Raw genomic sequence first — 56793 nt, 5'->3', positions numbered from 1 at the left:
AGCGCTACCTCAGGGACGCCTCGGTGGTAACCCAGCACGCATTCCTGGGCGACGGCATCTACGACGGGGCAGGCGCGGTCCTTATGGACATTCCGCCGGCCATCCCGGCCTTCATCTGAACCTGCAGCAACAAGGAGAGAACGTGACGACAAACCCAGCAGATCCACTGCGCGTATTGTTCTGCATCGGCATCAACCAGAACTTTTTCGATCTGCCGAAGAGCGGCATCGGCGCCGTCTGGACCGCCTTTTCCGGCATGATGTCCGAAATGGGCCAGATGGACGGCGTCAATGTCATCGGCAACATGGATGACGACTCACACATGGTCGGTCCCTCCGATGGCTGGCCCTGGACCTGCTACATCCTGGCCGATGTCGACAGCCAGGAAACGGTCAAGGCAGCGTGCAATCTGTTCCGGACCACCATGGTGGGCGAGCACGCTCTGTGGCACTACGCCAAGATCGAGGCCAGGATCGGACGCGCCCTCGTCATTCGGGACGACGTCATCCGGAACGACGTCCCAGTGGCGGCGGGCTGACCATGGCGCCTATTCCGACGTCGGAGCTTGCACAGCGCCTCACAGCTGTCGAAGCCACCGGGGCAGTCCGCCGCACCATGAGCCGCTACATGGACCTATGCGACGTGCCCCGTGCCGCCTATGCACCGGAGGTCCTGAAAGCACTCTTTTCCGACGAGGCAATTTGGGAGGGGATCGGTCCGGACTACGGCGGCAAGTTCGGCCGGATCGAAGGCCGGGAATCCATTTGCGCCATGTTGGGCTCATACCTCCCGCCGTCGCCGCATTTTCGACGGAACATCCACCTTCTGGGCGAAGGCCACATCACTGTCTCCGCGGGAACGGCTGCTGGGAGCTGGATCATGCAGCAACTCTCCGAGTACGGGAACGGCGACCTGGACCTGATATTTGCCCGGCTAAATGTCGACTTTGACATACGCAACGGCACGGCCGTCATCAGCCATTTCCGGACAGAAAAGATGTTCTCCTCCGCACGCCCGTTCGGCGCCCATCTCAGTGAACAAGCAACACCTAACCTGCAAAATCTTAAGGAGTACAGATGACCGCCCCAACTTCAGACCGGGCCACCGAGTTCGCATCACTGGCAGCCGAGGACCGCGTCGCGGCCAGGCTCTATACAGACCCCGAGATTTTCGACTGGGAGATGGAGAAGATCTTCTACAGCACCTGGGTGTGGGTTGCACACGAAAGTGAGATTCCCGACGCCGGGAGCTTCAAGATGTCTCACATCGGCCTGCAGCCGGTGATCGTCAACCGCGACCGGAAGGGAAACTTCAATGTCCTCCTGAACCGGTGCCGGCACCGGGGAGCGAGCGTCTGCGAAGTACCCAAAGGCAAAGCCAACGGCTTCACCTGCCCCTACCACTCCTGGTCATACTCCCTCGAAGGGAACCTGCGCGGCATCCCGTATCCCGACGGCTACGAGGGCGTTGCCGAGAAGCGTGACCTGCCCCTGCAGCGGCTTCGCGTGGAAACCTACAACGGTCTCATCTTCGCCAGCTTCAAAACTGACATAGAACCGCTGGCGGACTTTCTTGGGGATGCAAAGCTATGGATCGATCGCTTCATGAAGCAGGGGGCCGGCTTCCCGGTCAAGGTCCAGGGTGAGCATAAGTTCCGTTTTGACGGAAACTGGAAAATCCAGCTGGAAAACACCACAGACGGTTACCACTTCCCGATCGTGCACCGCTCCTGGATGGCCTCCGTGGACGCCGAAACGGCCGACATGTTGTCCTTCATGACCGACGAGGAAGCCGTGACCCACGCACTCGGCAACGGACACAGCGTTGCGATCATGGTCCCCGAGCACGTGGATCTGGAAGTCGACGACGGCACGGAAGAACTCCAGGAGAGGTTCCGTCCCATCATCGACGAACTCTCCGAAACGATGCCACCAGAGCAGGTGCGCCGCATCGTCCGATCAATGCACGGCGCGGGATACAACCTGAATCTGTTCCCGAACCTGTCCCTGTCAATGTCGTTCTTCCGCGTTCTGCGGCCGATCTCCGTGAACGAAACCGAAATCCAGCACATGGCACTGGGCCTCGACGGCGGACCGGACAGCGTAAACCGGGAACGCCTGCGCATCCACGAACACTTCCAGGGACCCTTCGGGTTCGGCACTTCCGACGATTCAGAAGCATGGGACCGGGTCCAGCGCGGAGCCGTGGCCAACCCCGAGATGCCCATCCTGGTCAACCGTGGGCTGGGCCGGGAAGTGGCCGCCGATGAGGGATGGAAAACGTCGCATGTCACAGACGAAACCGGCATGCGCGAGTCATACGCAATGTGGAAAAGGATGATGAACGATGACCGCTGAGACCATCGAAGAGAGCACCGGCATTGATAACCGCCCCGCACAGGAAGCCGCCGACCTTGGCCTGGGCAAGCTCGGCGATCCCCGGGTGGGACGCGCCATCGAGCTGATCTGGCACGAAGCCCGGCTCCTCGACGACAAGGCATACGAGGCCTGGCAAACCCTCTACACGGACGACGCAAAGTACGTCATCCCTGTCGATCCGGACACTGATGACTTCGAATCATCACTAAACATGGTCTACGACGACGCCCGGATGAGGCACATGCGCGTCACGCGCCTGGTTCAGGGGTACTCCATGTCGGCGGTGGCCGCGGCACGCACCACTCGGACCATTTCACGGTTTACCGTGGAGGAGCAGACAGCGGAAACGGTCACACTGCGTTCCGCGCAGGTACTGGTGGGCTTCAAACGTGAAAAATTCCAGGTACTTGGCGCCGATCTCACCCACCGCATCCGGTTCGACGGCGACGACGCCCGGATCGAGCTCAAGCTCATTCGCCTTGTCAACGCCGACGCCGCCGTGAACGCCTCCGGCTTCCTGCTCTAAGGACTTCGACCATGAATAAAGTCGCACTCGTTACCGGCGCAGCCCGCGGGCTAGGTGAAGTCATTGCCCGCAAACTCCATAAAGAAGGTTTCCGCGTCGCCATCACGGGCACCACGGCAGAGTCCGTCTATCCCCTTGCCGACGCTCTTGACCCATCCGGGGAGACTGTCTGGGCAGGCGCACTAGATATCCGCAGCAAGGCAGACTTCGAAACTGTCCGTGATGCTCTCGCTGAAAAATGGGGTGGCACTGACGTCCTGGTCAATAACGCCGGACGTTCCAAGGTGGCACCTGTTCTGGAAATCACTCCGGAAGAATTTACCGAGAATGTGGACATCAACCTGAGGGGAACTTTCCTGGGCTGCCAGGTATTTGGCCCGCATTTTCGGGAACGCGGCTACGGCCGCATCATCAACGTCCACTCGCTCGCAGGACACAACGGCGGGACTGCCACTGGCGCCCACTACGCCGCATCCAAAGGTGGCGTATCCACGCTCACCAAGGTCTTCGCCCGGGAGTTTGCATCCTCCGGTGTGACGGTCAATGCCGTTTCGCCCGGACCGCTGGATCTTCCCGTCGTCTACGAAACCGTTGATCCCCAGAAACTCGACATCATAAAGGCAACCATTCCGGTTGGCCGGTTGGGGGATGCCGAGTTTATCGCGGACACGGTGGCGCTGCTCGCCTCCCAGGGTGCCTCATCGGTCACCGGGGCCTGCTGGGACATCAACGGCGGACTCTACATGCGCTAGCCGCCGGCCAGCACATCACCAACAGAGAAGGAAAGGAGCGTTGCCCCATGGGTATGTTCAAAGTACGCGTAGCCGAAGTGCTGGAGGAAACCAGCAACATCAAGTCCTTCCGCCTCAAGCGTACGGATGGGGCACCGTTCGGTCCCTATCCGGCCGGCGCCCACATCGACGTCGTCGGACCGACAGCCGTCATGCGCCAGTACTCGCTTTGCAGCCCGCCCGATGAACTCCACGACTATATAGTCGCGGTCAAGCTCGAGGCGGCATCACGCGGCGGCTCGGCGGCCCTGCACGATCAGGTCGAAGTGGGCCAGGAACTGGAAATCAGCACGCCTCGAAACCTGCTGTCCGTGGCACGAGGGGCGGACCATCACGTCCTGGTGGCGGCGGGAATCGGGGTGACGCCGATGATCAGCATTGCCTATCACCTTCACAGGATCAACGAAGAGTTCGAGCTGCACTACTTCGCCCGATCCCGGGAGGAAGCGGCATTCTGCGACCTGCTCAAGGACAGAAGCGGCTTCGGTGATCGCGTCTTCTTTCACTTCGGCCTTCCCCGAGACCAACAGGCAGACGTCCTCGGCAGAGTTCTGGCGCCCCTCACCAGCTCGTCTCATGTGTATACGTGTGGACCGCAGGGCTTTATGGAGCGGGTGAAAGAAGCTGCCTCCGCCGTCATTGCCGAGGACAACATCCACATCGAACATTTCCAGGCCGGCGAGCCAGCAGACACAGACAGTGACACCCCGTTTGAAGTCGAACTGGACGATGAAGTCTACGAAGTGCCGGTCGGAAAATCCATCGTTCAGGTCCTTGCCGACAACGGGATCGAAGTGGACACCTCATGCAAAGAAGGAATCTGCGGCACGTGCATCATGGGTGTTCTGGGCGGGCAGCCCGACCACCGGGACCAGTGCATGTCAAACAGCGAAAAGAAAGCCAACGACCAGATCGCAGCCTGTGTGTCCCGAGCCAAATCTCCGCGGCTCACACTGGAGCTCTTCTGACTGGCGGCACCCAAGACCGGCCCGCCTCCGCGTCCCAGAGAATGTTGTTCTTCGGAACTGACCCGCAGCCATCAGCGCCYGTTCAGGATGCATCACAGTGAAGTCTTCCCCGCCGCGGCGGGGAAGACTTCACTGTTCTCCCGTTCATCCCGGGATCTTCAAAGAACTGACACGTGATGTTGAAGGATGTCGCGGACGAGCGTGGCAATGCTGTCGGCGCCGGTCTTCGCCTTGATCCTGGTCCGGTGAACGTCAATTGTCTTGACGCTGGTGCCCAGCTTCCGTGCGATGTTCTGACTTGGCAGCCCGTCAATGACGAGGGCCAGGATCTGCCGTTCGCGCGGGGTCAGAGCCGCAATGCGTTCCTCAATGTCCCGGCGGCTTCGGTCCGATGCAAAGCGCTGACGCGCCAGCTCGAGTGTCTCCTGGACCACATCCAGCATGTGCTGGGGGTCGTACGGCTTCTCGAGGAAGTTCACTGCGCCCTGTTGGAGGGCTTTGACGGACATCCGGATGTCGCCGTGTGCCGAAACAAAAATGATGGGCAGCGGAGAGGAGATGCTGTTCAGCGTCTCCTGCAGCTGAAATCCTCCGGTCCTGGGCATCCGCACGTCCAAGACAAGGCACGCCGGGACGGAGGGGTCGTAGTTATCCAAGAATGACGCGACATCGTTGTAGATGCGGGAACGGATGTTGACCGATTCCAGAAGCCAGGACAACGAATCGCATAGCTCCTGATCATCGTCGACAATGTACACGAGTGCTTCCGGTAAATCCATGATGGCGACCTTGCAGAGCAGAGAAATGGGCTTAAACGACGCTATCGACGGTCGGCCCGCACAGTCAACACTTCCGCCGTAAAGATGCTACCTACCCGGCTAAAGCGATACCTGCCGATCAGTGGCACAAATTGCAATATTTATTAACTCCAATTCCTCCTAGATTCTCATTACGAACTAATGGAAGGCCCAATGAGGGCCGCGTCATTTGGAGGAAGAAATGCCTGAACTCAGTCAGATCCAGAAAGACTTCCGGTCTGCGATGGCGCACTTGCCGGCGGCGGTGAATGTCATCACTACTGGCGGACCATTCGGCCGGGTGGGCATCACAGTCAGCGCCGTGTGCTCGGTCACCGATTCCCCTCCCACGGTCCTGGTTTGCGTGAATCAGTCCAGCGCAACGCATGACATTTTCAACAGTAACGGTGAAATCTGCATCAACGTCCTCAGCGGCGAACATGAGGAACTGGCCCGCCACTTTTCCGGAGCCACCAAGGTACCCATGGAGGAACGTTTTGGCTGGGATATCTGGGAGGAAAGCTCAGGATCCGTGCYGGTGCTCCGGGATGCATTGGTCAAAATCGTCGGGCGCATTAGCGATCGCTCCGTGCAAGGATCCCATTCGGTAATTTTCGTTCAGGTCGAGCGTATTGAAGTCCAGGGGGAGCGTGACAGCCTCGTGTACTTCAAGAGGCAGTTTCATTGCCTTTCCGTGACTCCTGAGCTGGTGACTGTTTGACGTCCCCGGACGCGCTCCTGGAGATGGTTTCGGACCTCAGGGCTGGGCGGACCAACCCGAGCCAGGTCCTCGCCGATGCCCTCGAGCGGGTGCGTGCGAAAGAACCCGCGGTGCACGCCTGGGTGAGAGTCGACGTCGACGGGTCAGCCGCGCAGGCGGAGGCGCTGGAAACCGCTGGCCGGCACGGACCCCTGTGGGGGATCCCGGTTGCAGTCAAGGATCTGATCGACGTCAAGGGTCTTCCAACCGGCTGCGGCAGCCCACTGCGCGGCCACGAGCCAGCAACCGCGGACGCGGATTGTGTGCGGTTGTTGAGGGAAGCCGGGGCTATCATCGTGGGCAAAACGGTGACCACCGAATTCGGATACTTCGCCCCGGGACCGACGCGCAACCCGGTGAATCCTGCGCATACCCCCGGCGGTTCCTCGAGTGGATCCGCGGCCGCAGTGGCCGCCGGAATGGTGCCTCTGGCGTTGGGGACGCAAACCGCGGGATCGCTTACGCGGCCGGCCTCCTACTGCGGCGTGGCTGGCTTTGTGGCCGCGAAGGACCAATTCCCAACTACCGGGATAACCGGCCTTAGCCACTCGCTTGACTCGCTGGGACTGATCACCAGGACCGTTGCGGACTTGCGGTATGCGTGGGAATCCCTCAGTCGATTCGAGACCGTCGAACAGGATGAGCCTTTGGGCTCGGTGAGACTTCTGCTCTGGGCCGGAAGCGGGCTCGGCGAACTCTCGAGGGAAATGTCCGCGGCGCTAACCGCCGCCCAGGCGACCCTCGGCAACGAACCCGGGTTCCATTTCACCGATTGGTCAGACCATGGAATGGTCCGGGACCTCGCCGAGCATCATGCCACGGTCATGGCCAGCGAAGCCTCTGCTGCACGCGCCGAAGAGTTGGCACACCACCATGAATTGAGTGTGCCCTTCACCGAGCTCCTCACCTCCGGCCGTTCCCTGCCCCACCACGAATACACCGCCGCCGTGGAGCTCATTGCGGTGTCCCGGCAGAGGGTTCTCGCCCTGCTTGAGCGCTTTGACGCGGTTTTGGGACCAGCGGCCCTGGGCGCCGCTCCGCCAGGACTGGAAGCAACCGGCAGCCCAATTCTCAGCCGCCCCTGGCAGGCGCTTGGCCTACCTGTGCTGACCATTCCAGGACTTACCTCCGCCGATGGCATGCCGTTGGGGCTGCAACTTATCGGAGCTCCTGGGCGGGAACCCCGGCTGTTTGATATCGGGCAGCGCATCGAAGAAGCCTTGCGGCAGACAGGTGCCAAGCGCGGTGGGACGCTGCCCCTTGACGATTGACCGGCCGCCGGTTGCAGGGAAAGCTGGCGCGACTCGGCTAAAAAGCGGACGAAAAGAAGGGCTCTGTTGGGTTTCCCAACAGAGCCCTTCTTTCATTGTCGGTCAGCGCCACGCGGCGTCAGCGGTCCAGTACTCGGAGCCATTGGCGCTTACTCCGTGTTTCCACTCCGAAGTTCGGCGCAGTTGGGGTTCCACCCTGGCAGTTACCGCATCTGCTGCGGCAGGGCCGTCCTCGTCCACCTGCCAGTGGACCCAGTTCACTTCCAGACCGGCCTCGTCATGCACGAACAGATCAACATGATGCCACCCGTATCCGAACGTGTCCGTGTAGCAAGTCAGGAACATCCGGTCGTGGTTCTTGGGATGCGGCATACAGGTACTCCTTTGCATCGTATTTCAGACACCGTACGACGCAATTTCCCTGCGCCAACAGGGGATAAACCCTTACTCGACGTGGTGATACTTCGTCTGTCGCCTTTACGAGCGGAAGGAAAGAATCTTTCACATGGGAGGGACGACCTCCCTTGCCCGGACCCGACGTCGGCAAATGTGCCGCCATGACCCAGAGGAAGATGCCGTGAAGATTGAGCGCATCGAGACAATTCCTTACTCGATTCCGTACACGAGGCCGCTGGCCTTCGCGAGCGGCGAGGTCACAGACGCCGAACATGTGCTGGTCCGTATCCACACCGATGAAGGACTGACCGGCGTAGCGGATGTTCCACCCCGGCCCTACACCTATGGGGAAACACAAGACTCCGTGCTGGCGATCATCAACAAGGTATTCGCACCCGCCATCGTGGGCCTGGACCCGCTGGACCGCGGCAAGATTCACCAGATCCTTACGAGGACCGTCCATAACCAAACCGCCAAAGGCGGCTTGGACATTGCACTCTGGGACATCATCGGCAAGGCCGCAAGCATGCCGGTATCGGCGCTTCTCGGCGGCTACGCCGCGGAGATGAATGTCAGCCACATGCTCGGTTTCAAGCCGGCGGCCCAACTTCTGGAAGAAGCACTTCGGGTACGCAGTGAATACGGGATCACCACCTTCAAGCTGAAAGTCGGCCGCAAGCCACTGATCCTGGATATTGAGGCGTGCCACACACTCCGAGATGGTTTGGGACCTGACATTGACCTCTACCTTGACGCCAACCGCGGTTGGACCGCCAATGAGGCTTTCGAGGTCTTGCGGCGCACCGAAACCCTTGGGCTCTCCCTCCTGGAAGAACCCTGCGATGCAAAAGAAACGATGAGCCGGCGCCGGTTGGTCGACAAATCACCGATTCCCATAGTCGGTGATGAAAGCGTCCCCACAGCCGGTGACGTTTCACGAGAGTTGCTCTCGGGCGGATGCAACGCGGTGAGCATCAAAACGGCGCGCAGCGGATTCACTGAGGCACAGCAAATTCTGGGTCTGTGCACGGGTCTTGGCGTCGACGTCGTGATGGGGAACCAAATCGACACGCAAATCGGCACCTTGGCGACCGTCGCTTTTGGGGCAGCCCACGAACCGACGTCGCGCCGCGCGGGTGAGCTGTCGAACTTCCTCGATATGTCTGATGACCTCCTCGCGGATCCCATCGTGATCCGTGAAGGAAAAATTCTGGTCCCCCAGGTCCCCGGTGTGGGTGCCGAAATCGACAACGAAAAACTCGAACGCTACCGACAGGACAAGTAGCGACCACCTTTCCCACAAACGGAGGAACAATGCTCTACCTGGTCCGAATGGACGTTAACATCCCAGCGGATGTCCCGCCGGCGACAGCGGAAGCTGCCAAATCAGCCGAGAAGGCACTCTCGCAGGCCCTTCAGCGCGACGGCCGATGGTGCCACCTCTGGCGCGTCGTGGGCCAGTATGCGAATTACTCGGTCTTCGATGTGGCTGGCAATGACGAGCTGCACGAAATTCTCCAGGGCCTGCCCCTGTACCCCTACATGGCCATTCAGGTCACACCCCTGGCCCAACACCCTTCCTCCCTCGCAGCATCCGAACACTAACCACCCAATTCCGCATCGACGCGGAGGCGGAAAGCAAGAAAGGACATCAAATGTCTGTAGAAATTGAAGCGACGGCCGCTGATTCCGGAGCCAAGGCCACCGAGCGTTTCCGGTCTGGCAAATCCTCGGCCTTGGAAGTCGGCGCCGACCGGGTCAGTCGACTCGCCTCCCGTGCCATTAGCGCCCTCGTTGAAACCGTTCTGGAGGAGAAGGTCACCTACGAGGAGTACAACGCGCTGAAAACGTGGCTCATTCAGGTTGGCGAGACCGGGGAATGGCCGCTCTTCCTGGACGTGTGGCTGGAACACGCGGTGGAAGAAGTCGCCAACAGCGGCCGGGCAGGCAGCAAGGGCACCATCGAAGGCCCGTACTACGTCCCGGGGTCGCCGGTCCTCGAGTCGCCTGCGACTCTCCCGATGCGGGAGGACGAACCAGGGACGCCGCTGGTTTTCCAGGGCAAAGTAACTTCAGTTGCGGGGGCAGCCCTGGCGGGGGCGTCGATTGAAATCTGGCACGCCGATGATCTGGGCTTTTACTCACAGTTCGCCCCCAATATTCCCGAGTGGAACCTCCGGGGGACGGCGCTGACTGACTCCGAAGGTTTCTTCCGGATCCACACGGTCCAGCCTGCGCCCTATCAGATCCCTACCGACGGTGCCTGCGGGCAGTTGATCGAGGCGGCCGGATGGCATGCATGGCGGCCGGCCCACCTGCACCTGAAGATCGCGGCGGCCGACCATCAGCTGATCACGACCCAGCTGTATTTCACGGCCGACAAGCATCTTGGCGATGACATCGCTTCGGCGGTGAAGCCCGAGCTGGTACTCGACCCGCAGGACAAGGCAGACGGTACGGGTCGAGAGGTGACGTACGACTTCGTACTCGCGCCGGCCCAGTAACGCCCTTTCCACCGGATGGCACAGTCCACGCGTTCCCTTGATGGGGATGTGGTGCCATCCGGTGGTTTGCTGTGTCCGGACAGGGCCAGATCCCGGCAGGTCAATTCTTTTGGACATCACCAGTCTTGAGAACATCACCAGGTGGAAGCGCTGGCAGGTGGCGCTGCTTCCCTACGCCTTCCTCCAGGGCTCCCACGCTGGATTTATGCCTGGGAGGGTTGAAGGAGGTGCAACACGGCCTCCAGCTGGGAAATGAGCTGGAGCCGAGTGCTGGTGCCCGGGGCCAGGGCAACGCTGATTTGCGCCCCAAGAAGCATATTCATAAGGATTCCTGCAAAGTCTTCATCGCTCACCGTCGAGAAGATTTCTCCTGCAGCCCGGGCATCCCTCAAGTGGACCAGGATTCGTTCGCGCCACAGTTCCATCGACCGTTCATGGAGCGCTGACTTAGACGTATCTCCCAGCGCACGTTGCCAGAATCCGATCACGATCCGGGCTTCGTTCTCCTTCTCTTCATCCAGCGGGAGCACCTCGTGGCAGAACACACGGAGCGCGGCCAGACCGGTATTGATTCCGGTGGCCGTGTCGATTCTTTTGTTTGTTTCGTGAAAGACATGCTCAAAGGCAAAAGCAAGCAGATGTTCTTTACTCCCGAAATAGGGCTTGAGGGCGCCATTGGCGAATCCGGCCTCGGCTGCGATTTCCCGCATGGTGGCGCCTTCAATGCCGTCGCGGGCGATGAGCCGCCACGTGGCACTGACCACATCTGCACGCCGCTGGTCATGATCGACAATTTTCGGCAAGGAGACCTCTCTCTACCCGATGCTTTTCCCTGGACTTCCTCTAGGGTAGTCGCACCCTCCTCCGGCGCCCTGGGGCAAGCAGCCTTGGCTCTGTCCGTTCAAGCCGAGAACGGGGTAACGCGGATCGGCATCCTCCGTCCCATGTCAGGGGACGGAGGATGCCGCACAGGAGTCCAGCTATTTCTTGCTAATTGACCCGAACTTCGTCGCAGTCCGGCGTCGGCAGATCATATTCGTTCTCCTCCGGAGAGCCTTCGCCGCCATGGCCGATGTATTCGTAGACAGCCGGAGACTTGATCTTCAGGCGATGGCCCCACCACAATCCGGCGGCACCGGGGACGATCGCAATAGCGGGCAGCACCCAGGACAGAACCGATGGGCCGGAGGACCCGATGAGAACATCGAAGTTTGCCAGGATAAGCACGAATACGGCTCCGAGGGCCAGCGCGCTAAGCACCGGGGCGACGACGGTGGTCCAAAGGGAAAGCTCGTGGGCGTTGCGGCGGAAGTATCCAACGACAGCCAAGGAAACCAGGACCAGGAGTAAAACGAGTCCGGCGGCGGCTGAATTCGAAAGCCACGTAAAGAGGGTCAGGACGGGAAAGAGCGGGCCCAGATCGGATGCATTGCCGGCAATAGCGAACGCCACGATGACGGTCAGCGCGGTTATGGATTGGGCAATGGATCCGGCCACAGGCGCATGGGTGCGCGGGTTGACATAAGCCAGTTGCTTTGGGAGCACGTCTTCCCTGGCCAGCGAGAAGACGTACCGGGCAACAGCATTGTGGAATGCCAGAAGCGATGCAAAGAGACTCGTGAGAAACATCATCTGCGCAAGGTCTGCCATGAGTGTCCCGACGTTTTGACCTAGAAAAGCAAACAGCAGCCCGGGGCCCAATTCCCTGGACACCGCCACGATTTGGCCAGGGCCTGTAGCGGTCATCATTGCCCAAGCTGAGAATGCGTAGAAAACGGCGATAATGGCCACAGATATGTACGTTGCCCGTGCGATGGAGCGTTTCGGGTCTTTCGACTCTTCGCTGTAGATCGCCGCCGATTCAAAACCCATGAAGCTGGCAATGCTGAATGCCAAGGCAGCGCCAACTCCGGCAGTAAACAGATCGCTTGGCAACAGGCCTGTCGCCGAAACCCCTTCCGGCTGCACTGCAAAGGCGGCAACGTCGAAAACGATGACTGCAAGAAATTCCAGACCCACCATCACGGCCACTACCCGCACAGAAAAATCAACCTTGTTGATGCCGAGCCACGCGACGACCAGGAAGGCAACTCCGGCAGTTGCCCACCACGGGACATCCGCCCCGGTCTTCTCATTGATGAACGTAGCCGAAGCAAAGCCAAAGAGACCATAGACGGCGATTTGGATGGAATTGTACGCGGTGAGGGCCACGAAGGAAGCTCCTACGCCGGTCCTCTTGCCAAGGCCCTGGGCGATGTACGCATAGAACGCCCCGGCATTTCGAATTCGCGAACTCATGGCGGCGTAGCCCACGGTAAACAGGGTCAGGCAGGCTCCGAGCACAAGGAAGGACAGGGGAACCCCGAGCACTCCCGTCACCGCAAAGTTGGCGGGATAACCGCCGGCGACCACTGTGAGCGGTGCCGAGGCCGCAATGGTCATGAAGACCAAGGCGGGAACACCAAGAGTCCGCCGGCTCAGGCCCGGTGGTTGCGTAGCGGCAGGGATTTGTGGAGATTCGTGGGACATTTTCAGCCTCCGGGGAATGGTTAAGGGGTGACGCAGGCGGTCTACGCTGACCGACGCTGCATGGGGTAATTCCTGAAAAATAGGGGGTGGCCGACCAATGACCACACAGTCCGGGTTCGTCAGGTACGGGGACGCGTGGTCACGTTGCCGTTGTTGCCGGAGGAAGAATCTGGTGGGCTGCCCGGCCCGGCGCCCTTACGGACGCCGGCCGGTTTCAGCCGTTGATGATCTGCGGAACGCCGAGGGCTTTGAGGCCTTCGACCCCGAATTCGAGTCCGTAGCCGGACTGCTTGGACCCGCCAAAGGGAATCAGGGGGTTGACCATGCCATGGGCGTTGATCCACACAGTCCCGGCTTCGAGCCGGGCCGCGACGTTGCGGGCTTCGGCGGGGTTGGCGGACCAGACGGAGGCGCCGAGTCCGACGTCGAGCGCGTTGGCCATTGTCACGGCCTCGTCCACGGTGGTGTAGCGGATGATCGGCAGGGCGGGGCCGAACTGTTCCTCGGCGACGAGCGGGTTGTCGTTGTCGATGTCGGCCACGAGGGTGGCGGGGTAGAAGTGGCCGGGCTGGTCCAGTACCGGGTTGCCGCCGAGCAGGATCTTTGCCCCGGAGTCGCGGGCGGCCTCGACGAGCCCGGCGACGATGTCGAACTGGGCCCGGTTTTGCAGCGGGCCCAGCACGTTGGCCTCGTCCAGGCCGTTGCCCATCGGCATCGCTGCGGCCACGGCCGTGAGCTCTTCGCAGACGGCGTCGTAGATGTCCGCATGGACGTAGAGGCGTTTGAGTGCGGCGCAGGTCTGGCCGGTGTTGATGAACGCGCCCCAGAAGAGACCTTCGGCGATCGCCTTGGGATCGGCGTCGGGCAGGACGATGCCGGCGTCGTTGCCACCGAGTTCCAGGGTGAGGCGCTTGACCGTGCCGGCGGAGGATTTGATGATGGCCTTGCCGGTGGCGGTGGAGCCGGTGAACATGATCTTGCCGATCGCCGGGTGTTCGGCCAGGGCCTCGCCGACGTCGCGGCCGCCGGAAACCACCGTGAGGAGGCCTTCGGGGAGTTCCTGGTTGAGGATTTCGACCAGGGCCAGGACGGAGAGCGGGGTGTATTCGGAGGGCTTGACCACCACGGCGTTGCCCATCCGCAGTGCCGGTCCGATCTGCCAGATGGTGATCAGCATGGGCCAGTTCCAGGGCCCGATCGCGCCCACGACGCCGATGGGCCGGTAGTGCAGTTCGGCGCGGGTTTCGCCGTCGTCCACCACGGTTTCCGCCTCCAGGGGAGTGCTCGCGGCCGTCCGGAGCCAGGCCGCGCAGGCGCCGACCTCGAAGCGGGCGTTCGGGCCGTTCAGCGGCTTGCCCTGCTCGCGGGAGAGCAGCCGGGCGAGTTCCTCGGCGGAGCGTTCGACGGCGTCGGCGGCCCTGAGCAGCGCGGCGGACCGGGCGTCGTGGCCAAGCGCGGCCCAGGCCGGCTGCGCTGCCTCGGCGCCGGCGACCGCGCGTTCCAGGTCCTCAACCGTGTGGACGGGAGCCTCCCCGACGGGCTGGCCTGTGGCGGGGTTAAGAATTGTCCGGGTCGATCCTGCCGCGGCCGGCGACGGTTCCACGTTACTTGTGGCTGTGCTGGTGCTCATCGTGCTCCTTTTAGGGGATAGGGAGAGGGGGGTGCTGGTCTTACAGGGAGAGTTTTGCTGGTGGCCGATCGGCGCACTCCGCGCGGTCTCAGCGCGCTGCCGTCACTGTCCGGCACATTTCTACCGTGTGACACATCACACAGTAGACGCCAATCCATCTTTTTTCCACACTTGGCGAAAAAAAATCTCGAGACCCGCCTCGCGCTTGTGGGCAGGATCACAATCGCGTATTATCTACAGTCATAGAAAAACATTTTTTCGAAGTCGAACCGGAGGATCCATGCGAACTTCAGTACTGCAAACGGCCGTCCGCCACCCGTTGGCGTCCCCTGACGAAATCCAGGAAGCTCAGTCGCTGTTGAGTGCAAACGGCCTGCTAGGACCGGAGAAGCGGATCGCATACCTCGGACTTCTGGATCCGTCACGGGAGCAGGAGGCGGAGGACCGCCGGTTCCGCGCATTCATTCATGACGTGTCAGGAGCCGCACCGACGGACGCGATTGTTTCTGTGACAACGGGGACGCTGATCTCCGCTCTGGAGCTCGATACAACAGTCACGGGGGAGCTTCCCGTCCTGGAGGAGGAGTTCGAGATCGTCGAGCAGCTCCTGGCCGAGGACGAGCGGTGGCTCAAGGCCCTGGCCGCCCGGAACCTGGATGTCAGCAAGGTCCGCGTCGCCCCGCTCTCCGCTGGTGTCTACGAGTACCCGGAGGAGAAGGGCCGGCGCATCCTCCGCGGGCTTGCCTTCGTGCAGGATTTCCCCGAGGACAGCGCGTGGGCGCACCCGGTCGATGGCCTGGTTGGATACGTCGACGTCGTTAGCAAGGCTGTGACCCAGGTGATCGACACCGGTATCTTCCCGGTTCCCGCCGAACACGGCAACTACACCGACCCGGAGCTCACCGGCCCGCTGCGGACCACGCAGAAGCCCATCAACATCACCCAGCCAGAGGGGCCCAGCTTCACCGTCACCGGCGGCAATCACGTCGAGTGGGAGAAGTGGAGCCTGGACGTCGGCTTCGACGCCCGCGAAGGCATTGTGCTGCACAACCTCGCCTTCCGCGACGGGGACCGGCTCCGGCCCATCATCAACAGGGCTTCCATCGCCGAGATGGTGGTTCCCTACGGGGATCCGTCGCCCATCCGGTCCTGGCAGAACTACTTCGACACCGGCGAATACCTCGTGGGCCAGTACGCAAACTCGCTCGAACTGGGCTGCGACTGCCTCGGCGAAATCACCTACCTCAGCCCGATCGTCAGCGACGCGTTCGGCAATCCGCGCGAGATCCGCAACGGTATCTGCATGCACGAAGAGGACTGGGGCATCCTGTCCAAGCACTCTGATATGTACACGGGCATCAACTACACGCGCCGCAACCGCCGCCTGGTGATCTCTTTCTTCACCACCATCGGCAACTACGATTACGGTTTCTACTGGTACCTCTACCTCGACGGCACCATTGAATTCGAGGCCAAAGCCACCGGCGTCGTGTTCACCTCCGCCTACCCTGAAGGCGGCTCCGACAACATCTCCCAGCTCGCTCCGGGACTGGGCGCGCCGTTCCACCAGCACATCTTCAGTGCCCGCCTGGACATGGCCATCGATGGGTTCACCAACCGGGTGGAGGAAGAGGACGTGGTCCGGCAGGCGATGGGCGAGGGCAACGAACGCGGCAATGCCTTCTCCCGGAAGCGCACGGTCATCGCCCGCGAATCCGAGGGTGCCCGCGACGCCGATGCCGCCAATGGCCGCACATGGATCATCTCCAACCCGGAGTCCCGCAACCGGCTCGGCGAACCCGTGGGCTACAAGCTCCACTCCCAGAATCAGCCCACCCTGTTGGCCGACCCGGGCTCGTCTATCGCACGCCGCGCCGCGTTTGCCACCAAGGACCTCTGGGTCACCCGCTACGCAGAAGACGAGCGCTACCCCACCGGCGACTTCGTCAACCAGCACAGCGGGGGAGCCGGGCTGCCGGCCTACATCTCCCAGGACCGCGACATCGACGGCCAGGACATCGTCGTGTGGCACACCTTCGGCCTGACGCACTTCCCCCGGGTGGAGGACTGGCCCATGATGCCCGTGGACACTGTCGGCTTCAAGCTCCGCCCGGAGGGCTTCTTCGACCGCAGCCCCGTCCTGGACGTGCCCGCCAACTCGCAGCCGTCCGCTGGCTGCCATGCCGACGGCGACGCCGGCGGACACTGCCACAGCTAAGCGCCTTCGCATCAGGAATCACGAAATGACCACGACGGCAGGACGGGTCCGGTCAGCCGGACCCGTCCTGCACCCGCGAATCTGCGCAGCACTTACGGCCGTGTCCTGCGTGGTGCACCTGTGGCTTGCGGCCTCGGGGCACCACGACGCCTGGCTCGGCGCTCTTATGATTGCCCTGGCGGCGGTCTGTGTCCCATGCACTGTGCATATCTGGCGCCACAGCAGAATTGGAGCTCTCCACCAGGTCACCATTTCGGCAGTGGCGATGGTGCTCCTGCATACTGTCTTGCTGCTCGGATCGGGCGGCGCCGGTCACGCCCACGGCGGGGGGCCGGCGTCGAAGGTTGTGGAGGCGTCCGGCGCCGCTGAACTCTTGCTGGTCATCGGGCTGGAACTCACGACGGCGTTGCTCGCCGCCACGCTCGTATCCCGGCTAAGGCCTCGCGTCCTGCCCGAAGGTTAGGCGCCGGCGCCGACATGCGCGGCTTGCCCACAAAGGGCCGTCCGAACCCGCTGCTCCGTCAGCTAGCGTCGTGCGTTTCATTCAAGGATCGAAGGAGAAACCGAAAAGCGCCCAGCAACTGGCCCGCGCTGTCCGGATTGAGCGCCACTTGGATCCCGGCATCCCGCAAGCTCCCGGCGAGCAGGACGGCCAGCGGTTCGCTCGAGCCTGTTGGTAGCTTTCCTTCACGAGTCCCGATTTGGAGTTCGGCGCTGAAGGCCGTGAACACGCCCGTGGATCCGACGCCACGTTCTTTGCTGAAGCCCAAGAGCTGAGGTCCGGAAATGTTGTAGAAGTAACCGATTCCCTTGTCCGCTGAGACTGCAAGCAGTGCCTCTGCGTAAGCCTCAACCCGCTGCGTCCAATTCAGCTTCTCGCCACCGCTGGATTCGATCGCTGAACGGGCGTTGTCCAAAAATTGATGGGCCACCCGCTGATATGCCGCGGCCAGCAACTCTTCGCGACCACCGGGAAAGTGGGCATAAAGGGTGGCCCGAGCCATTCCGCTGTCCGTCAGGATCTTGCCCACCGTCACCGAAGAGAGGTCGCTTGTCCCCGTTTCGGCAATCACGGCCAATGCTGACTGGATCAGGTCATTGCGCGTACTCACCTGCCGGCGTTCGCGGAGACTTAGTCGCTTCGCGCTCTCCACTGACATGTGCCCTCCTCGGCCTTTGTGCCACTCCGTTGGCGGCCCACATCTCACCCTACGTCTTTCTTGAAAAAAGACTTGCAGTCCGAAAACTAGACCGTTAGTCTAGTTTTTATGACAGCTTCCCTTGCCCCCGGCGTGGCCATGGTCCGTGAGGCCCTTCCAATGTTTGGCATCGACTCCGCAGCGCGAGTTACGTTCATCAAACAACGCGAGAATCAGGTCTTCCGGGTCGAACACGACGACCAGGATTGCGCCGTGCGGATTCATCGGCCCGGCTACCGGGCGGCCGCCGAGATCGAGTGCGAATCGCACCATCTGCGCGGCCTTCGGAAAGCCGGTCTGCTAGTACCAGAGCCCATTGAAAGTCTCCTTGGCGGCTACACCGTCCCGGTGGACTGCGACCAGCGGTTGGTTTCCGTCCAGCGTTGGTTCCCCGATGCCTTCCCTATCGCCGACTCGTTCCAGGTCTTTACGGGGGCCGGCACTCTGGACCAGGACCACATGCGCGAACTGGGTGCAGTGATGGCCCGCCACCATCGTCACGCAGAATCCACCACCCTGCCGGAATCCCTTCGGAGACCTGCCTGGGACCTGGACGGACTTTTCGGCCCCGGCGCCCTCTGGGGTGATGGAACCCGGCTGCGGTCCCTCACGCCGGAGGACCGCCTGTCCTTGGCCAAGGCCGCGGAGGCTGCATCGGAAGTAATTGGAGCGCTCGGAATGGATGGCAGTGTGTTCGGGGCCATCCACGCCGACATGACCTTCGAAAACGTCCTTGCCACCGGCAATGGACTTGTCATCATCGACTTTGACGATTTCGGCGAAGGCTGGTTCGGCTTCGACATCGCCACAGCCCTCTTCTTCGCCACGCCACACGCGAACTACGCCACCCTGGCGGAGGCATTCCTGCACGGTTACGAAAGCGTCCGTGCGCTGAATCCCTCCGAACGCGACGCATTGGACGCCTTCTTGATTGCGCGGGGCATGAGTTACCTGGGTTGGGCCGCAGACCGCCCGGGGGATCCGGCCAGCGATTTTGCTGAATCCCGGCTGGGCCCTTGGGTGGTCGAAGCGGCAAAAAGATTTACCGGTAGCGGTTCAACCGGGTGGATACACCAAGACGATTCATCGGCAACACCCAAAGGAGAAATCTGAAATGACTGCGAACCTGCTGAAACGCCGCTACGAAACGCTTGGGCCCTACTCGCCGCTTTTCTACGATGAGCCCCTGGAATTTGTGGCGGCCCATGACGTCTGGCTCACGGACGCCCGCGGCGAGCAGTACCTTGACGCCTACAACAATGTGCCCCAGGTAGGCCATTGCCACCCCCGGATCATAGCCGCCATGGCTGATCAAGCGAGCCGACTGAACATCCACACGCGCTATTTGAACAACCACGTCGTGGACTACGCCGAGCAACTCCTGGGCACCTTTCCGCCTGAATTAAACAGGGTCTTGTTCACTAACAGTGGCTCAGAGGCCAACGATCTCGCGTTCAGAATGGTCCGGCAGGCTACGGGTGCCTCGGGCGTCCTGGTCTCGGACTTCAGCTACCACGGACACACTTCGTATTTGGCCGGTCTGACCACCGGGCTCCGGACAGGCGAGGCCCTGGCCGCCGAAGTCCGGCCCATCCGCATTCCGGACATGGACCGCACCACACTGAGCGAGCCAGACCTGCTGGCCGCATCCCTTGCTGAAGTAGATGCCGCAATCGAATCCCTCGTCCGTGCCGGTTATGGCCTTGCAGGCTTCCTTTTCGACTCACTCTTCTCCACGGAGGGTCTGAACACCCTTCCGGCCGGCTATATAACTGGAGTCATCGACCGCGTCCACGCGGCGGGCGGACTGGTGGTCGCTGACGAGGTCCAGTCCGGCTTCGGACGGACAGGAACGCATTTCTGGGGCCACCAGCGGATCGGTGCAGCCCCTGACTTCGTGACGCTGGGCAAACCGATGGGCAACGGTCATCCCATCGGGGGAGTGGTCACCAGCAGTGAAATGCTGGACCGCTTCGGTCCACACAACAACTACTTCAACACCTTCGCCGGGACCCCCGTTTCGGCGGTGGTTGGAAGCACCGTGCTCTCAATCCTCCAGGACGAGCAGCTTCCGGAAAAGGCCACCATCCTTGGGGCGTCAATCAAGGAATCCCTAGAGAAGCTCCGCGCAGAGTACCCGTTTATTGGACCCATCAAAGGAACCGGCCTCTTCTTCGGTTTTGAGGTCGTCGACGACAAAGTCCCGGAAGCACCCTCTGCAGACCGGACCAAACGGCTCGTCGAGGCCATGAAACGCAACCACGTGTTGATCAGCCGTATCGGCCGAGATGACAGCGTGCTGAAAATCCGCCCGCCGCTTGCATTCCGGAGCGAGCACGCGGACCTTCTCCTGGATGCACTGAAAATCAGCCTTAAGGAAGTCTGAACCCGCTGATACTGGACGCCGGCACCGGTGCCGCTCCCTGCAGCGCCAACCAGCTGAGGTCGGAGGCGGGGATGGCGCCGTTGCCCTTGGAGCGGCAGGGCAGGTTGACGCCGATGTCGACGCTTGTACATCGTCACCGTGGCGGCTGCCCAACCGCGCCACGATGTTCATATGAACGCCCCCCTAGGTCCGGTCCACGAGGTGGATGACGAGCTCTGGGAGCGCGTCTTCCGAAGCAACGTCACCGCCCTCATGCCGCCTCACCCCGCGCCGTTGTGCCGCTGAATGCTGGTGGCCGGCACCCAACGCAAGTGGACGACGGCGGGAAGTCCCGCCGTCGCCCGCTCATTCTGTCCTGTTGGTTCAGGGTATTTCCGGCAGCCCCCAGGGGGAGCCGGCCGAGAGCGGTCGCGTTTACAAGTAGCTCTTGACGCTCGCGCGGAGTGCTTCCGTGTGCTCGTAGATCTCTTCCAGTGAGCTAATCGGCACCCGAGTCTCGTCTTTGTTGTCATCGAAGATACCGATGTACTTCTGGGTGCGGTTGAAGTGCAGGCGCGCGATCGGCTTGCGGTTGTTGTCATCCAGCAGCACCGCGAAATAGGACTTGGCGTCCCTCTGCACCACACGGGCGGGCTTGACCTCGCTGCAGACGATGGCCCGCACGATCTGGTAACCCTCAATTTCCTCCAGCGTGGTCTCTAGCCCGTCGGCCTCCGCCAGATCCGCTTCGGCCACAGGTGCACTGGTGACGCTGGCAGCCACCGTTACGTCCTCAACTTGCGGGAAGGCCGCGCCGCCGAGGGCCTTCTTCAGCCGCTCGTTGACCTGGTCATTCAGGAACTGCTTGGACGCTTTAGTCACCAACGCGGTGAACTGCTCACGCACCTTCTGGGTGTAGGGGCCTGTGTACACGCGACCGGTGAGGAACTTAACCCACTCGTCCTCGGGCTCCTTGAATTGTGCCGCCAAAGTCCTCTTGAGTTCACCGATGTATTTCAGTTCGCCTGCCGCGCTGATGATCGAATCGAGATCAAAGACGTCCTTTGACAGCTTTTGCAGCTCCGGAATGAGGGATTCGTCGATGTCGTTCAAATCGAGCACGAGGAACGGCTTGGCGTCCATGCGGTTCGGTGCATCGAGGTCCGTGAAGAATTGGTACACCTCGCCGTTCGTAAGGATGGCGATCCTGGCGTTGGTGACGGCAAAGTACCGGAAAAGCTGGGATGCGTGCTCGATCTTCACCGGTTCCGTGGACTTCTTGCATTCGATCAGGATCTGGACCTCGCCGTCCTTGACGATCGCGTAGTCGATCTTCTCGCCCTTTTTGAGCCCAACATCCGCGATGAACTCCGGAACGACCTCCATGGGGTTGAAGACGTCGTAGCCGAGAATTGTGGAAATGAAGGGCATGACAAAGGCATTCTTTGTGGCCTCTTCCGTTTGGATCACACCCCGCTGCTGGCGCACCTTTGCTGCCAAAGCTGAAAGTTTTTCTGCAAACTCCATTTGTCCCCCTGAGAATTGATGGTGCTGCCAACCGTAGCGCAGCCCTGTGTCAATTTGATGAAGGTAGCCGAAGGGTGAGATTAGGCCCCACCTACGGGTGATCCTGGAGAGGCGCGGGGCGTTCCAGGGGGACAGGGATGGAGAGTCTCACGACAAGGCCGGAGGTAGCTGAATTCTCGAGGGTGACGGTGCCGTTGACCGATTCCGCGGCGGCTGCGACGATTGCCAATCCCAATCCCGAGCCGTTCGCTGTGCCGCGCACGTTCTCTTCCCGCGAGAAGCGGTCGAACGCGTGGGGAAGGAAGTCCGGCTCGATACCAGGGCCGGTGTCGGTGATGACGGTGATGATGTGGGAGGGCTCCTGCCTGATGGTGGCGGTGATCCTTCCTTTCCCGTCGACGGCGCGGAGGGCATTCGAGAGCAGGTTATCGAGCACCCTCCCGTAGAGGAGGGCAGGCATCGGTGTCGGTACGGCGCGGTCGGCGTTCTCGGGTGTGATCAGTTCGATCTCGACGTCCTCGCCCATGGCGCGGAGCCGCGCCCGGTCGATGGCTTCCCCCGCCTCATCGACTAGGGCCCCGAAGTCGGTGGCCGACGTAGTCGGGCATCCGGCATCCAGGCGGGAGAGTTCCAGCAGGCTTTCTACAAGGTCGGAGAGCCGGGTGGTTGCCCGCTCGGCGCCGAGGATATCGGAGTCAATGCTGCTGCGGTCGCCGGCGCGGAGCAGCTCAAGGTGCGCCTGCAGAACCGCCAGTGGTGTGCGCAGTTCGTGGCTGGCATCCGAGACCAGCTGCCGTTCCCGTGCGGCCGATGCCCGGAGGGTCTCGATGAGACGGTTTAGGGTCGCGGCGAGGCCGGTGATCTCATCCTGGGCCGGGCCCACGGGCAGCAAGTCGTCCGCGCCCGCCGCGACGATCGCTTCCGCGCTCCGGCGAAGTTGCGTGACTGGGCGGAGCGCAGCTCCCGTCAGAAGCCAGGAGGCGGCGCCGAACAGAAGCGTGAGAGCGCCGAGGCCCAAGGTCACCCCCGTTGTGAGGTTATTGAGGACGAGATCGGATTCTTGCTGGTTGCGGGCCGAGATGATGGTCCAGTTGCCGGCGCCAGTCGGCACGGTTTCGACGGCGACCAAGTAGGTGGCCTCACCCGCGACGAGCTGCTGCGGACCGGTGCTGGCTCGGTTGATAAGAGCCAAATTCGAGGTGATGGCCGCAGGCAGCGTCGACACCTGGCTGGTTCCGGCAGGATCGAAGACTGCAACGAGCTGACCTTCGCCGGGATTGTCACGCGGTTCGTTCGGCTCCTGCTCGATGGCCGTCTCGAACTGCGCGGCGTCGCTTTGGAGTACTTCGAAAGCGGCGTTTTGCATAAGGCCCTCAACCTGCTGCCGTACGACGAGGCCAACGGCACCGAAGAACAAAGCGGCCAGCAGCAGCGTGCCCATCGTGATCCGGGCACGGATGGAGAGCCTGGAAAGCGACTTCACAGGTCTCGCGCAAGCTGGAAACCGACACCTCGTTCGGTGCGCAGGCTCACCCCGGTCGGGAGGGGATCGAGCTTGCGGCGGAGGTAGCTGATGTACTGATCGACGATATTCGAATCTGCGTGCTGAAGAGTTCCCCAGATCTCCAGCAGGATCCTCTCCCGTGGCTGTGTCTCGTCTGCGTTTTGGGCCAAAAATCGCAGCAGCGCGAATTCCTTGGGGCTCAGCGGAACCACCTTCCCGCCCGCTCGCACTTGGTGGTCGTGGCTGTCGATGATCAGCTCGCCGACCTCGATCCGGGGACTGAGTGCCAGGCTTTCCCGGCGCCGGAGTGCCCGCAGCCGGGCCGCGAGCTCATTGAACGCGAAGGGTTTGATGAGGTAGTCATCGGCGCCGGCGTCCAGCCCTCTCACGCGGTCGCTGACGTCGTCCCGGGCCGTGAGCATCAGGATGAAGAGCGCGGGTGACGCCTCGCGCAATCGGCGGCAGAGTTCGAATCCGGACATCCCCGGCAGCATCACATCGAGTATCGCCACGCCGTAGTCCGTTTCCTGGGCCGCGATCAGGGCTGTCAGGCCGTCTTCGATCCAGTGCGCCTCGTAACCCTCGACGCCGAGGCCACGGGCGAGGAGAGGCCCAAGTTCCGTGTCGTCTTCGATGACCAGCACTCGTACGGGACGGTCACAAGGTTCAGCCATGGAGCTATTCTCGCCGAACCGGGCATCGCGTTGGCACTCATGTACCCCCGCCACGGTGTCCCATCGGCGTGTCTGTGAGAATTCTCAGACAGGGGCCCTTTTTTCGCAGTTTCACCGGAGCATCGAATGGAAGGGTGCAGTTCATGAGCACCCGAGAGATGACGTCGCCGCCCCCAACCAAGCTGCTGAGCAAGGTTCCCGAGATCACGATCTGGTTCTGGATCATCAAAGTCCTTTGCACCACGGTCGGCGAGAGCTTTGCCGACTTCATCAACGTAGCCCTCGGAGTAGGCCTCGTTGAAACGGCTGTCATCTTCACCGGTGTCACCGCCGCCGTACTTGCCGTGCAGATGAGGCTCCGACGCTACCGCCCGGACACGTACTGGCTCACGGTGGTTCTGCTGAGTATTACCGGAACGCTCTACACCGACCTGCTCACAGACCAGGCAGGCGTACCGCTCTGGATCAGCGCCAGCGTATTCTCTGTGATGCTCGCTGTGGTCTTCGCCATCTGGTTCATCAAAGAGCGAACCCTTTCCATCCACAGCATCACCACCAGGCCCCGCGAAGCCTTCTACTGGCTCGCCGTCCTCGTGACGTTCGCCCTCGGCACGGCCCTGGGCGACTGGACCCTCGATCTCACCGGATGGGGACCGGGCGCGTCAATTCTGCTGCCCCTCATCCTCATCAGCATCGTCACCGCCCTCTGGCGTTTCGGCGCCAACCCAGTACTCGCCTTCTGGATTGCCTACATCCTCACCCGTCCCCTGGGGGCGAATATCGGAGACTGGCTCAGCCTCACAGCCCCCGAGGGCGGGCTGGGCCTGGGCACGTTCACAACGAGCATCATCTTCCTCTTGGCCATCCTCGCCACCGTCGTGTATCTCTCCATCAGCAAAACGGACACAGTCGAACGCACATCGGGCAAGACGGCGCCTCCAACGCCTCCCGGACGTCCTCGGACAGCGTTGGGAATCCTGGCAGTTGTCGCGGTCGCCACCATCATGCTCCTCGCCTACACCAGCAGCCTCCCGCACAAGAGCGCCCTCGCCGACGAAAGCCCTGCAAAGAGCTGCACTGCCGGTTCCGCGCCGACCCAGCCTGAGGCCCAGGCGGCAGCGAAAGCAAACTTCCCTGCCTCGAACATGGCCGAGTTCCGAACAATTGCCTCCGACACCCTCGCCCTTGTCAAGAAGGGTGACCAGGCAGCAGCCGCGGCCCGCGTTACCGATCTCGAGACCGCCTGGGATGACAACCAATCTGCGCTGAACGCTGCCGACTGCGGTGCGTGGACCTACATCGACAAACAGATCGATCCCGTCCTTTCCGCTGTCCGCGCGCCCACCCCCAAGCCGGCGACCGAACAGACGGTTCTGAAGAACCTCCTCGCAACGCTCGGAGGTGCCTGAGCAAAACGAGCATCCAAGTGCAGGCGGACGACGGCGGGAGGTCCCGCCGTCGTCCGCTACGTTTACCTGCGTCTGGAGGGCAGCGCGGGACTCGCTCAACGCCACCGTCCGGCCCTACCGGGATAACGCCGGACGGCCTATCGTGGTCCCTGCCATAGCCCGAGGGAAAGGAACGACGATGTTCACCCTGCAAATTAGCTACCCGGTCCGGGAGTATGAGGCTTTCAAGAAAGTGTTCGACACGGATCCCGCAGGCCGCGCGGCCTCGGGCGCCCGGTCTGTCCGCGTGTTCCGGGACACCGAGGACCGGAACAGCGTGGCCGTGCTCCTTGACTTCGACACCCAGGACGCTGCGACCGGTTTTCTGGAAAAGCTGCGCAGCCAGGTGTGGGACAACCCCGAGGTGATAGGGCAGTTGATGACGGCGGCGCCGTCGGCCAGGATTCTGGAAGAGGTGGGCCGCGAGGGCCAGGGCGCGGGCTGACCACTGTGAATCCGGTGGTCCCCGCCGGATAGGTTGTCTTCAATTTCATGCCGTCCCCGGACGACGGCGGGACGTCCCGCCGTCGTCTGCTTTCCGGTGCCCCCTGACAGGCCGCCTGCGCAGCGCCGGATCCAGTCCAAAAATAAGGCAGATTGTGCGATGAGAGCTATTGACTGAAAATTCAGTCAGGACTTATGGTTGATGCAATGCATCAACGTGATGTAGCTCACGAAAGGCTTGCCATGATCAGCACGCGCTTCCGCAAAGACGCGGATTCCGTCGGTGCCGCATCCGCGCACAAGGACCGCTTCGGCCGCATTGAGTCGGCCGGCATTGAGTTCATTCCCGACGACCAACGCACCTCCCGCCCCCGGAACCTGTTCACCGTGTTCTTCGGCGGCAACTTCGCCTTCTCCGTCATCGTTTTCGGCTGGCTTCCCATCACCTTCGGCCTGGACTTCGTCGGCGCCGCCACGGCCAGCCTCACCGGTCTCCTGCTTGGTACGGCCCTGATCGCCCCGATGGCTCTCCTGGGGCCACGGACCGGCACCAACAACACCGTTTCCAGCGCCGCACACTTCGGCACCCGCGGGAGGTTGATCGGTTCCGCCCTTACCCTGTTATTCGCCCTTGCGTACGCCGCCATCGCGGTCTGGACTTCGGGCGACGCGCTGGTTGCCGCCGCCGAGCGGCTGCTGGGCGTGCCCGTTGACGGCACCACGCTGGCAATCGGCTACGCCGTGATCTCCGTGGAAATCGTCTTGGTCGCGCTTTTTGGCCACGGCACGGTGGTGGCAATGCAGAAATTTGTCGCCCCGGTGGTCGGCATTCTGCTGCTCATCGGCGTCGTTGCTTTCGCACCCACGTTCAGCCCCACCTCCGTGCACGCCGACTACCTCCTGGGCGATTTCTGGCCCACCTGGATTTTGTCCGCCGTCATTGCCGTCGGGGGCCCGCTGTCCTACGCGCCCACGCTGGGCGACTACAGCAGGCGCATCTCCAGGAAACACCACTCGGACCGTTCTGTGGTCGGCGCCACCTGCCTCGGGGTGTTCCTGGGCCTGTTTGTCACGGCTCTCTTCGGCGCCTTCACAGCCTCTGCCATCCCGGAACTCGGGAGTTCCTACGTTGCAGATCTGGTGCGGTCCGCGCCGGCGTGGTACCTGCTGCCGATCCTCATCATCGCGTTGGCGGGCGGTCTCGGCCAGGGCGTGCTCAACCTCTACGCCAGCGGCCTGGACCTCGAAGCACTCTTCCCGCGGCTGCGCCGCATCCACACCACGCTCATCACGTCGGTGATCGCCGTCGGGCTCCTCTACCTCGGTGTCTTCGTGTTCAACGCGGTGGACTCCATCACCGCCATGACCCTGGTGCTCAACGGATTCGCCGGCCCCTGGGTGGCCATCAACGTCCTGGGCTTCCTGGTCGCCCGTCGCGGCAAATACCACGCCGCAGACCTCCAGCTCTTTCGTGCCAACGGACCGCGCGGTCGGTACTGGTTCAGCAACGGCTGGAACCTCCGGGCCGTGATGCCCTGGGCCATCGGATCAGTCTTCGGTCTGCTGGCCACGGACACATCCCTCTACACGGGCCCGCTCTCGCAGCTCGCCGGGGGAATCGACCTCAGCTTCCTTGGCTCCACAGTCATCGGAGCCGTCGGCTATCTCGCGGCTCTCCGGCTCTGGCCCGAACCGACTGCCTCCCTGGCCGAGGCCGCACCGGAGCGGGGTGAGCACGTATTACTGTCAAACCATGACTGACAAACTAGCCAAGATCCTCACCGCCGCCACCACCTGCATCGCCAGGAACGGGGTCCGGGGAATGCGGGTCAACGACGTGGCAGCAGAAGCCGGAGTTTCACCGGGCCTCTTGTACTACCACTTCACCGACCGGGCCGGCCTGCTTGCCGCAACGCTTGAACACATCAACAAGCAGGTCAGCAAGGACGACGCCGCCCCCGCCTCCCCTGACGCCGAAGGCCGCGCCCGGCACTTCAGGCACCTGCTCCTCGACGAAATCAAGGACGACGCTGATGTCCGCCGGAATTCGGTGGCCTGGAACGAACTGCGGGCCTGCTCCATCTTCGAAAAGGAGCTGGCGGAACCGCTTTCCCGGACAACGGCGGAATGGAACCGCGAGATCGCCCGGGCCATCGTGGCCGCCAGTGAAGGCACCAGCGAGGACGAGGCCGCAGTCAGCGCGGAGATCCTCACCAGTTTGGTGGAAGGGATCTCCGGCCGCTGGCTCAACGGTTTCATCACCACAGACCATGCGCGATCCCTGGTGACGACCGCCATCGACTCACTCACCGCAGCACGCCCGAGTACCTTGCAGGAACCTTCCGGACAGGGTCTGGGCAAATGAACCACCGACCGAACTCTCAATCACTTATCAATCGACGCGATTCCAGCGGAATCCCGCGATCATGCAAGGACCCCTAGGGTCCCGTTAGGAAGCACCACCATGGACATCATCGCCAACACCGAACCGCCCGCCTCCTTCGCCCGAAGCCAGGAGAGCACCCGCCGGCCCCTCCGCGTGGCCCTGGTCCAGCACCGCTGGCGGGAAAACGCCGCCGAGCTGAGGCAGGTGCTGACCGAAGCTATCGGCAAAGCCGCCGACGCCGGAGCCAGGGCCGTGTTCCTGCCGGAACTTACGCTGTCCAAATATCCGGCCAACGTCCGGGCCGGCAGCAACCCCGCCCGGGATGCCGAGGACCTGGTCAACGGCCCCACCTTCGAGTTCGCCGCCAACGCAGCCCGGAAACACTGCATCACCGCCCATGCCTCGCTCTACGAGCGCTCCGACGGAAACGACGGGCTGGGCTTCAACACCGCCATCCTCGTCTCGCCCCAGGGCGAGCTGCTGGCACGCACCCGCAAGACCCACATTCCCGTCAGCGCCGGCTACTACGAGGACACGTACTTCCGCGCCGGTCCGGCCGTCGACGCCTACCCCGTGTACCGCCCCGCGGAACTGGACGGGGCCGCCGTCGGACTCCCCACCTGCTGGGACGAATGGTTCCCGGAGGTCGCCCGGCTATATTCGCTGGCCGGCGCGGAAATCCTGGTCTACCCCACGGCCATCGGCTCGGAGCCGACATTTCCGGAGTTCGACCACCAGCCGTTGTGGCAGCACGTGATCACAGGCCACGGCATCACGAACGGCACGTTCATGGTGGTCCCCAACCGGACCGGCGACGAAGGCGACATCAACTTCTACGGTTCCTCGTTCATTTCCGATCCGTACGGCCGGGTCCTGGTCCAGGCGCCGCGGGACCGGGAAGCCGTCCTGGTAGCCGATCTCGACCTGGACCAGCGCAAGGACTGGCTGGACCTGTTCCCGTTCCTGACCACGCGCCGCCCCGACACCTACGCCGAGCTCACCCGGGAAGTCGATTTTGACCGCCCATACGGGGCGGTCTCCGCCAAGCAGGCCGCGGACCAGCCATGAGCTGGATGATGCCGAGCGAGACGGCCCGCCAGGAAAGAGTCTGGATGGCATTTCCGCCAGAGCGTTCCTCGATAGGGCACACCGCGGAGGAAACCCATGAGGCCCGCACGGCCTGGGCAGCGGTGGCACATTCTGTGGCCGAATTCGAGCCGGTCACCATGGTCGTGGACCCGCCAGACATGACGGCCGCACGGACCTATCTTTCGGCTGGCATTGACCTCGTGGAAGCGCCCCTCGACGACGCCTGGATGCGGGACATCGGGCCCACATTCGTGACCGGCGACGACGGCCGGCTGGGCGGGGTGGACTGGGTCTTCAACGGCTGGGGGCAACAGGACTGGGCCACCTGGGGCAAGGATTCCGAAGTCGGCGCGGAAGTGGTGAGGCTGGCCGGGGCGGAGCTGCTGGACAGCCCGCTGGTCAATGAAGGCGGCGGGATCCAGGTGGACGGTCTGGGCACCGTGCTGGTCACCGAGACGGTGCAGCTGGATAAGTTCCGGAACCCGCACCTGAGCAAGGCGGACGTCGAAGCCGAGCTGGCCCGCACCATCGGCGCCACGCATGTCATCTGGCTGCCATGTGGGCTGACCCGTGATTCGCAGGAACTCGGAACCCGCGGACACGTGGACATCGTGGCCGCTATCCCGTCGCCGGGTGTGCTGCTGGTCCACTCCCAGCGCAACCCGCTGCACCCGGACTTCCAGATCACTGCCGACATCATCGCGATGCTCGCCGGGACCCGGGACGCGCAGGGCCGTGCCTGGGACATCGTGGAGGTACCGGCCCCGGACACGCTGCGCGACGAGCTCGACTGGGTCGACTACAGCTACATCAACCATCTGGTGGTGAACGGCGGCGTCATCGCCTGCAGTTTCGACGACCCCGCGGACGCGGGAGCCCGCCGGATCCTGGAGCAGGTGTATCCGGGCCGCGAAGTAGTGATGGTCGATGCCCGCCCCATCTTCGCCCGGGGCGGCGGCATCCATTGCATCACCCAGCATCAGCCGGCCGTCTGACCGCGGCAGCTATAAAGCCCGCTGCTGTGGGCGACGTGCACGTCGCCCACAGCAGCGGGCTATCTTCGCCATCACGGTGCGGGCCGCGCGGCCGATCCCGAATCCGAGGGGACCGCCGGCGCCGAGGTCGGTTCGGTGACGGGGGAAGGCTCCGGGCTCTGTCCGGCGTCGGGTGCGAGGTCTGCCGGCGGGGTGTCGCTTGCTCCGTTAGCTCCCGGCGCTTCAGTTCCGGCCGCCCCACTGCCCACGCCACTGGGGCTACCGTCCGTAGTCAGGGCACCCGCTTTGCCAGCGCCTTCCTTCACTTGCCCAGGCACTTCCGCCGGGTTCCCGGCCGATTTGTCTGTCTCGTTCGGGACAGCCGGATTGCCGCTAAATGCTTTGCCCAGCGTTGTTGTGTGCCCGGTGGCACCGCTGTCGATGCTCGACGTCGACGAGACAAGGCTGGAGATGGGCCGATTGGTTCCGAATTCGACCGCCGTGACGCCGACCATCGCGATAACGAATGCGGCGGCACTGACCGCCCCGACCTTGATCCAGGTCTTGGGGGTGAGTTGCCTCCTCACACGTTTGGCTCGAGGTTCGTCGCTCTCGGCCGGAGCGCTGGCGGCCAGCACGTCGCCGTCGTCAGTGGGCAGTCCGCCCCTGCGCCGCAGGGGGATTTTCCTCGATGCGACAGTGGCGGCCGAACTAAGAGTTTTGGCGTAGAGAGCGGCGCCCACCGTGGCAACGATAGAGCCGAGTGCGGCGCCGATAAGCGTCCCGGCAACGCCGAGAAAGGACCCCACCAGGGCAGAGGTCACCGCTGCCAAAGCCGAGCCGATAGTCTGGGTGCCACTTAGTCCTAGGAGCCGTTTCGGCTTGTCGTCTTTAGCGGAGTCTGCAGGCATATTCAAACACATTTCGATCAGGCAATATTACGAATAGATAACGTTACCAGATTGCTGGCCGGCAGTTCGGCGAGCTGACCCGCTCCCCGCTCCACGCCGGCGGAACCATGGCGCGCCGCTCGCTGTGGAAGAACAACATGCGGGTGTGCTCGATTGGCGTCCAATTGATGGCTGACTACCGGCAAGGTTTCCGCAAGCCGCGGGGACCACGCTTCTCTGAGGGCGGCCCGCAGACAGGGCGGGCTGCTTGAAGAAAGGCAACGTAGCCATGTTTGAAAAATCGAGCCTCAGACGCCAGGCACGCGAGCAAGGTCCACTGCCACGCCGGAATAAACGGACTGGTTCGGAAGGAGCCTATTCCGACCGGCTGCACATCCCTTTGGGGGCAATCGAGCGGGCCCGTGCCCTGGACCATATGGTTACGCGGGCGCTGCGGCCGGTCGCCTTGCCAGGTTTGCGGGTGCTGCTCGGGCTTGTATTCGTGTGGTTCGGCGGGCTGAAGATTGTCGGCAAGTCTCCGGTGGCCGGGCTCATCGCTCAGACTCTGCCATTTGGCCAAGACCAGCTCGTCCTGGTGACACTCGGAGCCGCCGAACTGGCCATTGGCTGCTTGCTCATCAGCGGCGTCCTGCTCCGTCTCGCCTTGCTGGCATTGTCCGTGCACCTTGCTGGCACGTTCGCCACCTTCGCAATGGCACCGGGGCTGATGTTCACCGACGGGGATCCCTTGCTGTTGACCGCAGACGGCGAGTTCGTGGCAAAAAACGGCGTACTTATCGGTGCGGCCCTGGTCCTCATCGCCCATTCAAACCGTACTTCCACCGAGCCGCAGGACCAGATTTCGTCAGTGTCGGACCCCGCTCCCTAAGGTCAGCAAGTCCCGGTCCGACACTTGAGGATCCCGTGCCAGAGCGCCTGAGTGGCGTGCGGCGCGGGATCCTCACTGTCGCGGGATCCTCCCTGTGTGGACGGTGGAGCCTAGCGGCTGCTCACCTGACCGAACAGCTTTGCGATTGGCGCGAGCACTAGGGGGCGTGCCGCGTACCAGCCTGCTGCCGTGACGGCGATTGCGGCCGCGAAGAGCCAGAAGCCGACCCAGTTCACCTCGTCAGTTCCACCGAACATGTGGTTTAGGTTGCGCAGCGCACCGGTCGCGAACACCAGGAACACGTGGACGAGAATGAACAGCACGAAAAACAGCATCGTCGGGAAGTGGATCGCGCGCGCGACCTCCACCGGGTAGATCCTGTTGACCTTCTTGGCGTCCTTCGGCCAGAACTCGCTCATGCGCGCACCCGTGATGGCCGCGAGCGGGGCCGCGATGAACACCACGATGAAGTACATGAGCTGCTGCAGGCTGTTGTAGTTCACCCAGCCGGTCTCCACGGGCCAGTCGAGGGTCATGTACTGCAGGAGCGCGGAGGCCGCGTTCGGGAAGACCTCCCAGCTGGTCGGGACGATTCGCATCCAGCGGCCGGTGGCAAACAGCAGCACCACAAAGATGAGTCCGTTGGCCAGCCACAAGATGTCGAGCGACTGGTGCAGCCACAGGTTGATGCTGATCTTCTTGCCGCCGCCCTTCGGCGTCCAGTACGCGGGCGGCTTCTGCTGGGTGCGCACCTGATAGCCGGAGCGAATGATGAGCACCATCAGGAAGATGTTGAAGAAGTGTGCCCACTGCGCCCACCACGGGAAGCCGGGCTCGACCGTATCGGGCAGGTCATACGCGCCGGGGTACTTTTCCAGGAACTCCGGGACACCCGGCAGCGTGGTCACACCGCGCGCGGCGAGGACCAGAATCGCTGCCGCGGCCACTGCGCCGAGCGCGAGGAGCACCACGAGCTTGATCCACTGTCCCAGGGTGCGCGAACCGTAAAGTTTCGCCTCGGACTTTGGCTTCACGGGCTTGTCGACGGCGGCAGGCCTTGACGCCGGTGTCGGGGCGCCGGACCGTGCTGGGGCTGTTGGTGCTGCCGCTGCTGGGGTGACAGCGGGTGTGGTCGCTGATGAACTCGCAGTCGCCGTCGTCGGGGGCTCCGTCTCGGCAACGGCTTCCACCACGGCAACGGTCTCCGCCACGCTGGCAGCCGGGGCGTGGGCCTCGGCAATGGGTTCGGGCTCAGCCTGAACCGCAGCGGCCGGAATAGCGGCGGCAGCGGCCGCCACCGCGCTGGAAGCCGGAGCAAGTCCGGCTGGCGGCCACGGTTCACCGCCGGGAATCCGGGGGAGTCCGCGGCGGAGCGCTGTGGATCCCGTCGCCGGTGCGGCAGGTGCGGTGGCCGGGGCAGTTGCAGCCGACGTCGTTGCTGGCGCCGCTTGCTCAGCAGCCTGGGCAGCAACCTCTACGGCCGGCGCGGGCGCGGCTGCCTGAGCGGGAGTGGTGACTGCGGCGGGCGGCCCGACAGCCGCGGGAGCGCCGGACACAACCGGCACTGATGCCGGAGCCTCGCCCGCTGGCGGCCAAGGCTCCCCGCCCGACACGCGCGGCAGGCCGCGCCGAAGCTGCCGCGCCGCCGCGCCGTCGTCGTGCACTGCGGGGACCGGAGCGGACAACGCTGCATTCGGCACCGGCACCGGCACCGGTTCCTGAGCCCGTTCCTGGGCAGCAGAGGCGGGCGGCGCCAAGGCCGCCGGCCCGGCGGTGACCGGTCCCACCGCGGGAGGGGCCGCCGACCCAGCCGTCGCGTCTGCCGTGACAATGCGTGCGGGCACCTCGCCTGCTGCGGGCCAGGGGTCACCGCCTTCGACGCGCGGCAGGCCCCGCCGAATATTCCGAGACAGAGTTGCCATCGCTACTTCTTCCGAGCCTCAAGGGCGCTAATCAGCTGGGGCACAACCTCGAAGAGGTCGCCGACCACGCCGAAGTCGGCGATCTCGAAGATCGGCGCGTCTGAATCCTTGTTGATGGCGACGATCGTCTTCGCGGTCTGCATACCAGCCCGGTGCTGAATCGCGCCGGAAATGCCCAGCGCAATATACAACTGTGAGGACACGGAAACCCCGGTCTGGCCGACCTGGGCCGACTGGGGGATGTAGCCGGCATCCACCGCAGCACGCGAGGCGCCAACGGCAGCGCCGAGGGTATCGGCGAGCCGGCCGACCAGGGCGAACTGCTCCTCCGACCCGAGCCCGCGGCCACCCGCCACAACTTTCGCGGCACCGCGGAGCTCCGGCCGCGCAGTGGCGGCAACTGCCTCCTCGAACGAGTCGATCCGTGCGGCCGGCTTGTTGGAGGGCGTCACTTCCAAGGTTTCCGATGCCTGCGGCTGAGCCGTGGCGCGCGCCTCGATGGAGCCCTGGCGGACCGTAATTACCGGCGCCCCAAACGTGGCCGTTGACGTCACGTTGTAGGCGCCGCCGTAAACGGAGTGGTGTGCCAGCACGCCCTCGTCATCACGCGACACACCGATCGCGTCGACAGAAATCGCTGCACGCGAACGTGCGGCGTAGCGGCCGGCAAGGTCGCGTCCATTCAGCGAATGCGAAATGAGGATCGCGTCCGGCTGCAGCTGCCCCACAGCGGCGGCCAGCGCGTCAACGGCCGGCACGCCGAGCGTGCCCGGGTCCGGAGTCTCCGCCACCAGTGCATGCGCGGCGCCCAGGGCAGCGGCCTCCGCGGCGGCGGCGCTCCCGGTGCCGGGTGAGGCAAGTACGAGTGCAATGGGCGTGCCCACTGCAGCGGCAGCGCCGAAGAGTCCGGCCGCAGCCTTCTCGAGTTCGCCGGAAGCCATGGTTTCAACGACGACGAGGATTGCGTCACGAGGATATTCAGTCATGTCGTTGCGCCTTACGCCAGTCGGTTTTCGATAAGGAAGTCGGCGAGCTTCTCGCCGGCATCACCCTCGTCAATGATCTTTACGCCCGCCGCGCGCGGGGGCTTCTCTGCAACGCTCAGCATGATCGAACGCGCCGCGTCCGGATCGTCGGCCGTGATCCCGAGGTCAGCAAGGGTAAGCACCTCAAGGGGCTTCTTCTTCGCGGCCATGATGCCTTTGAAATTCGGAAAGCGCGGCCCGGGAAGGGCCTCGGTAATGGAAATTACCGCGGGCAGGTTCGCTGATACGGTCTGCACGCCGGATTCCACGGGCCTGGAGCCGGACACGGCGCCGTCGTTGATTTCTACAGTGCTGAGGCCGGTCGCGTGCGGCACGTCGAGCAGTTCGGCAAGCATCGCGGGAATCATGCCGCCGGATCCATCGGTGGAGACGTTGCCGGTGATCACGAGGTCGAATCCAGCGCGACGGATCGCTGTTGCGAGGGTCTCAGCGGTCAGTCCAAGATCCGCGCCCCGCAGCGCCTCGTCACAGATGTGGGTGGCGCTTCCCGCGCCCATCGCGAGCCCCTTGCGTATCGTCGCCGTGGCACCCTCGGGGGCGAGGGAGAGCATGGCGACCTCAGTGCCCTCGTTCGCGTCGGCGTAGGTCAGTGCCAGCTCCAAGGCCCGCTCGCCGATCTCATCAATGACCGTCTCGCTGGCTTCGCGATCGGCGAGGCCTGTTTCAAGGTTCAGTTTTCGGTCCCCGTAAGTGTCGGGGACCTCCTTTACTAGGACGATAATCTTCATCGATGGCTCTTCCTGTGGCGGGCATGTCTCAAGTGGGGAGACACGTCGGATCTCCATTGAGTCTACGAAAGTGCTGCCCTTCCTGCTGGACAGGGCCCGTGTCGGGAAGTGCGGCCCATAAAATCACGACGCAGGCGTGGCGTTCGGCTGCCGCTGGCGGGTGACGGTTCACCCAAAGCCTTGACGTTTGTGCGTGCTATGCCGATATTGAGGGGACTGAGTCACCTTCGGGAGGATGAACATGGCTAACGTCCGGTCATTTGTGGAACCAGTTGTTCAGCAAATTCATCTGCCTGCAGGAATTGCCGGGCCGGACGAGCTCACTTTGGACGTGCGCTGCTTTCTCGTCGGGGTCTCCACCGGGCTGATCTTGATCGACGCCGGGCTGAAGGGAAGCGCCGCGGAGATCGAACTGGCACTGCAGCGAGTCGGCGCCCAATGGTCCGATATCACCGACGTCGTCCTTACCCATTCACACCCAGACCATGTCGGCGGATTGGATGAGGTCACATCGAGGACCCCGGGAGCCGAGGTCTGGGCCGGCGCGCCTGAGGTCCAGGCGATCTCCTCGGCTGTCCCGCTGCGGCCACTTTCGGAGGGGGACAATGTCCGGGGACTTCGGGTCATCGAGACACCCGGGCACACGAAGGGTCATATCGGCCTGCTCCACGAGGACGAGGGAGTGTTGTTCGTTGGGGACGCGGTGGGCGCGATGGAAGGCGTAGTGGCGCGGCCGCCCGCACCTTTCACTGCGGACGCGGCGCAGGCGGAGCTCTCGCTGCGGAAGCTCAGCGAACTGGTGCCGAGAAGGATCCTGTTCTCGCACGGAGCTGAGGTCCCCGACCCAGTTGCCCAACTCCGTGAGCTGGTTTCCCGCGGGGCCGGGACTTAGGACGGCTGTAGCGCCCGGACGGTAGCCCAGAATCTCGACGACGGCGGGAAGTCCCGCCGTCGTCGGATCTAGATCCACCCGATCAGGGGACGCCGCTTCTTCAGCGGGCGGATCCGCGACAGCGACGCCGATATAGCCCGGCTGATGGCGTATCAGTAAGGCGCAGCAGCAAGGCAGGGGACCGGCCCATGACAATTCGCCGCAACCTGGATGCCGCCGGCAAGCCGCGAGTTGCCATGCGCCGCGCCAAATGAATTTCCGGCCCGTGTCGATTTTCCCTCGCGCTGTTCGACCTGTGGGTGAGAAGGTCGGAGGGCGACTTTCCACAACCTAGGAGATTGAAATGGCAAAGTACATGTTGATCATGCGCGGCACCGATGAGTCGTACGCCAACTTCGAGAAGGCCGACTTCAACGAAATGCTTGAGATCATGGGCAAATTCAATGACGAATTGATCCGCTCCGGCGTCCTGTTGGCGGCCGAGGGCCTGGACGATCCCAAGGAGGGCGTCGTGGTGGACTTTACCGGCGACACCCCGGTGGTCACTGACGGCCCCTACGGCGAGACCAAGGAGCTGTTCGGCGGCTACTACATCCTCGACGTCGCATCTAAGCAGGAAGCCATCGAGTGGGCGAAACGGGCCCCCATGACGGCGGGCACCAAGACCGAGATCCGCCGGGTACCCTCCATCGACGAGTTCCCGCAGGACAATGAATGGATCCAGAAGGAACGCGCCTGGCGCGAGCAGACCGGCCAGGTCTGAACCAGCCAACCCGGACTGCCCAGCCCAAAACAGCAGTGAGCAGCAACGCGGCAAGGGCCGCCGTCGAAGCGGTGTGGCGCATGGAGTCCGCCCGCATCGTCGGCGCCCTTGCCCGTTACACTGGCGATTTCCCGTTGGCCGAAGACCTGGCACAGGAGGCGCTCGCCGAGGCCCTCGTGTCCTGGTCGGTGAATGGGATTCCCGCCGAACCGGTGGGCTGGCTGCTGACCACCGGCAGGCGCCGGGCGGTGGACACCTTCCGGCGGCGTGCCGCCCGGGACGAAAAATACGCCCTGCTGGCCCGGGACCTTTCGGAGGCGGAACCGGGCGCGGATTCGCTGTTCAACCCCGACGCGATCGACGACGACGTGCTGGCCCTGATGTTCATCTCCTGCCATCCCGTCTTGTCCAGGGAAGCGCGGATCGCGTTGACCCTGCGCGTGGTGGGCGGCATGGGCACCGACGAGATCGCGAAGGCGTTCCTGGTTCCGGTGCCGACCATCCAGGCACGCATCACCCGGGCCAAGAAGACTTTGGCCGCTGCCCACGTTCCGTTTGCCGTGCCGGAAACGCGCGAAGTCCCCGAACGGCTTGGCTCGGTGCTCCAGGTCGTGTACCTGATTTTCACGGAGGGTTCCTTCGCGTCAGGCGGTGAATCCTGGATGCGCACGGACTTGGCAGGCGAAGCGCGCCGCCTGGCCAGGGTGCTCACGCGGCTGGCGCCCGAACCCGAGGTGTTCGGCCTGCTTGCCCTGATGGAACTGACGGCCGCGCGCTTCCCCGCGAGGCTCGATACCTCCGGCCGCCCGGTCCTTCTGGAGGACCAGGATCGACGGTTGTGGGACCAGTCGGCGATCCGGCGCGGCCGTGCCGCACTGGCGAAGGCCGCGGGGGCCGGCCGCGGGCTCGGCGCCTACGGGCTGCAGGCCTCCATCGCCGAATGCCACGCGGTGGCCCCCTCGGTCGCGGAAACGGACTGGCAGCGGATCGTCATCCTCTATGAGGCCTTGGGGCGGCTGGCGCCGTCGCCGGTGGTCGAACTGAACCGCGCGGTGGCGGTGGCCATGGCATCGGGCCCGGGCGCCGGGCTGGAACTGGTCGACGCGATCGCATCCCGGGGCGAACTCAACGGCTCGCACCTGCTGCCTGCCGTCAGGGGCGAGTTATTGACCCGGCTCGGCCGCCGCGGGGAGGCGCGATCCGCCCTGCAGCAGGCCGTCGCGCTGTGCACCAACGCGGCCGAACGCGCCGCGCTGGAACGAAAGATCGGCGAGCTGACCCGGCAGTAGGGCAGGGGCAGCCCGCGGGAGGTTGCCTAAACCAGCGGCCACGGATAGCGCATGCCGGTGCGGTCCACCGGCAGCGCCCGGGTGCGCAGCAGGCGCTGCACGCGGTGCTGCAAGGCGGTGACCTCCCCGTCGTCGAGAAGTTCAGTCAACTCGGGAGGTACCGCCTCCGCGAGCGGGGCAATGTCCTCGAGCAGGGCATCCGGGATGGGTTCGCCCGCGAAGTCCCAGATCACGGTGCGTAGTTTGAAACCTGCCGAGAAGCACAACCCGTGGTCGATGCCCCACACCCGCCCGTTGTCACCGCGCAGCACGTGCCCGCTCTTGCGGTCGGTGTTGTTGGCGACGTAGTCGAACAGTGCGATCTGCGCCAGGTCGCGGTGGGTCTCGGGGGCGTCGGCGTACAGGGTGAAGTAGTGCTCGCGGAAGTCGCACTCGATAAACCACTGCAGCGAACCGATCCCCAACGGGGCTTCCTCCCGGATCACAGTCGGCGGCACGAGTCCCCACGCCAGGGACTCGCTGAGCAGATAGGCCGCGCGTTCCCGCCGGTACAGCCCCGGCTCGAAATCGGACAGCGGCTGTTCCCCGGCCTCCGGCTTGTAGACCGCCCAAGCGGAGTCGTCACCGCAGGAAACCTGGACGAGGAATGTCTCGTTGCTGCTGCGCGGGAGGCGTCCGAGCAGCTCGACGCTGCCCTCGGCCAGCAGCGTCAGCTCCCGGCCGGACACCGTCTGCCCCGATTCACCGTCAGCCCCAGTTTCATCACGGCCCCCTCAGCCCGCTGAGGGGTTCCGACGTCGAATTCACCATGAGCACGGCGGGTGCCTGGCCCTCCACAAATGAAATAGCCGACACTGACCCCGGGCTGATGACGATCCGCTGGAAGAGGTCCAGGTGCGTGCCCAGGGCGTGGGCGACGGCGGCCTTGATGGGATCGGCGTGGGAGAAGCACACCACCACGCCGCCGGCATGGGCAGCGCACAGGGCCTCGAGGGCTCCGACGATCCGCGCCTGCATCTGGGTGAAGCTCTCGCCGTTCGGGAAGCGGAAGGAGGAGGGGCTGTGCTGCACGGTCTGCCACTGCGGGAGACCAGCCAGTTCGGCGAGGGAGGCGCCGGTCCACTCGCCGAAGTCGCATTCGAGCAGGCCGGCGTCCTGCTTCACTTCAAGGCCCGCGCGGGCTGCTGTGGGCTCCGCCGTCTCCATAGCGCGCTCGAGCGGCGAGGAATAGACGGCATCGACGGACAAACCGGCGAGACGCTCGGCGACCCGTTCAGCCTGGGCCCGGCCCAAGTCGGAAAGATGCAGTCCCGGGGCCCGCCCCGGGAGGACTTTGCCGGTGGTCGGCGTCTCCCCGTGGCGCACCAGAAGGAGGATCGTGCCCCGAGACTCCGATGAGGGTCCCGACGGCGGTCCGGATGGTGGCGCCGATGGTGCCGGCGGCATTGCAGCAGTCATCAGGTCTAAGCGTAGCGGCAGGGGTCCCCGCCCGAGCTTGCGAGGGGTGGGGCAGCCGCGTAGCGGTAGCGGCAGGGGTCCCCGCCCGAGCTTGCGAGGGGTGGGGCAGCCGCGCAGCGGTAGCGGCAGATGCAACCAATGCTCGGGAACCGGAAGAAATCCCTCGATTCCCCGCACAGTCGAGGACTACCGTAGAGGAGTGAGTGATCGCCCCGATATCTTCACTGTTGGTGAATTGCGTGCCTCCGGCCACGTTCATAAAGACCTGCGCCGCGAAATCCGCGACAACCTGCTCGCCGCGCTCGCCGCGGGCCGCGATCCCTGGCCCGGTCTGTTCGGGTTCAGCCGGACCGTCCTTCCCCAGCTCGAACGTGCCCTCATCGCCGGGCACGACATCGTCCTGCTCGGCGAGCGGGGACAGGGCAAGACGCGGCTCCTGCGCACCCTGGCCGGGCTGCTGGACGAGTGGTCGCCCGTGATCGAGGAATCGGAACTGAACGAACACCCGTACGAACCGATCACGGAACACTCCCGCGCCCGCGTCCTCACCGAGGGAGACCGGCTCCGCGTGGCGTGGCGCCACCGCTCGGAACGCTACGTCGAAAAACTCGCGACGCCGGACACCTCCGTCGCGGACCTGATCGGCGACGTCGACCCGATGCGGGTGGCCGAGGGCCGCCGCCTCGGCGACCCGGAAACCATCCACTACGGCCTGGTCCCGCGCTCCAACCGCGGGATCATCGCCATCAACGAGCTGCCCGACCTCGCCGAGCGGATCCAGGTCTCGATGCTCAACGTGATGGAGGAACGCGACATCCAGATCCGCGGCTACGTGCTGCGGCTGCCGCTGGACGTACTGGTGGTCGCGTCCGCCAACCCGGAGGACTACACCAACCGCGGCCGGATCATCACGCCCCTGCGGGACCGCTTCGGTGCCGAAATCCGCACGCACTACCCGATAGAGCTCGACGACGAGGTCGCCGTCATCCGCCAGGAGGGGCAGCTGGTGGCCAGCGTCCCGCCCGTCATCCTCGAGATCCTGGCCCGCTACACCCGGGCACTCCGGCAGTCTCCCGCGGTCAACCAGACCTCCGGGGTTTCCGCCCGGTTCGGCATCGCGGGTGCCGAAACCGTCGCCGCGGCGGCCCTGCGCCGTGCCAGCGTCCGCGGCGAGGACGAGGCCGTCGCCAGGATCATCGACCTGGAGGCCGCCGTGGACGTCCTCACGGGAAAGATTGAATTCGAGTCAGGCGAGGAAGGCCGTGAACAGGCCGTCCTGGACCACCTTCTGCGCACAGCCACCGCAGAAGCCGTGCGGGCGCACTTCCAGGGCCTCGACATGGGTCCGCTGGTGGCCGCTCTCGACGGCCACACCACGGTGACCACCGGGGAACTGGTCACGGCGCGGGAGTTCCTCCACAACCTTCCGAACCTAAACGGGTCCCGCCTGTACGAGGAAGTCAGTGAGCGCCTGGGCGCGAAAAACGACGGGCAGCGCGCCGCCGCCGTCGAACTTGCGCTGGAAGGCCTCTACCTCGCCCGGCGGATCTCCAAGGATTCCGACGACGAAGAAACGATCTACGGCTAGCAGTCCAAAGTTTAGGGACAGGAGGGCCCATGAGCGCGCACAACCGGTCCAGGTACGGCAGGTACGCCGGAGGGCCGGATCCGCTCGCCCCGCCGGTGGACCTGGCGGAGGCGCTCGACGCAGTCGCCGAGGACGTCATGGCAGGCTACTCGCCCCGGCACGCCCTGCAGGAGTTTCTCCGGCGCGGCGGCCGTAGCCGGGAGGGCCTCGACGACCTCGCCAGCCGCGTCCAGCAGCGCCGGAATGAACTGCTCAGCCGCCACCGGCTGGACGGCACCCTCAGCGAAGTCCAGAAGCTGCTCGACACGGCCGTCCTGGAGGAACGCAAGCAGCTCGCCCGCGACGCCATGATGGACAACACCGACCGCGCCATCCGGGAGATGCAGCTGCAGAACCTGCCCCGCTCCACGGCGGCAGCGGTCAACGAACTCGCCTCCTATGACTGGCAGTCCAGCACCGCGCGGGAGGCCTACGAGCGGATCAAGGATCTGCTGGGCCGCGAACTCCTTGACCAGCGGTTCGCCGGCATGAAGGAAGCACTCGAGAGCGCCACCGATGAGGACCGCGCGGCCGTGAGCGAAATGCTGCGCGACCTTAACGAGCTCCTCGGCAAACACCGGCGCGGCGAGGATACTGATGCGGACTTCCAGGGTTTCATGGCCCGGCATGGCCACTTCTTTCCGGAGAATCCACAATCCGTCGAGGAGCTGGTGGACGCGCTGGCCCAGCGCGCCGCCGCCGCCCAGCGGCTCCTGCGCTCCATGTCCGCCGAGCAGCGCGACGAACTGATGCGGCTCTCCGCCCAGGCATTCGGCTCGCCCGATCTCATGGCCGAGCTCGACCAGCTCGACGACAGCCTGCGCGCCTTGCGACCCGGTGAGGACTGGACCGGCTCCGAACGCTTCGACGGCGAGGAAGGACTCGGGCTCGGCGACGGCACCGGGGTGCTCCAGGACATCGCCGAACTCGACGAGCTGGCCGAACAGCTCTCCCAGTCCTATAGCGGCTCAAGCCTCGACGATCTGGACCTGGACGCGCTGGCCCGCCAGCTGGGACAGAACGCCGCCGTGACGGCCCGCACCCTCGCGGAGATCGAGCGGGCAATGCAGGACGGCGGCTACCTCCGGCGCGGGGCGGACGGGGATCTCCGGTTGTCGCCCCAGGCCATGCGGCGGCTCGGCAGGTCGCTGCTGCGGGACACCGCCAAGCAACTCTCCGGCCGGCAGGGGCGCCGGGACACGCGCGTCGCCGGGGCGGCCGGGGAACAGACCGGTTCCAGCCGGCAGTGGGAGTTCGGCGACGCCGAGCCGTGGGACGTCACTCGGACCATGACCAATGCGATCCGCCGCACTATCGCCGACGGCGGTGATCCGGGCCGCGGACTGCGCCTCGCCGTGGGGGACATCGAGGTGACGGAGACGGAGGCGCGCACGCAGGCCGCCGTCGTCCTGCTGGCGGATGTGTCCTTCTCGATGGCCGCCGAGGGACGCTGGGTGCCCATGAAACGCACCGCCCTCGCCCTGCACCACCTCGTCTCCACCCGGTTCCGCGGCGACCGGCTGCAGCTGATCACGTTCGGCCGCTACGCGCAGACCATGGACATCGGCGAGCTAACGGCCCTGCCGGCCCTGCGGGAGCAGGGCACCAACCTGCACCACGGACTGCTGCTGGCCGGCCGCTTCTTCCGCCAGCACCCGTCCATGCAGCCCGTCCTCCTGGTGGTGACCGACGGCGAACCCACCGCCCACCTGCTGGCCGACGGCGAGTCCTGGTTCTGCTATCCGCCGGACCCGGAGACCATCCGCGTCACGGTCGCCGAGCTGGACCGCCTGGGGCGTGCCGGCACGCAGGCCACGTTCTTCCGGCTGGGCGAGGACCCCGGCCTGGAACGGTTTGTCCAGCGCCTGGTCCGCCGCATCGACGGCCGGGTGGTGGCGCCCGAGACCGGGGACCTGGGGGCTGCCGTGGTGGGGGAGTACCTCCGCGCCCACTTCCGGGGGCGCCCCTACGACGACGCCGACTGGGCTGAATAGCGGGGCTGAACGGCGGCCCGTGGTCGAAAGTAGTTGCTTGCGCGCTATATATCTTTGTGCAACAATAAACACAGCGCTTGCAATTACTAGCGTGCGCGCCCTACTTCGTCGGCTGGCCACCGACGTCCCCGTCACCCGATCTGACTTCAGGAGAAACCATGACCGCCATTCCCACCGTCACGCTCAATAACGGGGTCCAGATGCCGCAGCTCGGTTTCGGTGTCTTCCAGGTGTCCGACGACGACACCACCGCCGCGGTCAGCGCGGCTCTCGCCGCCGGCTACCGGAGCATCGATACCGCCGCGATCTACGGCAACGAGGCCGGCACCGGCCGTGCGCTGGCGGAATCCGGGATTGCCCGCGACGAATTGTTCATCACCTCCAAGCTTTGGATCGAAGATCTCGGCTACGACGCCACCCTCGCGGCCTACGAGTCCAGCCTGGACAAGCTCGGCCTGGACTACCTTGACCTGTACCTGATCCACTGGCCCGCTCCCGGGCTGGGCAAATACGCGGACTCCTGGCTGGCCCTGGAGAAGCTGCTGGCCGACGGCCAGGTCCGGGCGATCGGCGTTTCCAATTTCCTGCCCGAACACCTGCAGACGCTCATCGACCTCGGCGGTACGGTGCCGGCGGTCAACCAGGTGGAGCTGCACCCGGCCCTGCAGCAGCGGGATATCGGTGCCTTCAACGCCGCCTACGGAATCGCCACCGAGGCCTGGAGCCCGCTGGCCCAGGGAGCCCTCCTCGAGGATCCGGCCATCCTTGATATCGCGTCCCGGCACGGCCGGAGCCCGGCGCAGGTGATCCTGCGCTGGCACCTGCAGCAGGGACGGATCATCATTCCCAAATCGGTCACGCCGTCGCGGATCAGCGACAACCTGGACGTGTTCGGCTTCGATCTGTCCGCGGATGAGCTGGCCGTTGTGGACGGACTCGAACGGGACGGCCGCACCGGCCCGCACCCGGCCGAATTCAACGGCTAGCCAAGCTAGACACCGGACGGCGGCTGCTCAGGGGAGCGCGTACACGCGGCGGGCGTTCTCGCGCGCGACGAGTTGCACGATCCTGCGGGCGTCTGCCTCCGAACAGTCGTCGTCGTCGATCCATCCGCCTACTACCTTGGCGATTGCGTTGCGCCACAGCCTCGCCCCGAGGTAGTGAAGTTCGGCCGGGCCGAGGGCGTCGGAGGAGTACAGGATCCTGGTGAAGGGGGCCAGTTCGAAGGAGCGGGCCACCAGATCCCGGCTCCGTGACCCGGTGTAGTTCACGGCGAGGCCCACGTCGATGTAGACGTTCTCAAAGGCATGGGCCAGGTAGCCTGCTTCGCGCTCGAACGGATAGCAGTGGAGCAGCATGATGGGTGTGTCCCGGACTTCGGCGGACCGGAGAAAGTCCAGGAGGTACAGGGGATTGGTCTTGTGGAGGTCCAGGTCTCGGTCGCCGAATCCGACATGGAACTGCACGGGAAGCTTCATCGACACGGCCGTATGGATCCCGTGGGCAATGAGTGTCACGTCGGTGAGCCTCGCCTTGGTGCCGGCGCGCGGGGTCTGCTGCCAGCGGCGGGCTGCCTCAGTGACCGCCGCCGGTGCTGGCCGGTTGAGGTCCTGGTCGAATCCTGCCCGGTAGGCGAGAACGGTTTTGACGCCCACGGCGGTGCGCGTGAGTTCGTGGAGCCGCTGGCCGAACTCGTCGACGTAGTCTGCCGGGTTGGCAATCTCCCGGATCAGCGACTCGGCGAGCAGTTCCAGCCGAACGATCTCGTGGGTGCGCGCGCCGGAGACCTCGGCCATGCCGGCCATGCCGAGGTAGTCAGCGGCGTCCAGTCCTGTGTCGATCAGCCAGTCGCTCACCCCGGCAGCGCGGGTCATACGCCGGCTGACCTCGAGTTCTCCTAGCTCGGCGCGCCGGCTCCAGTACTCCGCCGGTGAGGCGTGCCGGGGCAGATCAAGAATGCCGCTGCACCAGCGCCGGATGGCGAGCCCGATTTGTGTGTTGTAGGCGTCCCCGGGGTTGGCCAGTGGTTCGGTGTTCCCTTCGTTCAGCGAGTTCTGAAAGCGTGCCTCATCACCGTCGGCGTGAAACGCGCCATGCACGTGGTGATCGACGAGGCTGACGTGTTCGACAAAGTCCGGGAAGTCACCGCCCGCCATCAGATCGACCAGGCAAGTCGAAAGCGTTCGGCGAGCTCGTCCGGCGTGAGTTCGGCTGCGATGCGCTGTTCGTAGCGCCGGACAGCCACCGTGGCGTCGACGACGGCGTCTCCGAGAAGCCTGCGGGCAAGGCTTGAGTTGTCCAGGGTGTCGATGATGGCGGCGGGGGAGTTTGAGAGCAGCCGGACGTTTGCCTGGTGCCGTTCGTTTTCCGAAAGCCGTCCGGGGTCACCCGGGATCTCTGCCGGAAGCCCGCTTTTGCCGCGGATGCCGTCAAGGGCGAGGGCAAGGATGGCTGCGGAGGCCAGATACACGTTCGCCGACGGGTCGACGATTTTCACCTCGACGTTGGCTCCGTGCGGATTGCCCTGGCCCTCGTTCAGAAAGCGCACCGAGGCTTCCCGGTTTTCCAGGCCCCAGCACAAGTAGGCACCCGACCACGTGCCGGGCGCCAACCGGCTTCCGGACAAAACTGACCCCGTGAGGAAACCCTGGACATCCGGGAGCCCTGCGATGATTCCGCCAATGGCAGCGCCTCCCTCGGCGGAGATGCCGTGCGGTCCGCTGCCGCCGGAGAACAGCGGCACTCCGTTCCTTCGGAGCGAAAAGTGCTGGTGGGCGCCGTTTCCAACGCTGCCGGGAAAGGGCGACGGCGAGAACGAGGCCATCATGCCGTGGGCCCTGGCGACGATGCCCACGATAATCCTGGCAAGGACCACCGTGTCCGCGGACTGGACCGGCGGGGCCGGGGGAAGGGAAAACTCGAACTGGTTCCTGCCGTACTCGGCGTGAAGCTGCTCCAGGGGAAGCCCGGCCTGGTTCAGCGCTGAGAGCAGGTCATCGAGGAATTCCGATCGGTCCAGGAGGCCGGTTGCCCCGTACGGAACCCAGGGCGCGGTTTCCAGCGCTGCACCATCCGGGGCGACGAGAAAGAATTCCAGTTCGTGGCCCACGAGCGCCTGGTACCCGGCCTCGACCAGGCTGCCCTCGACGTCGGCCAGGCAACCGCGGGCACAGGCCGGAGAGGCGGCTCCATCCTGTTCGAAAAGGCGGGCCGGTGCCCATGCCCGGCCGCCGGGCAGGACACGGAGTCCCGCGATGTCGATCTTCAGGCGCATATCGCCGACCGTGGTGATGCTGTCCGTGAACGCTATCCCGCCGTCGATGGTGAAGACATGCCAGACGGGGGCGGCGCCCATCCCGGATTCGTGGAAGATTTTGAGCCGCGCCAGCGGAACGCTCTTGGCCAGCGTGATGCCCGAAGCATTCACCACCGTGCCGATCACGGTGCGGACGCCGGCAGCTTCGAGTTCGCGGTGGGCTTTCGCAACGGCGGATTCGTCGGCTGATGCGATGGGGGTCATGCGCCTATCATGCGGCCGCTCCTCATCCAATGAAAGGCTCACCCAATGAAAGACGCCCCCTCTGCACTGGGATCGCACCCGGGCACGGGTTTCCGGCCACCAGCCCGAGGCCCGTGCGGCTCCCCGGGAACCCGACGGCGGCACGTCCCGCCGTCGTCCACCCCAGCTGCCTAGATGTCCGCAAGCGTCAGCGCCGGCGGCGATTTTCCGTCGATGTCCAGGACGCCGAACTCCTTTGCCACCGCAGCGGCGATGAGCACCTGGCCGGTCCGCGTCATCAGGTCCGGATCATGGAACAGCGCATTGATCACCCGGCCGATGAACTCGGGGCTTTCGCTGGTCGAGAGATCGAATGCACCGCTTTCCGCCGCGGCCAGGACCGCCTCGGTGCGGACCAGGCCGGGGTAGAGCGAGATGACCGGAATGTCGAACGGTCTGAGCTCGACGGCCATGTCGGAGGTCATCTTGTCGGTGGCCGCTTTGGCGATGCCGTAGATCGTGTTGCCGAGGTGGCGCTGCGCGGCCCAGAAGCTGATGTTGACGATCAGGCCGCGGTGCCGCGGCGTCATCATGCGCGCCGCGTGCGCCGAACACACAAATGCGGCGCGGACTCCGGCGTCCATCATGCCGGTCCAGCGATGCGGCGCCTGCTCCCAGAACGGTGCCGGCCACGTGAACGCGCCGCCTTCGATCATCTTCTCGTACCCGCCCCAGGCGCAATTGACCAGCAGGTCGAGGCGGCCGCCCTCGGTCCGGATCGTGTCGAACACGTGCGCGGTCTCGTCATCGTTGAGATGGTCGCAGCGCAGGCGCACGATCTCCCGCGGGAGGTCCGCCTGCTCGATCGACCGGCCCGTGCCATAAACCCGGAACCCCGCGGCCTGAAGGGCAAGCGCGATGCCCCGGCCGACACCGCGGCTCGCGCCGGTCACCAGCGCAACGCCACCCGTTGGCGCGTCACTGCGTTCGCGTTCGCTGGTCATGCCAAGCGGCCCCCGCTTACATTTCGTCCCGTGATCCCCATGATAGGCCGGGCCCGGCGCCTGGTGCCCGCGACTTTCTCGGGCCCAGCACCCGGAGGCGGCCCTATCTAAATACGCACCCTTCGGGTTTACTGGGCCGCAAGGCTGACACGCAAAACATGGAGGGGGGAACCATGCGGTCCAAAGGAACATGGCAAATCGCAGCGGGCTCGATATTGCTGGTGGCCACGTTGTTCACGCTGCCGATGCCACTGGTTGAGGTGTTCTCGGGCAGCGCCGGACAGGGTGCGGCGGCTGTGTTCGTCCTGGGACTCGCGCTTCTAGCCGCTGGCCTCGGTTTGGTCGCCGTGGGTCTGTACAAGCGATCGCGGAACCTGAAGACGGCGCGCAGTTACGACACCAGGGAGCCCACCTCCTCCGACGAGGACCGGCCGACCAATCCTCATTCGATGCCCCATAGCTATGCCGCCCTTCCGCCTCCGGGGTAGACACTCCCAGCTCAAGAAACCAGAACCTCAAGAAACTCAGAACCACAAAAAATAAGACGACGACGGCGGGTGGTCCCGCCGTCGCCGTTCATGCAGCCCTGAAACCAGCACAGCCGCGGTGCCCTGAGAACGCGGCCTGAGGCCTTGAGGCAGCGCTTCGGCGCCTTAAATCCGGCTATACCCGGTGGCTGCCGCGACGAGCGCAACACCCTCGACCCCTTGACGATGTGACCTGCGTCGCGTAAATTGTTCAACAATTCGGATTGTTCAACAATCCAACAATTGATCCTAATAATTGAACGCAGTCCCGACTTCCGCAGCCCATCACGGTAGCCGCACACGCACCCGAAGGTCCCGACCCGCATCGCCGCAGGCCCGGACCGAAAAGGCGCACCAACACCAGCCGCCCGCACTTGGCTGACATCCCCACTCTTCATGGAGGTACACATGGCCGCTTCATCCGTAACGGCCCCCGCTGACCCGAAGCCCTTTGTAGGGCGCAAGGGCATGTACAAGGCATTCGCGGCCAGCCTGACCGGAACCGCACTGGAGTTCTATGACTTCGCTGTCTACTCCGCCGCGGCTGCGATCGTTTTCCCGCTGATCTTCTTCCCGGCCTCGGACCCTGTCACGGGCACCCTGTTGGCCTTCTCCACCTACGCCGTGGGCTACATTTCCCGGCCCGTCGGCGGCATCATCTTCGGTCGGCTCGGCGACGAGATCGGCCGCAAGAAGATCCTGGTCATCACGCTCATGCTGATCGGCGCCGCCACGTTCCTCATCGGCCTGCTGCCCACGTACGGCAGCATCGGCATCATTGCCCCCGCCATCCTGGTCTTCCTTCGCTTCGCGCAGGGTGTCGGCGTCGGCGGCGAGTGGGGCGGGGCAGTGCTGCTCTCCAGTGAATTCGGTGACCCGAACCGCCGCGGCTTCTGGGCATCCGCCGCGCAGATCGGCCCGCCCGCCGGCAACCTGATGGCCAACGGCGTGCTTGCCGTCCTGACCATGGCCCTGTCCGAAGAGGATTTCCTGAACTTCGGCTGGCGAATCGCCTTCCTGATCTCGGCCCTGCTGGTGGCCTTCGGGCTCTGGATCCGGCTCAAGCTTGAAGACACCCCCATCTTCAAGGCCATGGAAGCCAAAGGAGACAAGCCCAAGTCCCCCATCCGCGAAGTCCTGGCAACCCAGCGCCGCCCCCTCATCGCAGCCATGCTCAGCCGCATCGGCCCGGACGTCCTCTACGCTTTGTGCACCGTCTTCATGCTCACCTACGGCATTCAGAAACTTGGCTTCGACCGCGGCCAAGTGCTGGTGGCCGTCCTGATCGGTTCGGCACTCCAGATTTTCACCATGCCGCTCGCCGGGGCCATCTCCGACCACATCAACCGCCGGCTGGTCTACGCAATCGCCGCAGTGGCCGCCGCCGTCTGGGGGTACCTGTTCTTCATCGTCCTCGAAGGTCGGTCCCCGGTCATGCTGATCGTGGGAACGGTGCTGGGCCTGCTCTGCCACTCGTTTATGTACGGACCCCAGGCGGCCTTCGTTGTTGAACAGTTCTCGCCGCGGCTCCGCTCCACCGGCAGTTCGCTGGCCTACACCTTCGCCGGAATCATCGGTGGCGCTATCGCACCGTTCATGTTCACCCTCCTGCTGAGCACCTTCAACAGCTGGGTCCCGGTTGCCATCTACCTCAGCGTTGCCTGCCTCCTGACCCTGGTGGGCCTGGCCCTGGGCCGGGACTCCGACGTTGCCGAGGACCAGGAGTACCTGCAGCCTTCAACTGAGCTGGTGGAAAATGATCCGGCTGTAAATGAGCTGGTGGAGGCCCGATGAACCAGGCCAACGCACACCTGGCACCCTCCGATGCGCGCCTGAAGTTCCGCAACGGCCTGGTCACCCCCACCTCCGGATGGGGCGATGGCTACACCCAGGCAAACCTGATAGCGGTGACGGCGGACTACGCCGACGAATTCATCGAATTCTGCCGGCTCAACCCCAAAGCCTGCCCCGTCATCGACGTCATCCCGGCGGGACAGTACGGGAGCGTCCTCGCCGCGGGGGCGGACATCCGCACTGACATCCCGGCCTACCGGGTGTGGGTGGACGGCGAACTTGCCGATGAAGTCACGGACGTCGCATCGGTCTGGCGTGATGACATGGTGGGCGTCCTCATTGGCTGCAGTTTCACCTTCGAAGCCGCGCTCGCCAGCGCGGGCGTCCCGCTCCGGCACACCGAAACCGGCCGCAACGTCCCCATGTACCGCACGAACATCGAGTGCACCCCTGCCGGACGAATCCACGGACCGATGGTCGTCTCCATGCGCCCGATGCCGCCCGAACTGGTCGAAACGGCCATCAGGGTGACGTCGGAGGTGCCCAAGGTTCACGGCAGCCCGGTTCACGTCGGGACGCCCGGGGACCTCGGCATTGCCGACATCAACCGTCCCGACTTCGGCGATGCGGTGGAGATCCGGCCGGGGGAAGTGCCGGTTTTCTGGGCCTGCGGCGTGACACCGCAGAGCGCAGTGATGGCATCCAGGCCAGCCTTCGCCATCAGCCACGCCCCCGGACACATGTTCATCACTGATGTTCCCGAAAGCACCTACCGGGAACGGCCAGGAGCGTCATCGTGAAGAAGAGATTTCCCGTAGCCGAGAAACGGGCACGCAGGATCATCAAACTCTCAGCGCCGCGGCGTCAAGCCACGGGCACCCACTGCGAACTGACCGGAGTCTGGCAGAGCCCGGCCGGAGCGAGCATCTCGATGCACGAGGGCCAGCTCCTCCCGAGTGATGCCGGCCGGCCGTGTGTCTGGACGTACGCGGGCCAACCGGCAAGCAAGGCCGATTCCGGGGCCGCCCGGTGGGCAGCTCCGGAGTATCACAGACTGTAAGGGCACCAAACGGCAAGCGGACGACGGCGGGACTTTTCCGCCGTCGTCCGCTTCCGGCGACTCCGGTGCCGTGCCGTACCTCCGAGGCTCGGCATTCGGCCTCCACGAACCTCCCCGGCCGGCGGACTAGTTGGCCTAGCCTCGCGGACGCGGACCGGCCTGCGGTTGTTATCGTCAAACAACGCCTCATACGGACCCACCTCTTGCAACCGGCCCCTGCAACAAGTAACGTGTGAGCCGTGTCACCCACCAGTGGCACAGCTTATGATCTGCGGCGGGAGAGTCCTGCCGGTACGTTCAGCAGGCGCCGTAGGAGCAAATCCTCCCCAGGAATCTCTCAGGCCCACGTACCGCCGCGGCAAGGCAACTCTGGAAAGCAGTCCGGGAAACCGGGCTCACCGACGGTGCAAGTGGCGCCTGCTAACAGCAGGCAACGCGGAAACTCTCAGGTCCAATACAGAGCGGGGAGGAACCCGAATCATCGTGGCACTCTGTGCCACCTGAATTATGGAGTTCCTCATGACGATTCAGTCGTCCCCGTCCACGTTCGCAGACCGCCATATCGGTGCGCGCCGCCAAACAGACATCGACACCATGCTCAAGGCCGTCGGCTACGACAGCGTAGACGGCCTCGTAGACAATGCACTCCCCGCTTCCATTCGCCAGGAAAAGCCGCTCAGCCTGGACAGCGCCCTCAGCGAAGTTCAGGTGCTGGCCGAACTGCGCAAGCTGGCTTCCAAGAACAAGACCGCCGTGCAGATGATCGGCCAGGGCTATTACGACACCGTCACGCCGCCGGTCATCCGCCGCAACATCCTCGAGGCCCCCGCCTGGTACACGGCCTACACGCCCTACCAGCCGGAGATCTCCCAGGGCCGGCTCGAGGCGCTGCTGAACTTCCAGACCATGGTCCAGGACCTCACCGCGCTGCCGGTCGCCAACGCGTCCCTCCTCGACGAGGCCACCGCCGTCGCCGAAGCCGTGCTCCTGATGCGCAGGGCAAATAAGTCCGCAGGACAGAACGCAGGTGCCCGCGACGGCAAGACGGTCCTGGACGCCGACTGCCTCCCGCAGACCATCGCCATTGTGCGGGGCCGCGCCGACGCATTGGGCTTCGAGGTCGAGGTCGCCGACCTCTCCCAGGGACTGCCCGCCGGGGACATCAACGGCGTCGTCCTGCAGCAGCCGGGCGTTTCCGGCCGGGTGTGGGACCAGTCCGCCGTGATCGCAGAGGCCAAAGGCCGCGGCGCCCTGGTCACCGTGGCAGCGGACCTTCTGGCCCTGACCTTGATCACCCCTCCGGGCGAGCAGGGCGCGGACATCGCCGTCGGTTCCACGCAGCGCCTTGGCGTGCCGCTGTTCTTCGGCGGCCCGCACGCCGCCTACATGGCGGTCCGCGAGGGCATGGAACGCACGCTCCCCGGCCGCATCGTGGGCGTCTCCAAAGATAACGCCGGCGTCCCCGCCTACCGCCTGGCCCTGCAGACCCGCGAGCAGCATATCCGCCGGGAGAAGGCCACCTCGAACATCTGCACCGCGCAGGCGCTGCTGGCCATCGTGTCCTCGTTCTACGCCGTCTACCATGGCCCGGACGGGCTGAAGGCGATCGCCGAGACCGTCCACAACAACGCCCGCGCCCTCGCCGCCACGCTGAAGATCGTCGGCCGCGAACTGGCGAGCGACTCCTTCTTCGACACCCTCACGGTCCGCGTGCCCGGCAAGGCCGCCAAGGTCATCGCCGCCGCCGAGGCCCGCGGCATCAACCTGCGGCTCATCGACGCGGACACAGTTGGCGTGTCAGTCGATGAAACCACGACGCCGGAGGTCCTTTCCGCGGTGGTTGTCGCCTTTGGCGCCGGTCCGGTGGTGGAGGCCAAGGGCTTCGAGCTGCCCGAGGGTGTGCTGCGCACCTCCGACTTCCTGCAGCACCCGGTCTTCAACACGCACCGTTCCGAAACGCAGCTGCTGCGCTACATCCGCAAGCTCTCGGACCGCGACCTTGCCCTGGACCGGACCATGATCCCGCTGGGTTCGTGCACCATGAAGCTGAACGCAACGGCCGAGATGGAAGCCATCTCCTGGCCGGAGTTCGCCTCCATCCACCCCTTCGCGCCGGACTCCCAGACCGAGGGGTGGCGGGAACTCATCAGCGGCCTCGAAGCTGACCTTGCTGAAATCACGGGCTACGACCAGGTCTCGATCCAGCCCAACGCCGGATCCCAGGGCGAACTCGCCGGCCTGCTGGCCATCCGCGGCTACCACCTCTCCCGCGGTGACGCCCAGCGCAACGTCTGCCTGATCCCGGCCTCCGCCCACGGCACCAACGCGGCCTCGGCCGTGCTCGCCGGCATGAAGGTCGTCGTCGTGGCCACCGCCTCCGACGGCACGATCGACCACACGGACCTCAACGCCAAGATCGAGGCCAACAAGGACGCCCTGTCCGCCATCATGATCACCTACCCCTCCACCCACGGGGTGTACGACGCCGACGTCCGCGAGGTGTGCGACTCCGTGCATGCGGCCGGCGGGCAGGTCTACGTCGACGGCGCCAACCTGAATGCGCTCGTCGGCCTGGCCCAGCCGGGCCAGTTCGGCGGCGATGTCTCGCACCTGAACCTGCACAAGACCTTCTGCATCCCGCACGGCGGCGGCGGACCCGGCGTCGGCCCGGTCGCGGCCAAGGCCCACCTGGCACCGTTCATGCCGGGGGACGCGAACAAAGCGGCGCACAACGCCGGCGCTGTCGAACCGGGAACCGGCGTTGCGATCTCTGCCTCCCGGTACGGGTCCGCCGGCGTCCTGCCGATTTCCTGGGCGTACGTGAAGCTCATGGGCGCCCAGGGCCTGACCGAGGCCACCAAGTCGGCGCTGCTGGCAGCGAACTACATCGCGGCCCGCCTGAACGAGTTCTTCCCGGTCCTGTACACGGGCGAGGGCGGCCTCGTGGCGCACGAGTGCATCCTGGACCTGCGCGAACTGACGGCCAGGACCGGCGTGACCGCCGAGGACGTGGCCAAGCGCCTGATCGACTTCGGCTTCCACGCCCCCACGCTGTCCTTCCCCGTTGCGGGCACCCTCATGGTGGAGCCCACCGAGTCCGAGGACCTCGCGGAGATCGACCGGTTCATCGACGCGATGATCACCATCCACGCCGAGATCGAGCAGGTCGCCGCCGGGGACTTCACCCTGGAGGATTCCCCGCTGCGCAACGCACCGCACACGGCTGCCGCGGTGGTCTCCTCGGACTGGGCCCGCAAGTACCCGCGCGAGCAGGCTGCGTTCCCCGTCCACACGCTCAGGCAGGACAAGTACTTCCCTCCGGTCGGCCGGATCGACGGCGCTGCCGGGGACCGCAACCTGGTCTGCTCCTGCCCGCCGCTTTCCGAATTCGAAAACTAAGGATTCCCGATGACCGAGAACTACACAGCACTTTACGAAGAGCACAAGAAGGCCGGCGCCTCCTTCACCGACTTCGGCGGCTGGCAGATGCCGCTGAAGTACTCCTCCGAGTTGGCCGAGCACCACGCCGTGCGCAACGCCGCCGGCCTGTTCGACCTCTCCCACATGGGCGAAGTCTGGGTCACCGGTCCGGACGCCGCAGCCTTCCTGGACTACGCCCTTGCCGGAAAGCTGTCGGCAGTCGCCGTCGGCAAGGCCAAGTACTCGCTGATCTGCCAGGAAGACGGCGGCATCATCGATGACCTGATCTCCTACCGCCGTGGCGAGCAGAAGTACCTCGTGGTCCCCAACGCCGGCAACGCCGTGGTGGTCTCCGCAGCACTGGCCGAACGGGCTGGTTCTGCCCAAGAAGGCGGGTTCGACGTTAAGGTGGAGGACGTTTCCGCCGAGACGTCCCTGATCGCCGTCCAGGGACCGAACGCGGAAGCCATCCTGCTGGCGCTGGTCCCGGCGGAGCAGCACTCGCTGGTCACGGAGCTGAAGTACTACGCCGCCGTCGAGGTCCCGTTCATGTTCGGCGGCGCCAGCCGGGATCTCCTCCTGGCCCGTACCGGGTACACCGGCGAGGACGGCTTCGAGATCTACGTGCCGAACGAGGACGCAGCGGCCCTGTGGGAGGCGTTGCTGGAAGCCGGTGCAGGCCACGGGCTCATCCCCGCCGGCCTGGCCTGCCGGGACTCGCTGCGCCTGGAAGCCGGCATGCCGCTCTACGGCAACGAGCTCTCCCGCGAAGGCAACCCCTACGCGGCGGGCCTGGGTCCGGTTGTCTCGCTCGCCAAGGAATCGGACTTCATCGGAAAAGCTGCCCTGAGCGAACTCAAGGCAGCCGGCGCCGGCTCCACCACCGGCCGCAAGCTGGTGGGCCTCAAGGGCCTGGGGCGCCGCGCGGGCCGCGGGCACTACCCGGTCCTCAAAGACGGCAACGTCGTCGGCGAAGTCACCTCCGGCCAGCCCAGCCCCACGCTCGGTTACCCGATCGCCATGGCCTACGTCGATGTCGAGTTCACCGAGCCCGGCACCGCACTGGACATCGACCTGCGCGGCAAGGCCGAGCCGTTCGAAGTCGTGGCACTGCCGTTCTACAAGCGGGACAAGTAAGTCCCTTCGGGACCGACATCCACTAAAGATTCTTAGTCAGACGAGATTTGAGGAATTGAAATGAGCAAAGTAGTTGCTGAACTGAAGTACTCCGCGGAACACGAGTGGGTTGCCGCCGACGGATCGGGCCCTGCGGGGATTGGCATTTCGGCCGTGGCTGCCGACGCCCTGGGCGACATTGTGTACGTGGACCTGCCCGAGGTCGGTTCGACGGTGACGGCGGGGGAGACCTGCGGCGAGGTGGAGTCGACCAAGTCCGTTTCGGACCTGTATGCCCCGGTCACGGGCGAGGTCACCGAAATCAACTCCGCCGTCGTCGATGACCCGGCGCTGATCAACAGCGATCCCTACGGGGCCGGCTGGCTGTTCAAGGTCGCCGTGACCGGGGAGGGTCCGCTGCTGTCGGCGCAGGAGTACGCGTCCAAGAACGGTGGCGAACTGTGAGCGCCGCGATGTCCAGCACAACTTTTGAGCAG

General features: G+C 64.5%; 52 protein-coding genes and 2 riboswitches (1 of these 54 only partly in view). Of the genes, 34 read left to right on the top strand and 18 right to left on the bottom strand.

Translation table 11 applies throughout. From position 1 onward, the window contains the following. From AB4089_RS17710 to AB4089_RS17680, 7 genes are all read left to right on the top strand, one after another. A protein-coding gene (locus tag AB4089_RS17710) for an acyl-CoA dehydrogenase family protein (RefSeq protein WP_441410587.1) crosses the window boundary here: on the top strand, positions 1 to 119 show its end. 1021 nt of this gene lie to the left of the window's left edge; the window shows 119 of its 1140 coding nt (coding positions 1022–1140); its start codon lies beyond the left edge, outside the window; the stop codon is at positions 117 to 119. Between the two features lie 23 nt (positions 120 to 142). After that, on the top strand, positions 143 to 538 hold the full coding sequence (locus AB4089_RS17705; RefSeq protein ID WP_441410586.1) for a hypothetical protein: 396 nt from the start codon (positions 143 to 145) through the stop codon (positions 536 to 538). 2 nt (positions 539 to 540) lie between these two features. Then, positions 541 to 1080: a nuclear transport factor 2 family protein gene (locus AB4089_RS17700; protein ID WP_441410585.1), complete on the top strand. Its 540-nt coding sequence runs from the start codon at positions 541 to 543 to the stop codon at positions 1078 to 1080. Beyond that, a complete protein-coding gene (locus tag AB4089_RS17695) occupies positions 1077 to 2357 on the top strand; it encodes an aromatic ring-hydroxylating oxygenase subunit alpha (protein WP_441410584.1) in 1281 nt (426 codons plus the stop codon). Before AB4089_RS17700 ends, AB4089_RS17695 begins: the two co-directional genes overlap by 4 nt. Further along, complete coding sequence (locus tag AB4089_RS17690; RefSeq protein WP_441410583.1) at positions 2347 to 2904, top strand: aromatic-ring-hydroxylating dioxygenase subunit beta; 558 nt, start codon at positions 2347 to 2349, stop codon at positions 2902 to 2904. Before AB4089_RS17695 ends, AB4089_RS17690 begins: the two co-directional genes overlap by 11 nt. Before the next feature lie 11 nt (positions 2905 to 2915). Next, on the top strand, positions 2916 to 3656 hold the full coding sequence (locus AB4089_RS17685; RefSeq protein WP_441410582.1) for an SDR family NAD(P)-dependent oxidoreductase: 741 nt from the start codon (positions 2916 to 2918) through the stop codon (positions 3654 to 3656). A gap of 77 nt (positions 3657 to 3733) precedes the next feature. Further along, on the top strand, positions 3734 to 4663 hold the full coding sequence (locus AB4089_RS17680; RefSeq protein WP_441410581.1) for a PDR/VanB family oxidoreductase: 930 nt from the start codon (positions 3734 to 3736) through the stop codon (positions 4661 to 4663). Positions 4664 to 4821: 158 nt separating this feature from the next. Here the strand turns inward: AB4089_RS17680 and AB4089_RS17675 are convergent, their stop codons facing one another. Next, positions 4822 to 5442 carry a response regulator transcription factor gene (locus AB4089_RS17675; RefSeq protein WP_441410580.1) on the bottom strand — a complete coding sequence of 207 codons (621 nt, stop codon included), beginning with the start codon at positions 5440 to 5442 and terminating at the stop codon, positions 4822 to 4824. A 220-nt stretch (positions 5443 to 5662) separates the two neighbouring features. Here AB4089_RS17675 and hpaC point away from each other — a divergent pair, with 220 nt between their 5' ends. Together hpaC and AB4089_RS17665 are read left to right on the top strand one after the other, a co-directional pair. Continuing rightward, a complete protein-coding gene (gene hpaC, locus AB4089_RS17670; RefSeq protein ID WP_441410579.1) occupies positions 5663 to 6181 on the top strand; it encodes a 4-hydroxyphenylacetate 3-monooxygenase, reductase component in 519 nt (172 codons plus the stop codon). After that, positions 6178 to 7491 (top strand): amidase, encoded by a 1314-nt coding sequence (locus AB4089_RS17665; RefSeq protein ID WP_441410578.1) that lies wholly within the window; start codon positions 6178 to 6180, stop codon positions 7489 to 7491. The genes hpaC and AB4089_RS17665 overlap by 4 nt, the downstream gene beginning before the upstream one ends. Positions 7492 to 7593: 102 nt before the next feature. On the opposite strand, the gene AB4089_RS17660 is transcribed toward AB4089_RS17665, so the two are convergent. Beyond that, positions 7594 to 7863, bottom strand: a complete 270-nt coding sequence (locus AB4089_RS17660) for a hypothetical protein (RefSeq protein WP_441410577.1) — start codon at positions 7861 to 7863, stop codon at positions 7594 to 7596. A gap of 205 nt (positions 7864 to 8068) precedes the next feature. On the opposite strand from AB4089_RS17660, the gene AB4089_RS17655 reads away from it, so the two are divergent. Genes AB4089_RS17655 through catA form a run of 3 tightly spaced genes read left to right on the top strand, consistent with a single transcriptional unit; the run spans position 8069 to position 10391 of the window. Further along, complete coding sequence (locus AB4089_RS17655) at positions 8069 to 9172, top strand: mandelate racemase/muconate lactonizing enzyme family protein (protein WP_441410576.1); 1104 nt, start codon at positions 8069 to 8071, stop codon at positions 9170 to 9172. Positions 9173 to 9201: 29 nt separating this feature from the next. Further along, positions 9202 to 9492 carry a muconolactone Delta-isomerase gene (gene catC / locus AB4089_RS17650; protein ID WP_441410575.1) on the top strand — a complete coding sequence of 97 codons (291 nt, stop codon included), beginning with the start codon at positions 9202 to 9204 and terminating at the stop codon, positions 9490 to 9492. 50 nt (positions 9493 to 9542) lie between these two features. After that, positions 9543 to 10391, top strand: a complete 849-nt coding sequence (catA, locus tag AB4089_RS17645; protein WP_441410574.1) for a catechol 1,2-dioxygenase — start codon at positions 9543 to 9545, stop codon at positions 10389 to 10391. A 203-nt stretch (positions 10392 to 10594) separates the two neighbouring features. Here catA and AB4089_RS17640 read toward each other — a convergent pair whose 3' ends face one another. The 3 genes from AB4089_RS17640 to AB4089_RS17630 form a co-directional block, all read right to left on the bottom strand. Next, entirely contained in the window at positions 10595 to 11194 is a 600-nt protein-coding gene (locus AB4089_RS17640; protein ID WP_441410573.1) for a TetR/AcrR family transcriptional regulator, read from the bottom strand. A 187-nt stretch (positions 11195 to 11381) separates the two neighbouring features. Continuing rightward, positions 11382 to 12920 (bottom strand): APC family permease, encoded by a 1539-nt coding sequence (locus tag AB4089_RS17635; RefSeq protein WP_441410572.1) that lies wholly within the window; start codon positions 12918 to 12920, stop codon positions 11382 to 11384. A gap of 214 nt (positions 12921 to 13134) precedes the next feature. Beyond that, positions 13135 to 14550 carry an aldehyde dehydrogenase family protein gene (locus AB4089_RS17630; RefSeq protein WP_441410571.1) on the bottom strand — a complete coding sequence of 472 codons (1416 nt, stop codon included), beginning with the start codon at positions 14548 to 14550 and terminating at the stop codon, positions 13135 to 13137. A 280-nt stretch (positions 14551 to 14830) separates the two neighbouring features. On the opposite strand from AB4089_RS17630, the gene AB4089_RS17625 reads away from it, so the two are divergent. Both AB4089_RS17625 and AB4089_RS17620 read left to right on the top strand, forming a co-directional pair. After that, positions 14831 to 16768 (top strand): primary-amine oxidase, encoded by a 1938-nt coding sequence (locus AB4089_RS17625; protein WP_441410570.1) that lies wholly within the window; start codon positions 14831 to 14833, stop codon positions 16766 to 16768. Positions 16769 to 16793: 25 nt separating this feature from the next. Continuing rightward, the gene (locus AB4089_RS17620) at positions 16794 to 17231 is read left to right on the top strand and encodes a hypothetical protein (protein ID WP_441410569.1); all 438 of its coding nucleotides are present in this window, start codon (positions 16794 to 16796) and stop codon (positions 17229 to 17231) included. 58 nt (positions 17232 to 17289) lie between these two features. On the opposite strand, the gene AB4089_RS17615 is transcribed toward AB4089_RS17620, so the two are convergent. Continuing rightward, positions 17290 to 17928 (bottom strand): TetR/AcrR family transcriptional regulator, encoded by a 639-nt coding sequence (locus tag AB4089_RS17615; protein ID WP_441410568.1) that lies wholly within the window; start codon positions 17926 to 17928, stop codon positions 17290 to 17292. Between the two features lie 108 nt (positions 17929 to 18036). Between AB4089_RS17615 and AB4089_RS17610 the strand changes: the two genes are divergently transcribed. Beyond that, positions 18037 to 19080, top strand: coding sequence for a phosphotransferase enzyme family protein (locus AB4089_RS17610; RefSeq protein WP_441410567.1), 1044 nt, complete (start codon positions 18037 to 18039; stop codon positions 19078 to 19080). Position 19081: 1 nt separating this feature from the next. Then, entirely contained in the window at positions 19082 to 20353 is a 1272-nt protein-coding gene (locus AB4089_RS17605) for an aspartate aminotransferase family protein (RefSeq protein ID WP_441410566.1), read from the top strand. A gap of 414 nt (positions 20354 to 20767) precedes the next feature. On the opposite strand, the gene AB4089_RS17600 is transcribed toward AB4089_RS17605, so the two are convergent. From AB4089_RS17600 to AB4089_RS17590, 3 genes are all read right to left on the bottom strand, one after another. Further along, on the bottom strand, positions 20768 to 21859 hold the full coding sequence (locus AB4089_RS17600) for a type I restriction endonuclease (protein WP_441410565.1): 1092 nt from the start codon (positions 21857 to 21859) through the stop codon (positions 20768 to 20770). Between the two features lie 91 nt (positions 21860 to 21950). Continuing rightward, a complete protein-coding gene (locus tag AB4089_RS17595; RefSeq protein WP_441410564.1) occupies positions 21951 to 23342 on the bottom strand; it encodes a sensor histidine kinase in 1392 nt (463 codons plus the stop codon). Continuing rightward, positions 23339 to 24037, bottom strand: a complete 699-nt coding sequence (locus tag AB4089_RS17590; RefSeq protein ID WP_441410563.1) for a response regulator transcription factor — start codon at positions 24035 to 24037, stop codon at positions 23339 to 23341. Before AB4089_RS17590 ends, AB4089_RS17595 begins: the two co-directional genes overlap by 4 nt. Positions 24038 to 24180: 143 nt before the next feature. On the opposite strand from AB4089_RS17590, the gene AB4089_RS17585 reads away from it, so the two are divergent. From AB4089_RS17585 to AB4089_RS17560, 6 genes are all read left to right on the top strand, one after another. Beyond that, a complete protein-coding gene (locus AB4089_RS17585; protein WP_441410562.1) occupies positions 24181 to 25446 on the top strand; it encodes a COG4705 family protein in 1266 nt (421 codons plus the stop codon). A 178-nt stretch (positions 25447 to 25624) separates the two neighbouring features. Then, positions 25625 to 25930 carry a hypothetical protein gene (locus AB4089_RS17580; RefSeq protein WP_441410561.1) on the top strand — a complete coding sequence of 102 codons (306 nt, stop codon included), beginning with the start codon at positions 25625 to 25627 and terminating at the stop codon, positions 25928 to 25930. A gap of 242 nt (positions 25931 to 26172) precedes the next feature. Further along, positions 26173 to 27690: a purine-cytosine permease family protein gene (locus AB4089_RS17575; RefSeq protein ID WP_441410560.1), complete on the top strand. Its 1518-nt coding sequence runs from the start codon at positions 26173 to 26175 to the stop codon at positions 27688 to 27690. Then, on the top strand, positions 27683 to 28294 hold the full coding sequence (locus AB4089_RS17570) for a TetR/AcrR family transcriptional regulator (RefSeq protein WP_441410559.1): 612 nt from the start codon (positions 27683 to 27685) through the stop codon (positions 28292 to 28294). The genes AB4089_RS17575 and AB4089_RS17570 overlap by 8 nt, the downstream gene beginning before the upstream one ends. A 99-nt stretch (positions 28295 to 28393) precedes the next feature. Then, positions 28394 to 29383 carry a nitrilase-related carbon-nitrogen hydrolase gene (locus AB4089_RS17565; protein ID WP_441410558.1) on the top strand — a complete coding sequence of 330 codons (990 nt, stop codon included), beginning with the start codon at positions 28394 to 28396 and terminating at the stop codon, positions 29381 to 29383. After that, positions 29380 to 30399 (top strand): agmatine deiminase family protein, encoded by a 1020-nt coding sequence (locus tag AB4089_RS17560; RefSeq protein WP_441410557.1) that lies wholly within the window; start codon positions 29380 to 29382, stop codon positions 30397 to 30399. Before AB4089_RS17565 ends, AB4089_RS17560 begins: the two co-directional genes overlap by 4 nt. Before the next feature lie 71 nt (positions 30400 to 30470). On the opposite strand, the gene AB4089_RS17555 is transcribed toward AB4089_RS17560, so the two are convergent. After that, on the bottom strand, positions 30471 to 31289 hold the full coding sequence (locus tag AB4089_RS17555; protein ID WP_441410556.1) for a hypothetical protein: 819 nt from the start codon (positions 31287 to 31289) through the stop codon (positions 30471 to 30473). A gap of 268 nt (positions 31290 to 31557) precedes the next feature. Between AB4089_RS17555 and AB4089_RS17550 the strand changes: the two genes are divergently transcribed. Beyond that, a complete protein-coding gene (locus AB4089_RS17550; RefSeq protein ID WP_441410555.1) occupies positions 31558 to 32157 on the top strand; it encodes a DoxX family membrane protein in 600 nt (199 codons plus the stop codon). Between the two features lie 110 nt (positions 32158 to 32267). Here AB4089_RS17550 and AB4089_RS17545 read toward each other — a convergent pair whose 3' ends face one another. From AB4089_RS17545 to AB4089_RS17535, 3 genes are read right to left on the bottom strand one after another with little or no spacing between them, the layout of a single operon-like run. After that, positions 32268 to 34079 carry a cytochrome b/b6 domain-containing protein gene (locus AB4089_RS17545; RefSeq protein ID WP_441410554.1) on the bottom strand — a complete coding sequence of 604 codons (1812 nt, stop codon included), beginning with the start codon at positions 34077 to 34079 and terminating at the stop codon, positions 32268 to 32270. Positions 34080 to 34081: 2 nt separating this feature from the next. After that, entirely contained in the window at positions 34082 to 35065 is a 984-nt protein-coding gene (locus AB4089_RS17540) for an electron transfer flavoprotein subunit alpha/FixB family protein (protein WP_441410553.1), read from the bottom strand. Between the two features lie 11 nt (positions 35066 to 35076). After that, positions 35077 to 35853, bottom strand: a complete 777-nt coding sequence (locus AB4089_RS17535) for an electron transfer flavoprotein subunit beta/FixA family protein (RefSeq protein ID WP_441410552.1) — start codon at positions 35851 to 35853, stop codon at positions 35077 to 35079. A 241-nt stretch (positions 35854 to 36094) separates the two neighbouring features. Here AB4089_RS17535 and AB4089_RS17530 point away from each other — a divergent pair, with 241 nt between their 5' ends. The 3 genes from AB4089_RS17530 (at position 36095) to AB4089_RS17520 (ending at position 38797) form a co-directional block, all read left to right on the top strand. Continuing rightward, entirely contained in the window at positions 36095 to 36745 is a 651-nt protein-coding gene (locus AB4089_RS17530; protein WP_441410551.1) for an MBL fold metallo-hydrolase, read from the top strand. Positions 36746 to 37088: 343 nt separating this feature from the next. Further along, entirely contained in the window at positions 37089 to 37508 is a 420-nt protein-coding gene (locus tag AB4089_RS17525; RefSeq protein ID WP_441410550.1) for a YciI family protein, read from the top strand. A gap of 35 nt (positions 37509 to 37543) precedes the next feature. Beyond that, positions 37544 to 38797 carry an RNA polymerase sigma factor gene (locus tag AB4089_RS17520; RefSeq protein ID WP_441410549.1) on the top strand — a complete coding sequence of 418 codons (1254 nt, stop codon included), beginning with the start codon at positions 37544 to 37546 and terminating at the stop codon, positions 38795 to 38797. A 26-nt stretch (positions 38798 to 38823) separates the two neighbouring features. Here the strand turns inward: AB4089_RS17520 and AB4089_RS17515 are convergent, their stop codons facing one another. Together AB4089_RS17515 and AB4089_RS17510 are read right to left on the bottom strand one after the other, a co-directional pair. Further along, on the bottom strand, positions 38824 to 39525 hold the full coding sequence (locus AB4089_RS17515) for an SCO1664 family protein (RefSeq protein WP_441410548.1): 702 nt from the start codon (positions 39523 to 39525) through the stop codon (positions 38824 to 38826). 34 nt (positions 39526 to 39559) lie between these two features. Further along, positions 39560 to 40255 carry an MSMEG_4193 family putative phosphomutase gene (locus AB4089_RS17510; RefSeq protein ID WP_441410547.1) on the bottom strand — a complete coding sequence of 232 codons (696 nt, stop codon included), beginning with the start codon at positions 40253 to 40255 and terminating at the stop codon, positions 39560 to 39562. Between the two features lie 199 nt (positions 40256 to 40454). On the opposite strand from AB4089_RS17510, the gene AB4089_RS17505 reads away from it, so the two are divergent. The 3 genes from AB4089_RS17505 to AB4089_RS17495 all read left to right on the top strand — a co-directional run bounded on the left by AB4089_RS17505 (position 40455) and on the right by AB4089_RS17495 (position 44862). Then, the gene (locus AB4089_RS17505; RefSeq protein WP_441410546.1) at positions 40455 to 41843 is read left to right on the top strand and encodes a sigma 54-interacting transcriptional regulator; all 1389 of its coding nucleotides are present in this window, start codon (positions 40455 to 40457) and stop codon (positions 41841 to 41843) included. Positions 41844 to 41872: 29 nt separating this feature from the next. Then, the gene (locus AB4089_RS17500; RefSeq protein WP_441410545.1) at positions 41873 to 43876 is read left to right on the top strand and encodes a vWA domain-containing protein; all 2004 of its coding nucleotides are present in this window, start codon (positions 41873 to 41875) and stop codon (positions 43874 to 43876) included. Between the two features lie 158 nt (positions 43877 to 44034). Then, on the top strand, positions 44035 to 44862 hold the full coding sequence (locus AB4089_RS17495) for an aldo/keto reductase (protein ID WP_441410544.1): 828 nt from the start codon (positions 44035 to 44037) through the stop codon (positions 44860 to 44862). A gap of 27 nt (positions 44863 to 44889) precedes the next feature. Here AB4089_RS17495 and AB4089_RS17490 read toward each other — a convergent pair whose 3' ends face one another. The 3 genes from AB4089_RS17490 to AB4089_RS17480 all read right to left on the bottom strand — a co-directional run bounded on the left by AB4089_RS17490 (position 44890) and on the right by AB4089_RS17480 (position 48379). Beyond that, entirely contained in the window at positions 44890 to 46032 is a 1143-nt protein-coding gene (locus AB4089_RS17490) for an amidohydrolase family protein (protein WP_441410543.1), read from the bottom strand. Next, complete coding sequence (locus tag AB4089_RS17485; protein WP_441410542.1) at positions 46032 to 47396, bottom strand: glutamine synthetase family protein; 1365 nt, start codon at positions 47394 to 47396, stop codon at positions 46032 to 46034. Before AB4089_RS17485 ends, AB4089_RS17490 begins: the two co-directional genes overlap by 1 nt. 170 nt (positions 47397 to 47566) lie before the next feature. After that, the gene (locus tag AB4089_RS17480) at positions 47567 to 48379 is read right to left on the bottom strand and encodes an SDR family NAD(P)-dependent oxidoreductase (RefSeq protein ID WP_441410541.1); all 813 of its coding nucleotides are present in this window, start codon (positions 48377 to 48379) and stop codon (positions 47567 to 47569) included. A gap of 935 nt (positions 48380 to 49314) precedes the next feature. On the opposite strand from AB4089_RS17480, the gene AB4089_RS17475 reads away from it, so the two are divergent. From AB4089_RS17475 to gcvH, 5 genes are all read left to right on the top strand, one after another. Then, positions 49315 to 50700 carry an MFS transporter gene (locus AB4089_RS17475; RefSeq protein WP_441410540.1) on the top strand — a complete coding sequence of 462 codons (1386 nt, stop codon included), beginning with the start codon at positions 49315 to 49317 and terminating at the stop codon, positions 50698 to 50700. After that, the gene (locus AB4089_RS17470) at positions 50697 to 51500 is read left to right on the top strand and encodes a putative hydro-lyase (protein ID WP_441410539.1); all 804 of its coding nucleotides are present in this window, start codon (positions 50697 to 50699) and stop codon (positions 51498 to 51500) included. The genes AB4089_RS17475 and AB4089_RS17470 overlap by 4 nt, the downstream gene beginning before the upstream one ends. Positions 51501 to 52025: 525 nt before the next feature. Next, positions 52026 to 52123, top strand: a riboswitch (glycine riboswitch). A gap of 1 nt (position 52124) precedes the next feature. Further along, positions 52125 to 52230: riboswitch (glycine riboswitch) on the top strand. Between the two features lie 37 nt (positions 52231 to 52267). Next, positions 52268 to 55159 carry an aminomethyl-transferring glycine dehydrogenase gene (gene gcvP, locus AB4089_RS17465; protein ID WP_441410538.1) on the top strand — a complete coding sequence of 964 codons (2892 nt, stop codon included), beginning with the start codon at positions 52268 to 52270 and terminating at the stop codon, positions 55157 to 55159. A 9-nt stretch (positions 55160 to 55168) separates the two neighbouring features. Beyond that, complete coding sequence (gcvT, locus tag AB4089_RS17460) at positions 55169 to 56317, top strand: glycine cleavage system aminomethyltransferase GcvT (protein ID WP_441410537.1); 1149 nt, start codon at positions 55169 to 55171, stop codon at positions 56315 to 56317. A 60-nt stretch (positions 56318 to 56377) separates the two neighbouring features. Next, the gene (gene gcvH, locus AB4089_RS17455) at positions 56378 to 56761 is read left to right on the top strand and encodes a glycine cleavage system protein GcvH (RefSeq protein WP_441410536.1); all 384 of its coding nucleotides are present in this window, start codon (positions 56378 to 56380) and stop codon (positions 56759 to 56761) included. Positions 56762 to 56793 lie beyond the last annotated feature (32 nt).

This window comes from Arthrobacter sp. 2MCAF15, assembly GCF_052115605.1.
Lineage (GTDB): Bacteria > Actinomycetota > Actinomycetes > Actinomycetales > Micrococcaceae > Arthrobacter.
This window is presented reverse-complemented; position numbering and strand designations above follow the sequence as displayed.

Excerpts from the sequence above, each read along its gene's own strand:
- AB4089_RS17580 (WP_441410561.1), top strand. The coding sequence starts at position 25,625 with ATGTTCACCCTGCAAATTAGCTACCCGGTCCGGGAGTATGAGGCTTTC.
- AB4089_RS17475 (WP_441410540.1), top strand. The coding sequence starts at position 49,315 with ATGGCCGCTTCATCCGTAACGGCCCCCGCTGACCCGAAGCCCTTTGTA.
- AB4089_RS17685 (WP_441410582.1), top strand. The coding sequence starts at position 2,916 with ATGAATAAAGTCGCACTCGTTACCGGCGCAGCCCGCGGGCTAGGTGAA.
- AB4089_RS17695 (WP_441410584.1), top strand. The coding sequence starts at position 1,077 with ATGACCGCCCCAACTTCAGACCGGGCCACCGAGTTCGCATCACTGGCA.
- AB4089_RS17480 (WP_441410541.1), bottom strand. The coding sequence starts at position 48,379 with ATGACCAGCGAACGCGAACGCAGTGACGCGCCAACGGGTGGCGTTGCG.
- AB4089_RS17625 (WP_441410570.1), top strand. The coding sequence starts at position 14,831 with ATGCGAACTTCAGTACTGCAAACGGCCGTCCGCCACCCGTTGGCGTCC.
- AB4089_RS17555 (WP_441410556.1), bottom strand. The coding sequence starts at position 31,289 with ATGCCTGCAGACTCCGCTAAAGACGACAAGCCGAAACGGCTCCTAGGA.
- AB4089_RS17485 (WP_441410542.1), bottom strand. The coding sequence starts at position 47,396 with ATGACCCCCATCGCATCAGCCGACGAATCCGCCGTTGCGAAAGCCCAC.
- AB4089_RS17630 (WP_441410571.1), bottom strand. The coding sequence starts at position 14,550 with ATGAGCACCAGCACAGCCACAAGTAACGTGGAACCGTCGCCGGCCGCG.
- AB4089_RS17690 (WP_441410583.1), top strand. The coding sequence starts at position 2,347 with ATGACCGCTGAGACCATCGAAGAGAGCACCGGCATTGATAACCGCCCC.
- AB4089_RS17675 (WP_441410580.1), bottom strand. The coding sequence starts at position 5,442 with ATGGATTTACCGGAAGCACTCGTGTACATTGTCGACGATGATCAGGAG.
- AB4089_RS17550 (WP_441410555.1), top strand. The coding sequence starts at position 31,558 with ATGTTTGAAAAATCGAGCCTCAGACGCCAGGCACGCGAGCAAGGTCCA.
- AB4089_RS17490 (WP_441410543.1), bottom strand. The coding sequence starts at position 46,032 with ATGGCGGGCGGTGACTTCCCGGACTTTGTCGAACACGTCAGCCTCGTC.
- AB4089_RS17500 (WP_441410545.1), top strand. The coding sequence starts at position 41,873 with ATGAGCGCGCACAACCGGTCCAGGTACGGCAGGTACGCCGGAGGGCCG.
- AB4089_RS17590 (WP_441410563.1), bottom strand. The coding sequence starts at position 24,037 with ATGGCTGAACCTTGTGACCGTCCCGTACGAGTGCTGGTCATCGAAGAC.
- AB4089_RS17585 (WP_441410562.1), top strand. The coding sequence starts at position 24,181 with ATGAGCACCCGAGAGATGACGTCGCCGCCCCCAACCAAGCTGCTGAGC.
- AB4089_RS17530 (WP_441410551.1), top strand. The coding sequence starts at position 36,095 with ATGGCTAACGTCCGGTCATTTGTGGAACCAGTTGTTCAGCAAATTCAT.
- AB4089_RS17600 (WP_441410565.1), bottom strand. The coding sequence starts at position 21,859 with ATGGAGTTTGCAGAAAAACTTTCAGCTTTGGCAGCAAAGGTGCGCCAG.
- AB4089_RS17560 (WP_441410557.1), top strand. The coding sequence starts at position 29,380 with ATGAGCTGGATGATGCCGAGCGAGACGGCCCGCCAGGAAAGAGTCTGG.
- gcvT (WP_441410537.1), top strand. The coding sequence starts at position 55,169 with ATGACCGAGAACTACACAGCACTTTACGAAGAGCACAAGAAGGCCGGC.
- AB4089_RS17540 (WP_441410553.1), bottom strand. The coding sequence starts at position 35,065 with ATGACTGAATATCCTCGTGACGCAATCCTCGTCGTCGTTGAAACCATG.
- AB4089_RS17525 (WP_441410550.1), top strand. The coding sequence starts at position 37,089 with ATGGCAAAGTACATGTTGATCATGCGCGGCACCGATGAGTCGTACGCC.
- gcvH (WP_441410536.1), top strand. The coding sequence starts at position 56,378 with ATGAGCAAAGTAGTTGCTGAACTGAAGTACTCCGCGGAACACGAGTGG.
- AB4089_RS17495 (WP_441410544.1), top strand. The coding sequence starts at position 44,035 with ATGACCGCCATTCCCACCGTCACGCTCAATAACGGGGTCCAGATGCCG.
- AB4089_RS17545 (WP_441410554.1), bottom strand. The coding sequence starts at position 34,079 with ATGGCAACTCTGTCTCGGAATATTCGGCGGGGCCTGCCGCGCGTCGAA.
- catA (WP_441410574.1), top strand. The coding sequence starts at position 9,543 with ATGTCTGTAGAAATTGAAGCGACGGCCGCTGATTCCGGAGCCAAGGCC.
- AB4089_RS17605 (WP_441410566.1), top strand. The coding sequence starts at position 19,082 with ATGACTGCGAACCTGCTGAAACGCCGCTACGAAACGCTTGGGCCCTAC.
- catC (WP_441410575.1), top strand. The coding sequence starts at position 9,202 with ATGCTCTACCTGGTCCGAATGGACGTTAACATCCCAGCGGATGTCCCG.
- AB4089_RS17620 (WP_441410569.1), top strand. The coding sequence starts at position 16,794 with ATGACCACGACGGCAGGACGGGTCCGGTCAGCCGGACCCGTCCTGCAC.
- AB4089_RS17575 (WP_441410560.1), top strand. The coding sequence starts at position 26,173 with ATGATCAGCACGCGCTTCCGCAAAGACGCGGATTCCGTCGGTGCCGCA.
- AB4089_RS17615 (WP_441410568.1), bottom strand. The coding sequence starts at position 17,928 with ATGTCAGTGGAGAGCGCGAAGCGACTAAGTCTCCGCGAACGCCGGCAG.
- AB4089_RS17535 (WP_441410552.1), bottom strand. The coding sequence starts at position 35,853 with ATGAAGATTATCGTCCTAGTAAAGGAGGTCCCCGACACTTACGGGGAC.
- AB4089_RS17570 (WP_441410559.1), top strand. The coding sequence starts at position 27,683 with ATGACTGACAAACTAGCCAAGATCCTCACCGCCGCCACCACCTGCATC.
- AB4089_RS17565 (WP_441410558.1), top strand. The coding sequence starts at position 28,394 with ATGGACATCATCGCCAACACCGAACCGCCCGCCTCCTTCGCCCGAAGC.
- AB4089_RS17700 (WP_441410585.1), top strand. The coding sequence starts at position 541 with ATGGCGCCTATTCCGACGTCGGAGCTTGCACAGCGCCTCACAGCTGTC.
- AB4089_RS17660 (WP_441410577.1), bottom strand. The coding sequence starts at position 7,863 with ATGCCGCATCCCAAGAACCACGACCGGATGTTCCTGACTTGCTACACG.
- gcvP (WP_441410538.1), top strand. The coding sequence starts at position 52,268 with ATGGAGTTCCTCATGACGATTCAGTCGTCCCCGTCCACGTTCGCAGAC.
- AB4089_RS17610 (WP_441410567.1), top strand. The coding sequence starts at position 18,037 with ATGACAGCTTCCCTTGCCCCCGGCGTGGCCATGGTCCGTGAGGCCCTT.
- AB4089_RS17635 (WP_441410572.1), bottom strand. The coding sequence starts at position 12,920 with ATGTCCCACGAATCTCCACAAATCCCTGCCGCTACGCAACCACCGGGC.
- AB4089_RS17470 (WP_441410539.1), top strand. The coding sequence starts at position 50,697 with ATGAACCAGGCCAACGCACACCTGGCACCCTCCGATGCGCGCCTGAAG.
- AB4089_RS17510 (WP_441410547.1), bottom strand. The coding sequence starts at position 40,255 with ATGACTGCTGCAATGCCGCCGGCACCATCGGCGCCACCATCCGGACCG.